Origin of the sequence: Aromatoleum petrolei (genome assembly GCF_017894385.1) — a bacterium.
GTDB lineage: Bacteria > Pseudomonadota > Gammaproteobacteria > Burkholderiales > Rhodocyclaceae > Aromatoleum > Aromatoleum petrolei.
The window spans coordinates 5,057,575-5,114,661 of sequence record NZ_CP059560.1 but is presented as its reverse complement, the minus strand read 5'-3'; the positions used below and the strand labels follow the sequence as shown (position 1 = coordinate 5,114,661).

Annotated in this window: 51 protein-coding genes (2 of these 51 cut by a window edge); 15 read left to right on the top strand and 36 right to left on the bottom strand. The window is 62.8% G+C overall.

The window, feature by feature from the left end:
• Positions 1–250 carry the 5' portion of a helix-turn-helix transcriptional regulator gene (locus ToN1_RS23415; protein ID WP_169205546.1) on the bottom strand. Its footprint begins 245 nt before the window's first position, so 250 of the gene's 495 nt are visible here — the first part of the coding sequence; its start codon is at positions 248–250; its stop codon lies beyond the left edge, outside the window.
• Between the two features lie 283 nt (positions 251–533).
• On the opposite strand from ToN1_RS23415, the gene ToN1_RS23410 reads away from it, so the two are divergent.
• Positions 534–800, top strand: coding sequence for a hypothetical protein (locus ToN1_RS23410; RefSeq protein WP_169205545.1), 267 nt, complete (start codon positions 534–536; stop codon positions 798–800).
• 525 nt (positions 801–1,325) lie between these two features.
• Positions 1,326–1,511 carry a hypothetical protein gene (locus ToN1_RS23405; protein ID WP_169205544.1) on the top strand — a complete coding sequence of 62 codons (186 nt, stop codon included), beginning with the start codon at positions 1,326–1,328 and terminating at the stop codon, positions 1,509–1,511.
• Positions 1,512–2,192: 681 nt separating this feature from the next.
• Here ToN1_RS23405 and ToN1_RS23400 read toward each other — a convergent pair.
• From ToN1_RS23400 to ToN1_RS23385, 4 genes are all read right to left on the bottom strand, one after another.
• The gene (locus ToN1_RS23400) at positions 2,193–3,224 is read right to left on the bottom strand and encodes an ATP-binding protein (protein ID WP_169205543.1); all 1,032 of its coding nucleotides are present in this window, start codon (positions 3,222–3,224) and stop codon (positions 2,193–2,195) included.
• Between the two features lie 12 nt (positions 3,225–3,236).
• Positions 3,237–5,213 carry a hypothetical protein gene (locus ToN1_RS23395; RefSeq protein WP_169205542.1) on the bottom strand — a complete coding sequence of 659 codons (1,977 nt, stop codon included), beginning with the start codon at positions 5,211–5,213 and terminating at the stop codon, positions 3,237–3,239.
• The gene (locus ToN1_RS23390; RefSeq protein WP_169205541.1) at positions 5,197–5,925 is read right to left on the bottom strand and encodes a hypothetical protein; all 729 of its coding nucleotides are present in this window, start codon (positions 5,923–5,925) and stop codon (positions 5,197–5,199) included. The genes ToN1_RS23395 and ToN1_RS23390 overlap by 17 nt, the downstream gene beginning before the upstream one ends.
• Before the next feature lie 337 nt (positions 5,926–6,262).
• On the bottom strand, positions 6,263–8,146 hold the full coding sequence (locus tag ToN1_RS23385) for a diguanylate cyclase (protein WP_169205540.1): 1,884 nt from the start codon (positions 8,144–8,146) through the stop codon (positions 6,263–6,265).
• A gap of 413 nt (positions 8,147–8,559) precedes the next feature.
• Here ToN1_RS23385 and ToN1_RS23380 point away from each other — a divergent pair, with 413 nt between their 5' ends.
• A complete protein-coding gene (locus ToN1_RS23380) occupies positions 8,560–8,784 on the top strand; it encodes a ParD-like family protein (protein WP_169205539.1) in 225 nt (74 codons plus the stop codon).
• On the top strand, positions 8,784–9,611 hold the full coding sequence (gene map / locus ToN1_RS23375) for a type I methionyl aminopeptidase (protein WP_169205538.1): 828 nt from the start codon (positions 8,784–8,786) through the stop codon (positions 9,609–9,611). Before ToN1_RS23380 ends, map begins: the two co-directional genes overlap by 1 nt.
• Before the next feature lie 42 nt (positions 9,612–9,653).
• Here map and ToN1_RS23370 read toward each other — a convergent pair whose 3' ends face one another.
• The 3 genes from ToN1_RS23370 to ToN1_RS23360 are packed head-to-tail and all read right to left on the bottom strand — an operon-like array spanning position 9,654 to position 11,732.
• Entirely contained in the window at positions 9,654–10,199 is a 546-nt protein-coding gene (locus tag ToN1_RS23370) for a methyltransferase family protein (RefSeq protein ID WP_169205537.1), read from the bottom strand.
• A 33-nt stretch (positions 10,200–10,232) separates the two neighbouring features.
• On the bottom strand, positions 10,233–11,486 hold the full coding sequence (locus tag ToN1_RS23365) for a beta-ketoacyl-[acyl-carrier-protein] synthase family protein (RefSeq protein ID WP_169205536.1): 1,254 nt from the start codon (positions 11,484–11,486) through the stop codon (positions 10,233–10,235).
• 3 nt (positions 11,487–11,489) lie between these two features.
• Entirely contained in the window at positions 11,490–11,732 is a 243-nt protein-coding gene (locus ToN1_RS23360; protein ID WP_169205535.1) for an acyl carrier protein, read from the bottom strand.
• Positions 11,733–11,825: 93 nt separating this feature from the next.
• Between ToN1_RS23360 and ToN1_RS23355 the strand changes: the two genes are divergently transcribed.
• Entirely contained in the window at positions 11,826–12,521 is a 696-nt protein-coding gene (locus ToN1_RS23355) for a phosphatase PAP2 family protein (protein ID WP_244860869.1), read from the top strand.
• A gap of 28 nt (positions 12,522–12,549) precedes the next feature.
• On the opposite strand, the gene ToN1_RS23350 is transcribed toward ToN1_RS23355, so the two are convergent.
• Positions 12,550–13,056, bottom strand: a complete 507-nt coding sequence (locus tag ToN1_RS23350) for a GNAT family N-acetyltransferase (RefSeq protein WP_169205534.1) — start codon at positions 13,054–13,056, stop codon at positions 12,550–12,552.
• A 383-nt stretch (positions 13,057–13,439) separates the two neighbouring features.
• Between ToN1_RS23350 and ToN1_RS23345 the strand changes: the two genes are divergently transcribed.
• From ToN1_RS23345 to ToN1_RS23320, 6 genes are all read left to right on the top strand, one after another.
• Positions 13,440–14,117 (top strand): OmpW/AlkL family protein, encoded by a 678-nt coding sequence (locus ToN1_RS23345; RefSeq protein ID WP_169205533.1) that lies wholly within the window; start codon positions 13,440–13,442, stop codon positions 14,115–14,117.
• Between the two features lie 152 nt (positions 14,118–14,269).
• Positions 14,270–15,374 (top strand): peptide chain release factor 2 gene (gene prfB / locus ToN1_RS23340; RefSeq protein WP_169205532.1). Its coding sequence is split into 2 segments (ribosomal slippage): positions 14,270–14,350 and positions 14,352–15,374, totalling 1,104 coding nucleotides; the frame shifts between segments, so codons are not numbered across the junction.
• A 21-nt stretch (positions 15,375–15,395) separates the two neighbouring features.
• Positions 15,396–16,694 carry a hypothetical protein gene (locus ToN1_RS23335; protein ID WP_169205531.1) on the top strand — a complete coding sequence of 433 codons (1,299 nt, stop codon included), beginning with the start codon at positions 15,396–15,398 and terminating at the stop codon, positions 16,692–16,694.
• Positions 16,694–17,401, top strand: a complete 708-nt coding sequence (locus ToN1_RS23330; RefSeq protein ID WP_169205530.1) for a hypothetical protein — start codon at positions 16,694–16,696, stop codon at positions 17,399–17,401. Before ToN1_RS23335 ends, ToN1_RS23330 begins: the two co-directional genes overlap by 1 nt.
• Positions 17,401–20,193 (top strand): AAA family ATPase, encoded by a 2,793-nt coding sequence (locus ToN1_RS23325; protein ID WP_169205529.1) that lies wholly within the window; start codon positions 17,401–17,403, stop codon positions 20,191–20,193. The genes ToN1_RS23330 and ToN1_RS23325 overlap by 1 nt, the downstream gene beginning before the upstream one ends.
• Before the next feature lie 41 nt (positions 20,194–20,234).
• The gene (locus ToN1_RS23320; protein WP_169205565.1) at positions 20,235–20,867 is read left to right on the top strand and encodes a LysE family translocator; all 633 of its coding nucleotides are present in this window, start codon (positions 20,235–20,237) and stop codon (positions 20,865–20,867) included.
• An 81-nt stretch (positions 20,868–20,948) separates the two neighbouring features.
• Here ToN1_RS23320 and guaA read toward each other — a convergent pair whose 3' ends face one another.
• The gene (gene guaA, locus ToN1_RS23315) at positions 20,949–22,514 is read right to left on the bottom strand and encodes a glutamine-hydrolyzing GMP synthase (RefSeq protein ID WP_169205528.1); all 1,566 of its coding nucleotides are present in this window, start codon (positions 22,512–22,514) and stop codon (positions 20,949–20,951) included.
• A gap of 69 nt (positions 22,515–22,583) precedes the next feature.
• Entirely contained in the window at positions 22,584–24,044 is a 1,461-nt protein-coding gene (guaB, locus tag ToN1_RS23310) for an IMP dehydrogenase (RefSeq protein WP_169205527.1), read from the bottom strand.
• 83 nt (positions 24,045–24,127) lie between these two features.
• Here guaB and ToN1_RS23305 point away from each other — a divergent pair, with 83 nt between their 5' ends.
• The gene (locus ToN1_RS23305) at positions 24,128–24,676 is read left to right on the top strand and encodes a DUF4124 domain-containing protein (protein ID WP_169205526.1); all 549 of its coding nucleotides are present in this window, start codon (positions 24,128–24,130) and stop codon (positions 24,674–24,676) included.
• A gap of 39 nt (positions 24,677–24,715) precedes the next feature.
• Here ToN1_RS23305 and ToN1_RS23300 read toward each other — a convergent pair whose 3' ends face one another.
• Positions 24,716–25,036, bottom strand: coding sequence for an RnfH family protein (locus tag ToN1_RS23300; RefSeq protein ID WP_169205525.1), 321 nt, complete (start codon positions 25,034–25,036; stop codon positions 24,716–24,718).
• A gap of 2 nt (positions 25,037–25,038) precedes the next feature.
• Positions 25,039–25,476: a type II toxin-antitoxin system RatA family toxin gene (locus ToN1_RS23295; protein ID WP_169205524.1), complete on the bottom strand. Its 438-nt coding sequence runs from the start codon at positions 25,474–25,476 to the stop codon at positions 25,039–25,041.
• A 114-nt stretch (positions 25,477–25,590) separates the two neighbouring features.
• Here ToN1_RS23295 and smpB point away from each other — a divergent pair, with 114 nt between their 5' ends.
• Entirely contained in the window at positions 25,591–26,037 is a 447-nt protein-coding gene (gene smpB, locus ToN1_RS23290; RefSeq protein WP_169127511.1) for an SsrA-binding protein SmpB, read from the top strand.
• Positions 26,038–26,053: 16 nt separating this feature from the next.
• Here smpB and ToN1_RS23285 read toward each other — a convergent pair whose 3' ends face one another.
• The 4 genes from ToN1_RS23285 to ToN1_RS23270 all read right to left on the bottom strand — a co-directional run bounded on the left by ToN1_RS23285 (position 26,054) and on the right by ToN1_RS23270 (position 32,263).
• Positions 26,054–27,613: a protein adenylyltransferase SelO gene (locus tag ToN1_RS23285; protein WP_169205523.1), complete on the bottom strand. Its 1,560-nt coding sequence runs from the start codon at positions 27,611–27,613 to the stop codon at positions 26,054–26,056.
• An 82-nt stretch (positions 27,614–27,695) separates the two neighbouring features.
• Positions 27,696–29,111, bottom strand: coding sequence for an ABC transporter permease (locus ToN1_RS23280; RefSeq protein ID WP_169205522.1), 1,416 nt, complete (start codon positions 29,109–29,111; stop codon positions 27,696–27,698).
• A 3-nt stretch (positions 29,112–29,114) separates the two neighbouring features.
• Positions 29,115–30,092 (bottom strand): ABC transporter permease, encoded by a 978-nt coding sequence (locus ToN1_RS23275; RefSeq protein ID WP_169205521.1) that lies wholly within the window; start codon positions 30,090–30,092, stop codon positions 29,115–29,117.
• Positions 30,092–32,263: an ABC transporter substrate-binding protein gene (locus ToN1_RS23270; RefSeq protein WP_169205520.1), complete on the bottom strand. Its 2,172-nt coding sequence runs from the start codon at positions 32,261–32,263 to the stop codon at positions 30,092–30,094. The genes ToN1_RS23275 and ToN1_RS23270 overlap by 1 nt, the downstream gene beginning before the upstream one ends.
• A 128-nt stretch (positions 32,264–32,391) precedes the next feature.
• Between ToN1_RS23270 and fabI the strand changes: the two genes are divergently transcribed.
• Positions 32,392–33,183: an enoyl-ACP reductase FabI gene (fabI, locus tag ToN1_RS23265; protein WP_169127521.1), complete on the top strand. Its 792-nt coding sequence runs from the start codon at positions 32,392–32,394 to the stop codon at positions 33,181–33,183.
• A gap of 129 nt (positions 33,184–33,312) precedes the next feature.
• On the opposite strand, the gene ToN1_RS23260 is transcribed toward fabI, so the two are convergent.
• Positions 33,313–35,211 (bottom strand): SurA N-terminal domain-containing protein, encoded by a 1,899-nt coding sequence (locus ToN1_RS23260; protein WP_169205519.1) that lies wholly within the window; start codon positions 35,209–35,211, stop codon positions 33,313–33,315.
• A 179-nt stretch (positions 35,212–35,390) separates the two neighbouring features.
• Positions 35,391–37,970, bottom strand: a complete 2,580-nt coding sequence (gene clpB, locus ToN1_RS23255) for an ATP-dependent chaperone ClpB (RefSeq protein WP_169205518.1) — start codon at positions 37,968–37,970, stop codon at positions 35,391–35,393.
• 279 nt (positions 37,971–38,249) lie between these two features.
• On the opposite strand from clpB, the gene ToN1_RS23250 reads away from it, so the two are divergent.
• Positions 38,250–38,753 carry a phasin family protein gene (locus tag ToN1_RS23250; RefSeq protein WP_169205517.1) on the top strand — a complete coding sequence of 168 codons (504 nt, stop codon included), beginning with the start codon at positions 38,250–38,252 and terminating at the stop codon, positions 38,751–38,753.
• A 68-nt stretch (positions 38,754–38,821) separates the two neighbouring features.
• On the opposite strand, the gene moaE is transcribed toward ToN1_RS23250, so the two are convergent.
• The 17 genes from moaE to ToN1_RS23165 all read right to left on the bottom strand — a co-directional run.
• Positions 38,822–39,283 (bottom strand): molybdopterin synthase catalytic subunit MoaE, encoded by a 462-nt coding sequence (moaE, locus tag ToN1_RS23245; RefSeq protein WP_169205516.1) that lies wholly within the window; start codon positions 39,281–39,283, stop codon positions 38,822–38,824.
• A 3-nt stretch (positions 39,284–39,286) separates the two neighbouring features.
• Entirely contained in the window at positions 39,287–39,541 is a 255-nt protein-coding gene (gene moaD, locus ToN1_RS23240; RefSeq protein ID WP_169205515.1) for a molybdopterin converting factor subunit 1, read from the bottom strand.
• A 4-nt stretch (positions 39,542–39,545) separates the two neighbouring features.
• On the bottom strand, positions 39,546–40,751 hold the full coding sequence (locus ToN1_RS23235; RefSeq protein WP_169205514.1) for a molybdopterin molybdotransferase MoeA: 1,206 nt from the start codon (positions 40,749–40,751) through the stop codon (positions 39,546–39,548).
• Entirely contained in the window at positions 40,741–41,241 is a 501-nt protein-coding gene (mobB, locus tag ToN1_RS23230; RefSeq protein WP_169205513.1) for a molybdopterin-guanine dinucleotide biosynthesis protein B, read from the bottom strand. Before mobB ends, ToN1_RS23235 begins: the two co-directional genes overlap by 11 nt.
• A 38-nt stretch (positions 41,242–41,279) precedes the next feature.
• Positions 41,280–42,614: a hypothetical protein gene (locus ToN1_RS23225; protein ID WP_169205512.1), complete on the bottom strand. Its 1,335-nt coding sequence runs from the start codon at positions 42,612–42,614 to the stop codon at positions 41,280–41,282.
• 24 nt (positions 42,615–42,638) lie between these two features.
• Positions 42,639–44,594, bottom strand: coding sequence for a DNA repair helicase YoaA (gene yoaA / locus ToN1_RS23220; protein ID WP_169205511.1), 1,956 nt, complete (start codon positions 44,592–44,594; stop codon positions 42,639–42,641).
• A 37-nt stretch (positions 44,595–44,631) separates the two neighbouring features.
• Positions 44,632–45,744, bottom strand: a complete 1,113-nt coding sequence (gene zapE / locus ToN1_RS23215) for a cell division protein ZapE (protein ID WP_169205510.1) — start codon at positions 45,742–45,744, stop codon at positions 44,632–44,634.
• A gap of 88 nt (positions 45,745–45,832) precedes the next feature.
• Positions 45,833–47,263, bottom strand: coding sequence for a dihydrolipoyl dehydrogenase (gene lpdA, locus ToN1_RS23210; RefSeq protein WP_169205509.1), 1,431 nt, complete (start codon positions 47,261–47,263; stop codon positions 45,833–45,835).
• 77 nt (positions 47,264–47,340) lie between these two features.
• Complete coding sequence (gene odhB, locus ToN1_RS23205; protein ID WP_169205508.1) at positions 47,341–48,537, bottom strand: 2-oxoglutarate dehydrogenase complex dihydrolipoyllysine-residue succinyltransferase; 1,197 nt, start codon at positions 48,535–48,537, stop codon at positions 47,341–47,343.
• A gap of 33 nt (positions 48,538–48,570) precedes the next feature.
• Positions 48,571–51,420 carry a 2-oxoglutarate dehydrogenase E1 component gene (locus tag ToN1_RS23200; protein ID WP_169205507.1) on the bottom strand — a complete coding sequence of 950 codons (2,850 nt, stop codon included), beginning with the start codon at positions 51,418–51,420 and terminating at the stop codon, positions 48,571–48,573.
• A 145-nt stretch (positions 51,421–51,565) separates the two neighbouring features.
• The gene (gene gltA / locus ToN1_RS23195; protein WP_169205506.1) at positions 51,566–52,861 is read right to left on the bottom strand and encodes a citrate synthase; all 1,296 of its coding nucleotides are present in this window, start codon (positions 52,859–52,861) and stop codon (positions 51,566–51,568) included.
• 62 nt (positions 52,862–52,923) lie between these two features.
• The gene (locus ToN1_RS23190; RefSeq protein ID WP_169205505.1) at positions 52,924–53,160 is read right to left on the bottom strand and encodes an FAD assembly factor SdhE; all 237 of its coding nucleotides are present in this window, start codon (positions 53,158–53,160) and stop codon (positions 52,924–52,926) included.
• Entirely contained in the window at positions 53,157–53,867 is a 711-nt protein-coding gene (locus ToN1_RS23185; RefSeq protein ID WP_169205504.1) for a succinate dehydrogenase iron-sulfur subunit, read from the bottom strand. The genes ToN1_RS23190 and ToN1_RS23185 overlap by 4 nt, the downstream gene beginning before the upstream one ends.
• A 19-nt stretch (positions 53,868–53,886) precedes the next feature.
• On the bottom strand, positions 53,887–55,680 hold the full coding sequence (gene sdhA, locus ToN1_RS23180; RefSeq protein WP_169205503.1) for a succinate dehydrogenase flavoprotein subunit: 1,794 nt from the start codon (positions 55,678–55,680) through the stop codon (positions 53,887–53,889).
• 2 nt (positions 55,681–55,682) lie between these two features.
• Positions 55,683–56,030 carry a succinate dehydrogenase, hydrophobic membrane anchor protein gene (gene sdhD / locus ToN1_RS23175; RefSeq protein ID WP_169205502.1) on the bottom strand — a complete coding sequence of 116 codons (348 nt, stop codon included), beginning with the start codon at positions 56,028–56,030 and terminating at the stop codon, positions 55,683–55,685.
• Entirely contained in the window at positions 56,024–56,413 is a 390-nt protein-coding gene (sdhC, locus tag ToN1_RS23170; RefSeq protein WP_169127589.1) for a succinate dehydrogenase, cytochrome b556 subunit, read from the bottom strand. Before sdhC ends, sdhD begins: the two co-directional genes overlap by 7 nt.
• Positions 56,414–56,519: 106 nt before the next feature.
• Positions 56,520–57,087: the 3' portion of a GntR family transcriptional regulator gene (locus ToN1_RS23165; RefSeq protein ID WP_169205501.1), read on the bottom strand. It continues 161 nt past the right edge of the window; the window shows 568 of its 729 coding nt (coding positions 162–729); its start codon lies beyond the right edge, outside the window; its stop codon occupies positions 56,520–56,522.

The window sequence follows — 57,087 nt, the reverse complement described above, 5'->3', positions numbered from 1 at the left end:
GTCGCAGGAAAGTCAAACTCCCGGGCTCCGACAGCACGGGGGCCAAGCGCTTTCTGGCCTCGCTTAAAGCGCGCCGCCGTGTCGGATCGGCCTCCAATTCCCGCGCCCGCTCACGCACGTCGCGCCAACCCGGCCGGATCGGCCGCGGGGGCGTCACCTGGGATCCTTCGCGCGTCATCACAACAATCGGCACGGCCCCGGCCGAGGTGTCGCACCCGGCCGCCGTGCCGAAAAACCTAATGCCCTGCATCTCTCGTCCTCCGCTCCACAGGCCCCCCTTCAGCGCACCATTATCGACCACTGGGCGGCTGCGCAGTGGCGGCGCGGCAGCTTGACATTATTGCGCTACTGACAGGCTCGTATGGATACGCGCCCCTCACCTGTCAAAATCACCCGCGCGCAAAACGCAGGTGGTCCGCAAGGGATTCACTGCTCTCCTCCGCACCAGCGCGCACGATACCGCATCTTTGTCGCAAGTCGCGCACGGGGCCCCCGCGAAGCGCCGTTAACGACTGCGTGACCGAGCGAGTCCCTTGGGTGTCGGCACCCATCTCGATGAGGAAATCGTCGCCGAGCAATCAATATTTGGACGTGATCAACCCAAGTTCAACTGGAATGCAAAATTAATCGAGCGCGGCGATCTCACTCCTCAACTCGCTGCTCATTGCGTCGCTCAGGGATGGCCTGCCGTGTGGATGCTGATCCGTCAATACGTCGTGCTCATGGCCGACATGTCCGTCGACAACCAAGCAAACCCCCTCCAACCGCTCTTCGTCCAACAGGTGAAGGGCCGTTACTGAAGGTGGGCACGTCCAAAAATGAGGGCTGAGGGCCGTCCGAAACGCACCGAAAATCTCCCGCCAACGCACCTTTCTCGCCGTCCCATTAAGACCTGCGATTTCCGATACTTGCTCGCACCATGCAAACGCGACCCGCCGAAAGGCCGCCAACGAGATTAACGCGAAGGCCCCCCAAGCGGCTGTCGTCACTCCTTCGTCGCGGGGCCAACCGAGGATCTCTTTCCGCAGACAAAGCGACTGCTTACCAGCGGGTCGATACCCGAACATCTCCTCGAAATGATGGCGCCAAAGCAAAAAACCAAAGACCTCTGGACAGATCTCTGGGGGCGCAAACATCTCCTGCCATATGCCCCACTCAATATGTACGCACCGAGCGGCGAACGCAAAGCATCGCCGATGGCGTCGTTGTAGCGCCCTTTTGAAGTGCCGCCGTAGTGCGCGATAGAGCATTATGCGGCGCAGCGTCTCATCACCGCTCACCGCCGGCATGAGTGCGTGATCATCAGATTCGCTGCGAGGCGGTACGTGATCGAAACGCTCGGCAATGTGCAAGTGAGGGAGCGCATTGGATTCGGCGCAGACCAGGGGGCGCAAGCGGGTGAATACGAGAAAGACCCCTCGACGCCTTGCCACGTCGTCCATTTCACCTTGGCAGCCGACCTGCCAATCTTCGAGACGCGGCCATGTAAGCTGCAGCATGTCGATCGCTGATAACCACTTCATTATCCGCGCGTAGGGCTCAAAGGAGGAGGCCGCCAATGGCAAATAGTGGCGGACGATAACGGAATACGGTTGTCTTCCATAGTAGGCCCCACAAAGCGGACAGCGGAACGGCGCAGCCATGCTGAGCCTGGTCACAGCATAACGAGGCGTCGGTTCGCCACAATGCGGACAAGCCGCGTGCAGTGGCTCATGGTGTATTGGACACGCTTGTAGGCCGTCGATCTGACAGAAAATGGACTGGTAGCCTTCCGAAAGGCACGAGCGGCAGAAACGAAAATAGCGATCGGAAGCGAGTGAGGTTGCCCAGCGACTTGAAATCCGGTCGAGGCCGGATTGACGCACCATCAGGCCCAATTGACTCGGCGCTCCGTTCATCCACGCAGGTACAAGAAGGGTTCGGCCATGTACTTGGGCTGATCCGCCAGGGAGAAGCGGCTTCCGCCATAGGAGTCTGCAAAGCTGCGAAGCGTACAGGCAGTTCGCATCGGCCAGTTTCCATAAGAGCGTCAATGGTCCCTCGAATGGCAACGCCCAGTCAGCACGCCACACGAGGCCATTCTGAAGCACTCCGCTATCGTTTTGCATCACCACGGATGGATGTCCCGATCCGGTTCGTTCCGACGCTGCGGTATACGCCGAGTCACCGGCGACCGCTGCCATTCTCGTCGATCACACAATGGACGTCTCATATCTCGAGGCCGCAACAGCCTGCGACCACACGTCACCGTCGAACTCAGCGGTGCCGTGCTCTTGCTTCCAATAGGAATAGAGAAAGCTTCGAATTGCGCCGTTCATCCACAACATGCCAACCTCAAGCTTTCCCCGGCGCTTTCGACTCGCAACTGCCTCGAATTCCGCCCAGCAGGCACCGGCTTCATCTCTCATACGCCAGCCGTTAGCGTACGCCTGGGGTCGGAAGAACTGGCTGTAACTTATGCCACTGTTAGCGGGGTATTCGGAAATTCGCGGATCGTCAAGTGCCTTCATTAATTCGATAGTGTCCGAAACTGACGCAATTCCTCTGAAACTATTAATTGTCAACATAAAGCGTCCGATGAGATCCATTCGATGTGCCCCCATAAGCGCTTCACGCGTCGCCCGCAACACAGGTTGAGCGAAGATGACCGTAATAAGTCTTATGCCATAAGGGGCGCGCTGCAGGTCGTTCGACAGGTCACGTAGGAAGGTCAATTGCGGCTCATGCCAGTTTTGGCCCTCGTCCACGAAGAGTACGATACGGTCCTGACCTGTCTCTTGCACTGCAGCAACCCACATACCGAACAGTCGCCATCGTCTTTCTAACGCCGTTCGACCAAGATTTGCTGCACCGTGCCCACAGTCTTGCAATAGATCTGTGTAAAAGCTCAACTCGGTATTGCGGTCGTGGTCTTTGGCTCCCACCGTAAAGATCACCGCAGCGAAGTTCTGTTTCAACTGAGTTTTCAAAGCTCGGATAGCAAAGGTCTTTCCGAAACGAAATTCCGCAGTGAAACTGATTCCAGAATCGCGGTGAACGACGCCTTCCTCAACGATGTCGTAGGCGGCCTTGATTCCAGGGGTCGGAATTGTCGCAGTATCTAGTACGATAGGATGCGACTCAAAGGCACGCTCACGCTCGAAACCTGGAATCAAGAACGTTGATTCAAGAATTTTCTTTGCGTTGCTCAAGACGCCGATGTCTGGCGAACTGGTTTCGGTCACGACAGCCCTCTTTTAGGTCACGGATTTCCAGATCGGGCGCTTAACGGACGCCGGAACCGGACGACCGGGACTCACTGTGGCATTCCCTTGGCCATCTTCACTGCCCGGAGTTTGTGTCGGGATTGGGAGGCCGGAGACATAGGCGGCATTGGCGAGTTTCGTTCCTGTCCTAGAAACAGAAGTTGGCCGTTCGAGTGCCTCCTTATAGGCTTTGTTCGCGTAATACTCTAGAAGCTTTTCGACGGGATCATCCCCAAAACCCACCCAGAGTTCGCCGGCGTCGCACAGGGCATTAATCTGCGCACGCATTTCCCGACTATGAGGTGTGCGTCCCCATCCACCGTTCGCCGAAAGTGTCTCAAGCTCAATCCCGGACGGTAGGTAGGCCTGCACCTGCTGCATGTTCGCCTCGTGAATATGTATACGAAGCTGCGACCCGATGAATCCAAAGGAACGCGCGAGGACAGGTCCCGTATATCGAACACGGTCAATTTGGACGTAGGGCCGACGGCCTTCCTTCGTGTTTCCGCGAACGAATCGGGTCTCCACTACAACGCCGAGTTCGGGCCGATGGCCACTCGGCGGCGGCAACCGTCGCGGAAGGAAGGTCGGTTTAACGAGGAAAAGGTGGTTTCGCAGCACCTGCAGAGGTGACTGCCCCCCCAAACCGACGCTCGGTGTGGCGTTGTAGTTCGCCAGTACGACATCCGTCAGATCCAACAGGCCTTCCAACGTAATCCCATTCCGAATCGCCTCACGTACCGGGTTCTTTGGACGAACCGGATCTTGGGTATTTGACCCAGTGGTCGATGGCAGACGCTGGAACCCATACGTTTCAAGAGTCTTGAAGACGCGTTCAAGGGCATGGTTGTGAGCCCAGTCGGCCACCTTGCCATAAGTTAACGCGGCGCCAATGCGCTTTCGCGCGTTCTCTGAAATGCGGATAGAGTGATGGGCTGCGGCATTATCGAATTTGATAACCGCCGGAAAGCATCCGAGTAGCTCCGGGATTACCCCTGAGGGGAAGCCGGCTCCTTCCGCATATTTAAAACCTGGAATACTAAGTGGTCGTGGCTGCCAAGGAGTCTGGTTGAAGATTAAACTTTGCTCAGCCACTGCGGAGGAAATTTCTGTTCGTATCCCCACGCTATACCCGAGAATCGCGCGACTAATCTCATCCAAGAAGCAAACAATCCAGATCCGCTCAACGGGTACCAACTGTGGGCCAGCAACCCCGTTTACGATTATGCATCCGATACAATGCTCCTCGTGCGCGTCGATTCCCCCAACGTCGTAAGGTGCAAGCGCTAAGGGAAAGGCGCTGATTCCCGTGCCGACGGACAGTCGATCTGCAGCAGTCTGGCCGTATCGGGCTGCTATCGCTGACCGCGAGCCGCATTGAACCAAGTCGTTGACATAGCGCTCGATCGATTTTCGTGCGGTGGACTTTGTGTTCAAAGGGTATTCATCCTCACGTACACCTGCCGCCCGACACAAATCAGCAAAATCGCGTGCCAACTGCCGGATGGATTTGTGGACTTCATGAATCTTTCCTTTCCGAGATCTTTTCTTGATTAGGTCATCAAGCTGCTCGCGAATCTGCGGGTGATCGCCAAGGAATTTCGAAAAGGCACCTGCAAAACCGGCCGCTGTTCCGACCGGACCGACAGGTGGGGGAGTAGCGCGGGAGTACCGGCCAATTCGCAAAAATTTCAAAAGCGCGGGCCATCCAACCAACTGACCCTCGAGGTCTAGGGTGACGCATCGGTTTAATTGCCTGATAATCTCTTCTTCCGAGACCCCCGAGGCCTTGCTTGGCCCAGACAGTTTCCCTGTCCGCACATAGGCAGTAATGGCCTCCCGAAGTGCTGCGAAACGGTGCAACTCTTCCTCCTGCAACGCGTCTTCATCTACGCAGCGCCACCGAGTGATATCACGGTACTCTTGTGGTAAGGTTTTAAAGGTATAATGATTACCGTGGGCCTTCATGCTCGTCTCCTGACTCAATGAAGGTGTCGTCCGTCACTGGCGCTCTCTCAAGGTCGGCCCGAAATACCCCACTTAGGACTCCTCGGAATGCTGCCGCTACAAGGGCAGGCTGCTCTGCTGCGCTTCCGAGAGCGCGTATGTCGCCGAGTGTTGCGCCGCCATTCGCATGAATTAGGGCGGATACCGCGATATTTTCGGAGACGAGAGTGTTGCCGCGTAAAGCAGAAAGCCAAGCAATTACACGCTGCCAATTCATGATTTTTTGCGGACAGGCGAAGATGTCGCGATCGGTGCAGCGTCGGTAGAGCACACCGACTTTTACCGCGGCAGCGACTTTTTCCTCCCACTTAAGCTGACTTGCGCTTGAGAGCCCATCGAGTGAGGTAGATTCTAAGATTTCGCGGTACTCGATCCGCCCGTCTTTAAATGTGAGGACGGCATCAAACCGTGTCAGCAGCATTTGCTCACCGACCGAAACAGAATGCTCCACGCCCCCATATTCGACCGTCTTAACTGTTGCGTCGGACTCGACCCAAAGAAAGTGACCCCATTGCAAATTCCCTTTCAAGACCCAATCGCGGTCACTTCGGGGACTGAAGACGTACCAGAGTTTGCTCTGATTATCGTTGGCTATCGAATACGCTTCGGCTAGCTTGTGACGCAGTCTAGTGCCAAGCCGGCCGCTCGAATGCTTATGCCCGGTCTCGCCCATTTGAGCTCTCCTAGGCGGCTTGATAGCTGCCTCCTAAATGCTTAGTCCACGCCTGCTCGAGGTATTTTCTGGATCTGCCGGCGGATTTGGGGACCTTACACCTCGGGTTGGACGTTTGTGAGACATTCAGTTCTGAGACAGGTTCTGGCAACATCCTCTGGAAATTGTGTCCCCGCCAAAACCGCAGCACTCGGCTTGGATAATTGGTTCCAGAATTTCTTGACGAAGTAAATTGCGTCCCATTGATGGGATCTAATACGACCCCACGTCGGATTTAAGCTGCTGAGTTTTCACGACAATTCATTCGCATAGAAACGTTAATTTCGCGTCCAGCTGCTCAAACGCAATCCCCGTCCAGCCGGACGAATTGATCCCGTCCCCGCTCCTTCGCAACATAGAGCGCCCGGTCAGCCCGCTTCAGTGCCGCTTCGAGACTGTCATCGCCGGCGCAGTCGAAAGACGTCAAACCGATGCTCACGGTGAAGGACAGCGTATGTTCGCCGTCGCTTACGCGGCACTGCCGGATCTGGCCCAGCAGGCGCCTGGCGAATTCCTGCGCACCTTCGGCGTCCGTTTCGGGCAGCGTGATGCCGAATTCCTCGCCGCCGAGGCGGCCGACGATATCTCCCGCCCGCACGTTCAACACCTTCGCGAGCGCCTTGAGGACAAGGTCTCCCGTGGGGTGCCCATAGGTGTCGTTGATGTGCTTGAACTTGTCCGCGTCGAGGGACATCAGGGTCAGCGGACGCCCGTATCGTCTGGCATTGGCGATCAGCTCCTCGGTCCGCCTGGTCCAGGCGCCGCGGTTTAGGACGCCGGTCAAGGCGTCCGTCGTCGCCAGGCGCCGCATTTCTTCTTCAGTGGCCTTGCGGTCCGAGATGTCGCGGATGACGCAAACGAAGAGCGCCGGACCTGCGTTTTCAGTGCAGCCGACGGTGGCTTCGATGAAAAACTCGCGGCCGTCCTTCGATTGAGCCTTGAGCTCCCGCGTTTGCAGGATCGGGGATTCATCCGCGACCGTCGCACGGTTGACCGGAAGGTCTTCGATCGCTTCCGGCTCTGGAAGCAGGAAGCCGAGGCTGCGGCCAAGCGCCTCCCCCGCCGAATAGCCGAACATCTGCTCTGCGGCCATATTGAACTCGACGATCTTTTTTTCCTGGTCGCACACCACCACGGCGTCGGTCGCGGTATTCATGAAGAGCCGCGCACGTGCCTCGCTCAGACGCAGTTCGTTCGTGCGTGCTGCCACCCGTTCCTCCAGGTGGATGTTGGCTTCCGCGAGCGCATCGACGGCCTTGCGACGCCGCTGAAACTGGCGGTACGCAAAAACGGCGATGAGGATTAGCGCGAGATTGCTGCTTATGCCTATCGCTACATACCGTCGAGCGATCTGCCGCCACGGGGCGAGAACCTGGCTCTCGCTGACCGTGGCCGTGACGACGAGCGGGTATTTCGCCGAACTGGCGTACGCGCCAAGCGCCGATTCGTCCCCGAATAGTGCTCCGCCGCGGAAATCACCCTCGGCCGCGCGGTCGAGCAAGCCGCTGAACAGCGGCGTCTTCGACCAGTCGCGCGTGTAACAATCCTCGCTGTCGGGCAGGCAGGCAAGCGCCGCGCCACCGCGGAGGAACAGACGCAGCACGTAACCTTCCGGGAGGGCCTGGGCGCTCAGGATGTTCGCCAGACCGGCCTGATCGACCGCGGCAACGGCGACGCCCAGGAAGAGGCCGCCATCGTTCGTGATGCGGCGGCTGGTCGGCACGAACCGTCGGGCGCGTCTCATATCGACCAGTGGCGGTCCGATATACAGGCCGGCATCCCAGGAGTCGGTCTGCGCCGTGTAGTACTCGCGATGTGAGATGTTCAAGTCTGGCGCCGGAAACGACAAAGACGTCGCCGCAAGCTGACCGTCTGCGCGCGTTACCAGAAGCCAATGCACGTCGGGGGTGATCGCATGACGTCGCACTAGAAGACGGTGGATTTCGAGCTTGGTGAGGCCGGCTCTTATCCCGACGACTTCGCTGAGGCCGGAGAGCGTGCGGTCGTAGGTGTCGAAGAGCTGCTCGGCCCGACGCAGCACGACATTGCTCGAGACCTTGAGTGTCGCCGCTGCCTGTATCCCGAGCTGATCCAGGCTTTCGCGCGCAAGCAAGTGAAGTTGCAAGTCGACAACGAAGATGATCGCGATCACAGCTGCGATCCAACGGTACGCGATCTTCATTCGTATCGCCTCGGCTGACGGGCCGTAGGGGGTGTCGAGGAGGTTTCGGGGAAGTGCAACGGAGACTGCACGCCGTGTCATGTCGGGCAATCAATTTCGCGGCGGACTCGATAATATCATCCAGCACTCTGAATCATTTCCGTACGACGAGCCACTGCCGAAAGCGGGCGCCTGGCGCGAGGCTAACCCAAGCCGGAGCTGATCACGCGGGCGCTGGGCCGGCACGAGGCCATGATGAGCAGCCAGATCGGAGGGACCCAGCCGGCCTGCAGGACGTTCTCGAATGCGAGCACACACACGATGTGGGAGGGCTGCCCACCGACTCGCGATCCCAGATTCCGGTAACTGAGGAACGGATCAGACTGCTGATGGTAATATACGGACCATATACACAACGTAGATAGGATAGCCCGGTGGGAATCGTCAAGATCTCGGAACAGATGCATGAGGCCCTGCGCCGGACCAGCGGCGCGCTCAGTCGCTCCATTAACAGCCAGGCCGAGCATTGGCTGCGCGTCGGGATGCTTGCGGAGCTCAACCCCACGCTGAGCTACCGAGAAATCTGCCAGCTGCTGATTCAGGAAGAAGAGGCACACGGAGCGCCCTCCCCGCTGACGAACCTTGGCAGGGCAGCCTGATGGCAAAGAAGCAGCAGATCCCGATTCGCTCGCAGGCGGAGATCGAATTGGCACGTCGAGCCGGCGCATTGGCCGCCGACGTCCTCCGCATGATCGGAGAGCACGTGCGGCCGGGCGTGACCACCGACGAACTCGACCGCATCTGCCACGACTACATCGTGAACGTTCAGCGAGCCATTCCGGCGAATATCGGCTATCACGGCTATCCGAAGACGATCTGCGCTTCGGCGAACCACGTCGTGTGCCACGGCATCCCGTCCGCAAAACGACTGACCAGCGGAGACATCCTCAACATCGACGTGGCCGTGGTCAAGGACGGCTGGTACGGCGACAGCAGCCGCATGTACTTCGTCGGAAAACCCGGCGTCCTCGCCCGGCGACTCGTGCGCACCACCTATGAAGCCATGCGCGCGGGCATCCTTGCCGTCCGTCCCGGTGCAACGCTCGGTGATATCGGCCACGCCATCCAGAGCGTCGCCCAGCGCGAAGGCTTTACCGTCGTTCGTGAATATTGCGGCCACGGCATCGGCGACGTGTACCACGACGAGCCACAAGTCCTCCACTATGGCCGGCCCGGAGCCGGCCTGACGCTGGAGCCCGGCATGGTGTTCACGATCGAACCGATGATCAACGCGGGGCGCCCCGAAACCCGCGAACTGGGTGACGGCTGGACCGTGGTGACCAAGGATCATTCGCTGTCGGCACAGTGGGAACACATGGTCGCCGTCACCGCAGAGGGATTCGAGATCCTCACCCCGTGGCCGGATGGGTACGGGGACTATCCGGCGATCGAGGCCGGTGCACCGATGCCGGCGCAGGCGCTTTGAGCGCCGCGACAAGGGCCCCCTCATCCGCACGGTTCCTGCCGATCAGAACAGCCACGGAATGAAGCGGCGCGTGCCCTGCATGTAGTCGATGTAGGCCTGGCCGAAATAGGCGACGCATTCCTTTTCATCGGCCAGCGCGGTCAGCAGCACGCAGGCGCTTCCGAAAAGGGCGAGCGCGAAGGCGGGCCAACCGGGGGCGCGGAAGAACATGCCCCAGTTCAGCGCGAGCAGCGCGCTGTACATCGGGTGGCGAATGAGGCCGAAGATGCCGCGCGTGACGAGCTCGGAGGTCTTTTCCCAGCTGTAGAGCGAGCCGTCGTCGCGACGGGTGGTGTCGCGCTTGCCCTCGCGGCGCAGGGCGATGAAGCCGAAGACCAGCGGGAGCAGGCTCAGTTGCAGCAGGGCTTCGGAAAGCAGTTGATCACCTGCCGGCTCGCGATTGAGTAGCGTCAGCGCGAGGATCGTCTCCCACGCGAAGAAGCGGTAGAAGCCGTGGCTGCCGGGATTGCGCAGCGGCTTGCGCGACAGCCATAGCAGGCCGGCGGTGCCGGTCAGCAGCAGCGGCAGATTTGAGATCGGCAGGCTCATCGGCGTTTCCGCGTGACGGCGGCTCTTCCCGTCTTATTGGCGGACAGCGCGGAAAACGAGGACGGCGTTGCTGCCGCCGAAGGCGAATGAATTCGAGAGTGCCGCTCGCACTGCGGCTCCGTGGCAGGCGCCGGTCAGGTGTTCGACGCCGGTGCAGGCGGGGTCGAGATTGCCGTCAAGGTTGATGGTGGGCGGCAATGTATCGTCGCGCAGCGCGAGTACGGAGGCGATCGCCTCGATGGCGCCCGCAGCGCCGAGCAGGTGACCGTGCATCGATTTGGTCGCGCTCACTGGCAGCGTTTTCGCCCGTTCGCCGAACACTGACTTGAGTGCAGCGATTTCGACCGGATCGCCTTCCGCGGTTGCGGTGCCATGGGCATTGACGTAGCCGACGTCGTCGGCGGCCAGTCCCGCGTCGGCAAGCGCCGCCTGCATGGCGCGGACCTGGCCGGCAGCTTCGGGGCGCACGAGGTGGCTGTGGTCGCAGCTTGCTCCGTAGCCGACGATCTCCCCGTGTATGCTTGCGCCGCGATCAAGCGCGTGATCCCAGTCCTCCAGGACCAGTGCCGCCCCGCCTTCGCCGAGAACCAGGCCGCGGCGATCGCTGGCGAAGGGGCGGCAGGCGGTGGGCGAGGTTTCCGCGTTGCCGGGGGCCATCACGCGCAGGGCTTCCCACGCACGCGCGACGCCGTAGGCTTGCGGCACGTCGGAGCCGCCGGTCACCATGACCGTCGCTTCGCCCGAGCGCACGCGCCGGAAGGCTTCGCCAATGGCGACGGCCGACGACGCGCAGGCGACGGTGTGGCTCGTGCTCGCGCCCCCCAATCCGAGCTGGATCGAGATGTGGGCATTGGCGGCGTTGTTCATGCCGAGCAGCACCGAGAGCGGTGACAGGCGTTCGCGGCCCCGCTGCCACAGTTCGCGATAGCCCTTTTCATAGGCAAGGGTGCCGCCGAGTGCAGTGCCCCAGGATACGCCCCAGTCGTCGCGCGATTCTTCACCGGCGCTGCGCGGGAGGCCGGCGGAGTCCCACGCGTCGAAGGCTGCCGCCATGCCGAGTTGTGCGAAGCGGTCCATCATCGCGGCCAGCGGCTTGCCGAGCACAGCATCGGCATCGAACGCCGGACATGCGACAAAGGGAATCGACAGCGGGCGCGGCTGATCGTCGGTGAGCAGATACCGGATCGCCGTTTCTCCGGCGCACAGGCGGCTGAAGAAATCCGCGAGATCGCCACCGAACGGGCTGACCAATCCGAGGCCCGTGATCGCAACCCGACGCCGGACCATGGTTCAGTGCGCGCCGGCGGCGGCGATCAGGCCGTCCATGGCCGCCACCATGTCGCCGACGCTTCTCGGGTTCTCGAGATCGCTCGGGACCTTGATTCCGAAGCGGTCTTCGAACGCGAACATCAGTTCGAGCATCATCAGCGAGTCGACCCCGAGGTCCACCAATAGCGCATCCGGAACGACCTTCTCGGATGCCACACCCAAGCGTTCGTCGAGAAATTCGCGAATAAGTGCAATTGAATTCATAGGGCGCGAATTTTATATGAAATCAAATGTTTCACCATAGGTGGCTCGGTCGTTTCAAGTGCGTTCGCGGATGTTTGGTACTATCCGCCGGCCATGACGACACTCTCCGCCACGCCGCTGGATGCTGCGCCCCGCTCCACCTGGTTCCGCCAGTTGGCGACCCGTTTCGCGACGCTCTGGCCCCTCAAGGCGGCGGGAACCATGATTTTCATGGTTTTGTTCTTCATGGGGTACTTCACGGTCCTGCGTGATCCCCTAACCGCTCCGACCATGATGCCGCGCGTTGCCGCAGACGCCTGGATCCCCTTTTCCGCGGCCGCATTCCCGATCTACGCAAGCCTGTGGGTGTACGTGTCGCTTCCCCCTGCCTTCATTGGCAGCCTGCGCCCGCTGCTCTGGTTCGGCGTGTGGATCTCCCTCCTGTGCGCGTTCTGCCTCGGCATTTACTGGGTGCTTCCGACCGCGGTGCCGTCTGCCGGCATCGATTGGTCTGAATACCCGCAACTCGCGATGATCAAGAATGTGGACACAGCCGGCAACGCCTGTCCGTCGCTGCACGTTGCATCGTCGGTATTCAGCGCGCTATGGCTCGAGCGAATCGCGCGCTCCGTGGGTGCGCCGGCATTGTTGCGCTGGGGAAATGCCCTGCTCTGCTTGGCAATCCTGTGGTCGACGATAGCCACCCGCCAGCACGTCGTGCTCGACGTGATTGCCGGCATCGTCGTCGGTCTGGCTTTCGCGCTGCCGTCCCTCCGGCATATCTCGCGGATGGCGCCGAAGTTCCTTTGAGTGTCGGGTCGCCGGGCGCAACCCCTGCTCAGGTGACGCCGGGCGGCGGATTGTCGAGCGGTTTCTGCCAGAACAGCGCGGTGCCGGCGCTTGCGTCGAGCGCGTAATCGCTGAACCCGAATTTCACGTACGCCGCCCGCGCAGCATCGTTGCCGCTGAGCACCTCCAGGGTGATCTTGCAGCATCCGCGCTCCTTGGCAACGGTTTCCACCGCCTCCAACAGAAGCTGACTCGCGCCACGTCCGCGGTATTCCGCGAGAATGACGAAATCGTGGATGTTGATGAGCGGTCTCGCGGCGAAGGTCGAGAGAGTCTCAAAGCAATTCGCCAACCCCATTGCGACGCCTTCCGCGAAGGCGATCAGGCTGAACGCATGTGGTTGGCGAGCAAGCGCCCCCACGACCCTATCCTTGACCGCTGTCGGCAATGCTTCCCCTCCACCCATCGGGTCGCGCGCATAGGCGTCGAGTAGCCTGACTATGGCGACGGCATGCTCGGAGTTATGATAATCGGCACGTATGACTTCGATGGACATGTGTATCTTCTTGAAGGTCCTGCTGGAGGAATCGTCATCTTACCTCGGCCGCATCGCCGCGTTCGCGGGTCGGTATTCAAACGGTGCGCGCATGCGCAATTTCTATACGGCGACGCGGAAAATATGGGTGCGGTTACCCACTAAAGATTTTTGGCTTAACGACGCCTTCAATCGGCAGCGATTGCCATATGGGTTTGCGAAGCGCTGGAATGGCCAGCAGGCCTCGATTGACGCGCTATGCGGCCGATAACACTGTGGCGAGCGTGGTTTTATTTTGATATTCGTCAAACCTCTGCCAAATATTTGTGCGGCGCACATAGCCACGACTGAAAAGTGGGTACTATGCCCCATAGTTCATTCGCGCCATGCAAGAGGAGTAGCTCATGAAAAAATCGCTCGTCATCGCATCCATGCTCGCCCTGGGCGCAGCAAGTCCGTTTGCGCACGCCTACAAGGCTGGCGACTTCGTTGTCCGCGCAGGTGCGGCGACGGTAAACCCGGAAATGGGGGGCTCCGATGTCTCATCGAGTGCCACAGGCAAGATCGCCGGTTCGAATGCCACCGTCAGCGACAACACGCAACTCGGCCTGACGTTCGGCTATATGCTGACCGACCACGTCGGCGTCGAACTGCTCGCCGCCACTCCCTTCAAGCACAGCGTCAGCGTCAAGGGACTGCCCGCAGGCCTCAACGGCAAGCTCGCTACCATCGAGCAACTGCCGCCGACGGTCACGCTGCAGTATTTCCCCATGGATTCCAGCTCGAAGTGGCAGCCATACGTGGGTGCCGGCATCAATTACACGACCTTCTTCAATGAAGATCTGACGGATGCCCGCAAGGCTCAAGGGTTTTCTCATCTCGATCGCGAGGACTCCTGGGGGCTCGCCCTGCAGGCCGGTATCGACTACATGCTGACCGACAAGATCGTGCTGAATGCGGCAGTTTGGCGTATCGGCATCGACAGCCATGCCACGGCGCGGCACCCCGCGCTCGGCAAGGTCAAGGTTAGTGTCGAGATCGATCCGTGGGTGTACATGGTCGGCGTCGGCTACAAGTTCTGATCCCGGCAGCGTCCGGGGCACTGGACGGCGACCTGCGGGTCGCCGTCTGCATTTCCGGCCCGCGCGAACGTCTTCCAATACGTAGCCAAGCGCGCGGAGTGATCCGATCGGGGTATACTCACGGGTTTCCCAGAATCGCCCGGAGCCCCGCCATGGAAGCCGAACGCATCAACGCTATCTCCCAGAAACTCGACGACCTGCAGGCCCGCGGTCGCGAACTTCGGAGGTATCTTTGACTACGACGAAAAGGCGTCGAAGCTCGAAGAAGTAACCCGCGCGCTGGAAGATCCGGCCGTGTGGAACAATGCCGAGAAAGCTCAGGACCTCGGCAAGGAAAAGCGTCAGTTGGAGGATGTCGTCGTCAATCTGCGCGACATCGAACAGTCGTCAATCGACCTCAAAGACCTGTTCGAACTCGCTCAGGCCGAGGACGACGAGGATACGTTGACGGCGGTTGAAGCCGACCTCGCCCCTCTCGAGGCGAAGGTGCACGCACTCGAATTCCGCCGGATGTTCTCGAATCCGATGGACCCGAACTCGTGCTTCATCGAAATCCAGGCGGGTGCGGGTGGCACCGAGGCCCAGGACTGGGCCGGAATGCTCGAGCGAATGTACCTGCGCTACTGCGAGCGCAAGGGCTTCGCTGTGGAACTGATGGAAGAGTCCGAGGGCGAAGTCGCCGGCATCAAGGGCGCCACGATCAAAGTCAGCGGTGAGTACGCCTACGGCTTCCTGCGTACCGAAACCGGCATCCACCGCCTCGTGCGCAAGAGCCCGTTCGACTCCAATGCGCGTCGCCACACCAGCTTCTCGTCGGTGTTCGTGTATCCGGAAGTCGATGATTCGATCGAGATCGACATCAATCCGGCCGACCTGCGCATCGACACCTATCGCGCTTCCGGCGCCGGCGGCCAGCACATCAACAAGACGGACTCCGCGGTGCGCATCACGCACGAACCGACGGGCGTCGTTGTGCAGTGCCAGAACGACCGCTCGCAGCACAAAAACAAGGCCGAAGCGATGTCCATGCTGAAGGCCCGCCTGTACGAGCTGGAACTGCGCAAGCGCCAGACCGAGCAGCAGAAGCTCGAAGACTCCAAGAGCGACATCGGATGGGGGCACCAGATCCGCTCCTACGTGCTCGACCAGTCGCGCATCAAGGATCTGCGTACGAACTACGAAGTCGGTAACACCCAGGCCGTGCTCGACGGCGACCTGGATGACTTCATCGCGGCGAGCCTCAAGCAGGGTGTCTGACGCAGTTTCGCAACGCGCTGCATGACGCTCGACTTCACCGACTCTCTCGCCCCGGGCGTCACCGCGGACGACGTGCCCGAATTGGGCATGCTCGCCTCGGCCGCGCCGCTCGTGGGTGCCTTCATCACGCTGTTTCGCGGCTCCGAGACCGAGGTCATGCTGCGCCTCTTGGTGCTGCGCGAGATCGGCCAGGAATCCGATTCGCCGCGCTGGTCGCCGGAGGCCCTGCGCGCGCGTTTCACCTACTTGGACGACGTCAAACTCGAAACCGTCCTCAAGCGCCTGCGCGACAACGCGCTGCTCGAGTTCGGCGAAGACGGCCTGTACCGCGTTTCAGACCTCGGCCGCAACGCGGTCGCGGCGATCACGATGGTGCTTCGTTTCTCGACCGAGGAGGACGCGGAACTCGGCTTCCTCACCGCGCAGCTCGCCGGGCTTCAGGCGGTCGGCAGCATCACGCCGGAGGCGCTGGGTCACCTTCTGTCCAAGCTCAACGACCTCACCTGGCACTTCGAGGAAGCGATCGCCTCAGGATCCGAATTCAACATCCTTGGGGCGCGACGCCGCCTCTCGGCCAACGAGCGCTGGCTAGCGCGCGGTACGGAGATTCTCAACGGCCTCCTCGCCGACCCCGAGGTGCCGTTCGAAATCGCCCGCATCGCCCAGCGGATCGGCCTCGCGCAATCCCGGCTGGCCCGTGTCGACGCAGGCTTTCAGCGCGCCCTGAACAAGATCGAATCGCAGCGCGTGACCCTCGGCGCGTCGGGCATTTCCTCGTCCGACGTTGCCGCCTGGCTGCGCCGGCTCGATGCCGGCATGCTCGCCCGTTTTGCCGAGGATGCCGTTGCGGCAGTGCCCGAGACGACGCTCCTCGCGGGGGGCCATGAACTGCTGGACCGCGCCGAGGCTGTCCTGTCCGATGAGGTCCGCACCGATGAGACCGAACTGGCTCTGCCGCCCCCGGATGCTGCTGACGTCCGCACCGCGCCAGAGCACGACGACCTCGCCCTGCTCGAGCACCTCACGCGACGCATCGCCAGGCTGTCGGACAGCGCGCCGCTGCAGCATATCGTCGCCGGCGGCGGGTTCGCGCCCGCGGCCTACCGGCTATCGCTCCTCGCGCTCCTCGCGGACGGCGAATCTGCGGGTCCGGCCGACGGCCCGATCGGCGATTTCATGCGCCTGCCTGTGGACGTTCAGTTCGGCGACCGCCTCGTGCGCGTCGACGAGGACGAAATCGCCGCGATCTCCGATGGCACGATCACGCCCTGCGGCACCGTCGCGCCCGCTGCCGTCGAAACACCCCTGCAGGACGCCTGATGGAACACGAACTCAAGACCCTCACGGCGCGGCTCGTCGCCAATCGCTGGCTGCCTCGCAGCGACCGCCTCGTGCGGCGCGCGCTGGTGGACGAATCCTTCCGCGTCGAACTCGACCACCGTCTTGCCGCGATCGGACTGCAACTGCAGGACAATCCTTACGCCAGCCATGTCGCCGTCGCGCTCGCTCCTGACATGATGGAACCGGTATTCGGCGCGCGCCGCGAGTATGCGGCAAGCAACGTTGGACTCACGCGCGACGAAATCGCTCTCCTTGTGGTGATCTGGTCGCTGATCATCCTGCCCAAGCGCGAACGACAGGTCACGCGTCGCGAGCTTGCCGACGACGGTCAAGGCGACATGTTCGGTGCCGACAAGCCGATGGCGCACGGCGAAAGCGTCTCGGCGGCGCTGTCGGAGGCCTCGCTGATCGCGGACTTCGGCCCGCGGCTCGGGGGGCGCACAAAGGTCAAGAACTTCATGCTTGGCAAGCTCGCGCGCCTGGGGTTCATCGAGCGCCGCAATGGCATCATCAATGAAGGGCCGCTGCTCGACGTGGCCCTCGACTACCGAGTGTTGGCCGACCGCATCATCCACGGGACCCTCGCCGAGGTCCTCGCCAGCGCAGGTCACGCCCTGGCGGACCACAACGCCTTCGAACAGGCCGATGTCCTGCCCGACGAGCCGTACGACGAGGAAGAAGCCTGATGTTCCATATCAAACAGCTCGAACTCGTCCACTGGGATTACTGGCGTCGCTTCACGCTGCCGCTGGACGCGCAGATCATCACCATCGTCGGTCCCAACGGCTCGGGCAAGACCACGCTCCTGGACGCCCTGCGCACCCTGTTCGCCCTTCGCTGCTCAGGCAAACGCGACTTCCGTCGCTACGTGCGCCGCGCGGAACGGAGTTTCGCCTGGATCCGTGCCGTCGTCGCCAACCAGCCGGGCTCCACCGGGCGGCGCCCTTTCTTCCCCTGCCTTCAGGATGAAGTCACCCTCGCCTGCCGCATCCGGCGCGGCGGCGGCGAATGGACGCGCGACTACACGATCGTCGACGGCGACGTCGCAATCGAGGACTTGGAACGCAACGAGGACTGGGTCGGCCTGCGCGACTACCAGAACCGCCTTGCCTGGGGTGGTCTGACCCCGGCCATCGCCAAGGTCTTGGCCTTGGAGCAGGGCGATACCGACAAGCTCTGCGAATACTCGCCCAAGGCCTTGCTGGAGCTGGTCTTCGACGTGTTCGGCGACAAGGAGGTTCTCGACAACTACCAGGCGGCGCGCGAGGAGCAGAAAAGCGCCGAACGCGAACTCGACGACCTCGGCCTCGATCTCGACCGCCTGCGCGCCCAGGCCGAAGGGCGCCGTCTGGAAGCCGACAACTACCTGCTGTGGAAGCAACTCACCGACGAGGCGCAGGCGCTCGACGGCGAAGTGATCCCGCGCCTCGAAGCGGCCGAACTCGCGCGCGACGTCGCCGCCGAGCGAATGGAAATCGCTCGGCAAGGCGATGAGCGCATTACCCGCCAGGCCGAGCGCCGCGCTGCCCGACAGCGTCTCGATGAGGTGCAGGCAGAGAAGGTCATGGCCGAAGCCGAGCGAAAACGCCTGCGCGCCATCCTTGAAGAAGCGGAGACCGTACACCTCGTGGCGCACGATCAGGTCCGCGACGGCGAGAAGCTACTCGCCGAGCGCGACGCCCTGCGTGCGCAGCTCGCCGCCGAACACGGTGAAGATGCCGTCGCCCTGGAGCGCGAACACGAGGCCACCGAGGCGGCACTGGCCGAACTGCGCAAGCGGGAGCGGGAACTGATCGCGCAGTTCGAGGACAAGACCCAGACCCTGCGCAACGCCAAGAACCGGGCCGGACCGCCGAGCGACCCCGAGGTCGCCCGCTTTCGCGCCCTGCTCGACGAGAACGGCATCGCACATCGCGGCCTCGCCGAAGTCATCGAAGTCACCGACGTCACCTGGCAGGCCGCGCTCGAGGCGGTGCTGCGCCCCTACCGCCATGTGATCCTGCTCGAACGCGAATCTGACCGGCACACGGCCTGGGCTCTCGGCGAGCGGGAGCGTTTTCGCCATTTCGTCGTCCCCGAACGCGAGGAAGCGCCCCCCGCCGCGCTGCGCAGCCTCGCTGAGGTGGTGCGCTTTTCGGCGCCCATCCCCCGCTGGCTCGCCGACCTCCTGAACCGCATCCGCCGCGTCGACAGCGTCGAGGCTGCGCGGGACCTCCCACGCGAAGTCGAGTGGATCACCCGCGACGGCTACCATCGCGAACGCCGTGGCGCGCGCCACCTCGGCCGCCCCAACGAATTCCACTTCGGCGAACTCGCCCGCCAGTCGCGCATCGAACAGCTCGAAGCGGACGTCCTCGTCCTCGACAAGCAACTGCAGGCGTTGCGGCCGAAGGCCGCGGAGGCCGCCGAGCGCCTCACCTCCCTGCGCCAACGCCTGCTCGGCCTGCAGTCGGCGCAGCTCCTCGCCGCCAAGGCGCAAGCCTACGCCGAGGCCGAGGCTGCCCTCCCCGCCGCCCGCGCGGCACTTACAGCCGCCATAGGCGAGCGGGCGGAGGCCAAGGGCGCGCTCGATCAGCTCGCCGGCAAACTTTCAGGCATCGACATCGAGATCGACCGCCGCAACCGCGAGTTGCGCGCGCTTGAAACGCGGCTCGCCGAACTCGAGCACGACTCCGCCCCGCGCCGCCGCACGCAGGCCGAACGTATCCAGCGTCTGCGCCGCATCCGCCGCGGCATGCCCGCGCATTGGCGCAATCCGGCCGATCTCGCGCTGCTCGCCGAGCGCTACGAGAACGCCGCCGCGGCTCGCCGCGAACGCGACCGTCTGCGCGCCCGCCTCAGTGAAGGGGACTGGGTCACCGACCCGACCGCCCTCACTTTGTCCGAACGCCTCAAGGCCGACGTCCACCAACGCGAACGCGACTACCAGGACCGCCAGGGTTACTGCGCCACCGCCAAGCGTCTCACCGAGGAAGCGCGCAACGCCTACATCGCCAAACTGCGCGCGACCGTCCGCCAGTACTGCAAGAACCTCAAGGCGTTGGGGGACCTCGCGAACGTCAGCGTCGACTGCCCGATGCCCGTGCTCGGCACGGACGATCTCTCTCTCGCTCAGGCCGGCCTCGAAGTGCGCTTCGACTTCGACCGCAAGGGTGCCGTCGGCCTCAATGACGGCGAAGCGTCGGGCGGTCAGCAGGTGATGAAATCGCTGATCCTGCTCATCGCGCTGCTGATGGACGACGCCCGCCCCGGCGGATTCGTCTTCATCGACGAGCCCTTCGCCCACCTCGACGTGGCCAACATCGACCGCGTCGGCACCTTCCTGCGCGCCACGCGCGCCCAATACCTGATCACGACCCCCGTCACCCACAACGCGAACGTCTTCGCCCCCGCGCAGCTCACGCTGGTCACCCGAAAGAAGAAACCCGGCGACGAGTGGGCGCCGACGATCGGCGTGCTATCGCGTCAGGTGGCGTGAGCCGGGATGGATCGATAGACCTCGCACACATCGCACCGACCATGTTCGATCACTTCCAGTGGGTCCCCTTCCTCGTCGCGATCACCGTGCTGACGATGTCTCCCGGTCTCGACTCGCTGCTGGTGATCCGCAACGCCGCTCGCGGCGGACTGCGCGACGGAATGCTCACCAGCCTCGGAATCTGCACCGGCCTGTTCGCTCATGCGACGGTGTCGGCATTGGGCCTGTCCGTGATCCTGCTCGGCTCGGCGACGCTTTTTTCCGCGATGAAGTTCGCTGGAGCCGGCTACCTCATCTGGCTGGGGATCCAGAGTCTGCGCTCCGCGCGGAGCGCACGCGGGCTCACGATTCCGGAGCAGCGCAGCCAACGCGTCCCGGCCGCGTTGTCGCTGCGCGAGGGCCTGCTGTCGAATGTGCTCAACCCCAAGCCCATCATCTTCTACATGGCTTTCCTGCCGCAGTTCATCGATCCTGCGCATTCGGCCATGGTCCAGTCGCTCGCGATGGCGGCGATGCATTTCACCATCGCGATGATCTGGCAGGGCTTGTTGGTCGTGATGGTCGATCGGGCACGCGACCTTCTTGCCCGCCCCCGCGTCGGCAGCGTGCTTGATGGCATCTGCGGAATCCTGCTTATCGGCTTCGGCGCCAAACTCGCAGCCACGCAATCCTGACCCTGAAAACGGGAACCTCGGCCGGAGCCGGGGTTCTTGTACTGCTCCTGTCCGCCGACAGCACCTGCCGGCGAACGCATATCACTCCCACTCGATCGTTGCGGGCGGCTTGCCGGAGATGTCGTAAACCACCCGGTTGATGCCGCGGACCTCATTGATGATGCGATTCGAGACCTTGCCGAGCAGGCTGTGCGGGAGCTCGGCCCAATGCGCCGTCATGAAGTCCTGCGTTTCCACCGCGCGCAGGGCGACCACGTACTCGTAGGTGCGGCCGTCGCCCATTACGCCGACGCTCTTTACCGGCAGGAAGACGGCGAACGCCTGGCTGGTCTTGTCGTACCAGTCGGCTGCACGCAATTCGTCGATGAAGATCGCGTCTGCGCGACGCAGCAGGTCGGCGAATTCCTTCTTCACCTCGCCCAGGATGCGCACGCCGAGACCCGGTCCGGGGAAGGGATGGCGATACACCATGTCGTGCGGCAGGCCCAAGGCGATGCCGAGTTCGCGCACTTCGTCCTTGAACAGTTCGCGCAGCGGCTCGAGCAGCTTCAGCTTGAGGGTCTCCGGCAGCCCGCCGACGTTGTGGTGGCTCTTGATCGTGTGCGCCTTGCCGGTCTTGGAACCGGCAGACTCGATCACGTCGGGATAGATCGTGCCCTGTGCCAGCCACTTCGCATTGGGCAGCTTCTTCGCCTCGGTCTGGAAGACCTCAACGAACTCGCGACCGATGATCTTGCGCTTGGCCTCCGGATCGGACACCCCCTTGAGGTGCCCCATGAACTGCTCGGTGGCATCGACGTGGATGACCTTCACCCCGAGGTTGCGGGCGAAGGTTTGCATCACCTGCTCGGCCTCGTTCAGGCGCAGGAGGCCGTTGTCCACGAACACGCAGGTCAGTTGGTCTCCGATCGCGCGATGCAGCAGCGCGGCGACAACGGACGAATCGACGCCGCCCGACAGGCCGAGGATGACCTCCTCGTTGCCCACCTGGGCGCGCACCTTTTCGATCGCCTCGTTGACGTAGTCCGGCATGTTCCAGTCGTGACCGCAGCCGCAGATCTCGTGCACGAAGCGGGCGATCATTTCCTTGCCCTTGAGCGTGTGCGTGACTTCGGGGTGGAACTGCACTGCGTAGAACTTGCGCGTCTCGTCGGCCATCGCCGCGACCGGGCAGGACTCGGTGCTGGCGATCACCTTGAAGCCCGGCGGCAGTTCGGTGACCTTGTCGCCGTGGCTCATCCACACGTCCAGGAGCCCGTGCCCTTCGTCGTTGGTACAATCCTGAATGCCACGGAACAGCTCGGAATGACCGCGTGCGCGGATCTCGGCGTAGCCGAATTCACGCTTGCCGGAGCTCTCGACCTTGCCGCCGAGCTGCTGCGCCATGGTCTGCATGCCGTAACAGATCCCCAGCACGGGCACGCCGAGTTCGAACACGGCTTGCGGCGCCTTCCATTCCAGTGCCTCATACACCGAGTTCGGTCCGCCCGAGAGAATGACGCCGGCCGGTGCGAATTCGCGCACGAAATCATCGGAAACGTCGAAGGGATGGAGTTCGCAATACACCTGCTGCTCGCGCACGCGACGGGCGATGAGCTGGGTGACCTGGGAACCGAAATCGAGGATGAGGATTTTCTGGTGAGCCATGGCAACGGTCTCGGGCTACGAAAAAAGGAAAGGCGGCCCGGATGGGCCGCCTTCGGGATCGGGATCGGATCAATCCACGTGGTAGTTGGGCGCTTCCTTCGTGATCTGCACGTCATGAACATGCGATTCGCGCACGCCCGCCGAGGTAATCTCGACGAACTCGGCCTTACGGTGCATTTCGTCGATCGTGGCGCAGCCAAGGTAGCCCATCGACGCGCGCAGGCCGCCCACCAGCTGATGGATCACCGCCGTAACGGCCCCCTTGTAGGGAACTCGACCCTCGATACCCTCGGGCACGAGCTTGTCGGCATTGCCGTCGGATTCCTGGAAGTAGCGGTCCGCCGCGCCCTGCTGCATCGCGCCGAGCGAACCCATGCCGCGGTAGGACTTGTACGAGCGCCCCTGATACAGCACCGTTTCGCCGGGAGCCTCCTCGGTGCCGGCGAACAGGCCGCCCAGCATCACGACGTTCGCGCCTGCGGCGATCGCCTTGGAAATGTCGCCCGAAAAACGGATGCCGCCGTCCGCAATCAGCGGGATTCCAGTGCCTGCGAGGGCCGTCGCCACGTTGTCGATGGCCGTCACCTGCGGCACGCCCACGCCCGCGACGATACGCGTCGTGCAGATCGAACCGGGCCCGATGCCGACCTTCACTGCGTCCGCACCGACATCGGCCAGCGCGCGAGCCGCCGCAGCGGTGGCGATGTTACCGCCGATCACCTCGACATGCGGGAAATTCTTCTTCACCCACCTCACGCGATCCAGCACGCCTTGCGAGTGACCGTGTGCCGTATCGACGACGACGACGTCCACGCCCGCCTCGACCAGCGCCTCGGCACGCTCTTCCGTGCCGGCACCGACGCCGAGCGCCGCACCGACACGCAGCCGACCGAGGTCGTCCTTCGCGGCCAGCGGGTGTTCGGTGGACTTCATCATGTCCTTCACGGTGATCAGCCCGCGCAGCTCGCCGATGTCGTTCAGCACCAGCACGCGCTCCAGGCGGTGCTTGTGCATCAGACGGCGAGCATCCTCGAGACTGTCGCCTTCCTTGACAGTGACCAGCCGATCGGACGGTGTCATGATTGCCGCAACGGGCTGATCGAGATTCGTCTCGAAGCGCACGTCACGGTTGGTGACGATGCCGACCACGCGCTTGCCCTCGACGACCGGCAGGCCCGAGAACTTGTGCAGCCGCGTCAGCGCCACGACTTCGCGCACGCTCATGGTGGGCGGAATCGTGATCGGATCCTTGAGAACGCCCGATTCGAAGCGCTTGACCTTCGCGACCATGCTGGCCTGCTGCTTGACCGGGAGGTTCTTGTGGATGATGCCGATGCCGCCTTCCTGCGCCAGCGCGATGGCCAGGCGGGACTCGGTCACCGTATCCATCGCGGCGGATACCAGCGGAATATTGATGTTGATGTTGCGCGTCAGCTGTGCCCGCAGGCTGACATCGCGGGGGAGAACCGTTGAGTGGGCGGGGATGAGAAGGACGTCATCGAACGTCAGCGCCTTCTGAATCACTCGCATGGCTTCTATCCTTTCGGCCAAATCCGTATTATACAGACGCCGCGCACTCATGGTAAGCGGCGCTTTTCAATGGAGCCCTTTCGATGCGTCGTCTTAGCCTGCTCGTACTGAGCCTGACCCTCGCTCTGCCCGTTGTTGCACAGGTGTATCAGTGGCGCGACGCTCAGGGGCGCATCAACTACTCGGACACGCCGCCCCCGACCGGTGCAGCGAAGACGGTCAAGCCGACCAGCCGCCCCAAGACGCCGGCGGCCGATGAGGCCGTGCCGGACGAGTCCGGCGAGGCAGCGCCACAGAATCCGGCTGCGGAAGGTGCAGCGGGCGAGACGGGCAAGCAGGCCAAGGAAAAGGCCGCCCCGTCCAAGCCCAAGACCATGGCGGAGAAGGAAACAGAATTCCGTCAGCGCAAGGTGGCTGCAGCCGAGGCCGAAGCGAAAGCGGAAAAGGATCGTCAGAGGGCCGCGGAAGTCGCCCGCTACTGCGACCAGGCGCGCAGCCAGATCGCCGGGCTTAAGAACAGTCGCCGCGTCACGCGTTTCAACAGCGAAGGCCAGCGCGAACTGATGGACGATGCTGCACGCACGGCCGAGATCGAGCGTTCGCAGCGCTACATTGACGAGAACTGCAAGTAGGCGCCGCGCCCGGATGCGTCCGGGAGGCGCTCATGGCCCTCACTCCTCGGCCGGGCCGCCACCCTTTTTCATTACCTTGCCTTCCTCTGCACGCTTCTTTCGTACCGCTTTCGGATCGGCGATTAGCGGCCGGTAGATTTCCACGCGGTCGCGGTCGCGCAGCGCAGTATCCAGGCGCGTGAGTTTGGCGAACACGCCGACCTTGTTGGGTCCGTCGAGTTCGATGTCGGAGTGCTTCACGAGGATTCCGGACGCTTCGATCGCATCTCGCACCGTCGCCCCCTCGGCGACGCGGACCTTGATCAGCTCCTGCTTCGAAGGAAGTGCGTAGGAAACTTCGACGTCAATGAATGCGGCCATTGTCATCCCTTCGGGTGCACCTGTTGCGCACGCTTGATGAACGATTCCACGAAGGTGTTCGCGATGTGGCTGAACACAGGACCGAGCACCTTCTCGAGCAGCTTGCTGGAAAACTGGTAGTGCAGGTTGAATTCCACCTTGCACGCCGTGTCGCCGAGGGCAGTGAAGCGCCACAGGCCGTCCAGATGCGTGAAGGGCCCTTCGCGCAGCCCGATCTTCATCTCCCGTGGATATTCCTTCGCGTTCTCGGTCGTGAAATTCGCCTTGATGCCGTGATAGCTGATGTGCAGCGTCGCAACCGTCCTGGTGTCGGTGCGTTCCTGCACCTCGGCGCCTCCGCACCAGGGGAGGAATTGCGGATAGTCTTCACAGCGGTCGACGAGCTCGAACATCTGCGCGGGAGTGAACTCGATCAGAACCTGTTTTCTGACTTCTGCCATGTGCGTGTAGGACCGGCGCTTTGCCGAGCTGCTAAAATGCGCGATTCTACCGCAACGCACCGCCAACGGCCGCTTCCCGAGAAGCGACCCCGCGGCACAGGATCCCGGAACCCCATGAGCATCATCGACAATCGCAAGGCCTATCATGACTACTTCATCGAAGAGAAGTATGAGGCCGGGCTCGTGCTCGAAGGCTGGGAAGTCAAGGCGATCCGGGCCGGCCGTGCGAACATCAAGGAAGCCTACGTGATCATCCGCAACGGGGAGATCTTCATCCTCGGCATGCACATCACGGCGCTGCCCGCTGCGTCATCGCACATCAAGCCGGATCCCGTGCGCACGCGCAAGCTGCTTCTGCACGGCAACGAGATCTCCAAGCTCATCGGCAAGGTCGAACGCGCCGGCTACGCGCTCGTGCCGCTCGACCTTCACTACACCAAGGGCCGCATCAAGGCGCTTATCGGCCTGGCGAAGGGCAAGAAGCAGTACGACAAGCGCGAGGACGCCAAGCAGCGCGACTGGGAGCGCGACAAGGCGCGCCTGATGAAGGTCAAGGTCTGACGCGACGACCAGCGGCCTACGAGCTGCAGGAAAGCATCGAGCACCCCGCGCGGTTGCGCGCCCAGTCCGGGCGGCGCGCCGCGAAACGCTCGCGACCGGGCTGTTCGTCGTAGGGGCGGCGCATTACGTCGAGCAACTCGGACACGAGGGAATCGTCGCCCTGCTCCGCCGCGTCGATCGCCTCCTGCGCCAGGTAATTGCGCAGCACGAAGCGCGGGTTGACCGCGTTCATGCGTGCTTGCCGCAGCTCGACGGGCAATCCGTCGGCGCGTAGCCGCGCGGCGTAGCGCTCAAGCCACGCTGCGAACGCGGCCTCGTGTTCGCAGCGCTTGTCATGCGAATAGAAGGCTTCCTCCAGCGGTTGGATCGTCGGTGCCTCGGGGTCGATGCGGGCGAGCTCGCGGAACAGTATCGTCATGTCGACTTCTGCAGCGGTCATAAGCTCGTGCAGGGTTTCGACGAGCTCGTCGTCCTCGTCACGCAGCGCCTCGAAGCCCAGCTTCGCGGCCAACATGCGACGGCTTTCCGTTTCGTACACGGTCGCGTAGCGTGACAGGGCGTCCTGCAGCGGCTCGACAGCACCGAAGGCAGGATACAGCGCATTTGCCAGCTGGAGCAGGTTCCATTGCGCGACGTGGGGCTGGTTGCCGAAGCGGTATCGGCGCCCCTGCGCATCGGTCGTGTTCGGTGTCCATGCAGGGTCGAAATTGTCGATCCACCCGTAGGGACCGTAGTCGATCGTCAGCCCGAGGATCGACATGTTGTCGGTGTTCATCACGCCATGCACGAACCCCACGCGCATCCAGTGGGCGACGAGCCGCGCAGTGCGATCGCACACCGCGTGGAACCATTCCACCCGCCGCGTCGCCGTGTCGCCCGTGATCTCGGGAAAGTCGCGCGCAATCGTGAAGTCGATCAATTTTTGCAGCACGTCCTGATCGCCGCGTGCGGTAAAGATCTCGAAATTCCCGAAGCGGATGAACGAGGGGGCAACGCGGCAGACGACCGCTCCCGGCTCCGCCTGCGGACGTCCGTCGTAGAACATGTCACGGATCACGGCCTCGCCCGTGGCAACGATGCTCAGGGCACGCGTGGTGGGGATTCCAAGGTGGTGCATCGCCTCGCTGCACAGGAACTCGCGAATCGACGAACGCAACACTGCACGTCCGTCAGCGCGGCGCGAGTATGGCGTCGGCCCGGCCCCCTTGAGCTGGAGCTCCCATCGCTCCCCGTCCGCATTGACGGTTTCTCCGAGCGTGATCGCACGCCCGTCACCCAGCTGTCCCGCCCAGTTGCCGAACTGGTGGCCGCCATAGCATGCGGCGTAAGGCTCCATTCCGGGCACCAGTGCGTTTCCGGCGAAGACTTGGGCAAACTCGGGCGAGCGGATGTCCGTCTCGTCCAATCCGACCAGCCGCGCGACCTCGGGCGACCACGCAACCAGGCGCGGCGCGCCGACCGGCGTCGGCATCACGCGCGAATAGCAGGCGCCATGCACCTGACGGACATGCAGCGACTCTTCGGGATCGCCCGGCAGTTCGCGCACGAAGCGATTGTCGAAATCTAGTTTTTTCATTGTGTGGTGATGATTGGGGTTGGGGCTGCCCATCTAAGACGGCCGTCACGGCGCTTTGGTTCGCGGGCGCCGTCCCCCGCGCTCAGGATCGGCGGGGGTCGAAGGCATCGCGCACGACGTCGGCGAACAGGTTCGCCGACAGCACGAGCACGAACATGAAGGCGAAGGCGGCCATCAGCGACCACCACACCATGGGTTCGCGCGCGAGCTCCGCACGCGCCATGTTGATCATCGTGCCGAAGCTGATCGTGGTCGGATCCACCCCGATCCCGACATAGGAAAGGACCGCTTCGGCCAGCACGAGACCGGAAAAATCCATCACCAGGGCGATCAGCACGATGTGCATCACGTTGGGCAGCACGTGACGGCGCAGGATGGCGGGCGTGCCGACCCCGAAGGCGCGGGCCGCCTGCACGTATTCCAGTTCGCGCAGCTTCAGCGTCTCACCGCGCAGCAGCCGGCACAGACCGGTCCAGCTCGTGATGCCGAGGATGAGGCACAAGGCCAGGAGTCGTGCATCGGCACGCTCGGCGGCAGTCGAAAACCATTGGGGGTGAGTGTCGATCACCACCTGCATCATCAGCACGGCCGCAGCGATCAGCAGCACGCCGGGAATGGCATTGAGCACCGTATAGACGTACTGGATCACATCGTCGACCCAGCCGCCGAGATATCCCGCCATGATTCCCAGCGCGACGGCGAACGGCAGCATCACGAGCGTTGTCAGCGTCCCGATGATCAGTGCGGTGCGCACGCTCTTGAGCGACAGGTACAGCACATCCTGCCCGACCTTGTCCGTGCCGAAGACGTGGTAATACGGCGCAAGCTTGATCGCGAGAATCGACACGAGCAGGACGCAGCCAAGCGTCACCAGTGCCGATCGCCACGCCAGTACCGTCTCGCCTCGCCACACGGCACGCACCGCCTGGCGCATCCCGTTTCCGCGCCTGCGCGCCAGAATCACGACAAGGATCGCCGCCACGGTGATCCAGAGTTCCAACGCACCTGCGACGCCGGTTGCGAGCCGTTTTGCGAGATCCGCATCGCGCTTGCTCATGTCCTCGCCGAGATGGGCCCCGCCCCATGTCAGTCGCGGGTAGATTCGCGCCTGCCCGCCTCCCGGCAGCTCGACGGTCTCGCGCGCATACAGCTCGGTCGCGAACGGCGCCGAATAGGTCTTCTCGACGCGCGTGCGCAAGGGGGCGAGCAGCACGTCCAGCGCACTCAGCACCTCCGACGAATAGGCGACCGGCGCATTTGCCGGCGCCCCCTCGGTCGCCGGAAGTTGCTGCCGGAAATGGAGGCTGTCGACGAGCCCGATCGCCAGGAAAGCGAGCAGTATCACCGCGGCCGCCATGCCGCTCGGCCGACTCCCGACCCTGCGCCACGCGGCGCGCAGCGGCGCCTCCCTGCGGACGTGGACGATCGTGAAGACCCCCATCCCGAGCAGCAGGAAGAACAGCGCATCGGTCCACAGCAGAACCGGCAGGAATCCCATCGCCTACTCCAGCCTCACGCGGGGATCGACCAGCGTATAGGAAATGTCGGTCAGGATCAGGCCAACGATGTAGAGCACCGAACCGATGAACACCATCGCCCGAACCACGGCGAAATCCTGCGCGTTGATCGCGTCGATGGTGTAGCTGCCCAGCCCCGGGATACCGAAGAACGACTCGACCAGCAGGCTGCCCATGAACAGCAGCGGTATCACCACGACGACTCCAGTGAGGATCGGGATCATCGCGTTCTTGAGCACATGCCTGAACAGCACGGCGCGCTCCGACAAGCCTTTCGCCCGCGCCGTCCGCACGTAGTCGCGCGAGATCTCCTCGAGGAAGATGGTCCGGTACCAGCGCGCATTCGACCCCACCCCGGCGATCACGCTGATCGCCACCGGCAGTACCAGGAAGCGCGCGGCGTCGAGACCCGGCGCGTAGCCCGAGATCGGCACCAGCGCCCACAGCTTGGAAACGAGCCACTGTCCGCCGATGATGTAAAAGAGGCTGGAAATCGACATCATCGCCACACACAGCACGACGCCCCAGAAATCCAGATAGCTCGCGCGGAAGAACACCAGGATCAGCGCCAGCGAGACCGATGCGAACAGGCCCAGCACGAAGGTCGGCAACGCCAGTGCGAGCGAAGGCCCCATGCGGTCGCGGATCTCCTGCGCGATGTCCCGTCCGTCGTCCGCGCGCCCGAAATCGAAGGTAAACATCTTCAGGGACTTTTGAAAGAAGATCGTGTCCGTGACTTGTGCACTCCCGTGCACGGCGGCATTGAAGAACAGCGGCAGATCATAGCCATGCTCGACTTTCCAGCGTTCAATCGCTTCCGGCGTCACGCGCTTCACGCCGAGCTGCATGCGCGCCATGTCGTCGGGCGAATTGACGACGAAGAACAGCCCGAAGGTGACGAGATTGACGCCGATCAGGATGGGGAGTGCGTACAGCAGCCTGCGCAGCACGTAAGCGAGCATCAGCGGCCGCCTCCCAATGCCGTCGCACGTTCGCGCCTGCGGTAATGGACGAAGGCCGGTGCGATCGCGGCAAGCGCGAGCAGTCCGACGAACACCAAGGGCCATACCACCGGCCGATTCCATTCCGCGCGAGCCGCCGAGCGCCGCTCGAGGTCGATGCGCTGGTACTTCAGCGTATTGCGCACCATGCTCCCCGTCTTGCGATTCATTACCCAGCCGTGCTGTAGTGAGTACGCCTTCGGGTGGAAGCCGAAGATCCACGGCGCATCGTGCTGCAGGATCGCCACCATGCGATCGATGACCACCTGCCGCTCGGCACCGTCCGGCATGCTTTTCATCTTCTCGAACAGACGGTCGTACTCGGGATTCACGTAGTTGGCCGCGTTCTGGCCCGACTCCTTCACCTTTGCCTGCGCACCGTGCAACAGGAAGAGCATGTTCTCCGGGTCTGGATAGTCGGCGTTCCAGCCGAAGAAGAACAGTTGCGCGTTGCCCTCCCGGATCTTGTCCTGGAAGCGGTTGTAATCGGTCGCGCGCACCACGAACTGCACTCCGAGTTCGCGGAACTGCTTGGCCAGCCAGTCGGAGCGCGACTTGTCGCCCAAGCCGCCCGGCGTCGTGTCCAGATTCAGGATCAGCGGCTCCCCGGTCTTCGCATCGCGCCCGTCGGGATAGCCCGCCTCGGCCAGCAGGCGGCGTGCCACCTCCTTGCTGCGCCGGACCGCCCGCCCGTCACGCCATTCGTACACCACCGGATTGATGCCCGCCTCACCGTCGCGTGCGCCGAAGATACCCGGAGGAATCGGATGCATCGCCGTCACGCCGCGCCCATTCAGGAAAATCGACACGAACTCGTTCATGTCCAGCGCGACGGAGATCGCCTGGCGCAACTTGCGCGCCCGCGCCTGTCCCTCCGCATCGGCGCCCCCTCCGACCACGCTGTCGAGCATGTTGAAACCAAGGTAGAAGATCGAAGGCGACACCGACGTCAGCAACTCGATCCCTTGCGCGCGCATCTCGTCCGACAGCGACACCTCGCCCTGGCTCGTCATCGTCACCGCCTGATCGAAGTTGTCCGACGAGACCCCGGAAGCGTCGTAATAGCCCTGCAGGAATTTATTCCAGTACGGAATGCCTTCCCGCTCGCGCGTGAACACGACCTTGTCGATGAAAGGCATCGACTTGCCGCAATCTGCAAGCAGGCCGGCTTCCCGGTCGCCCGGTTCGCCTTCGCACGGAAAGCTCTCGCTGCGGAAATTCGGATTCCGCGCGAGCACCATGCGTGCGTTCGGATTGTTCTCCGACAGCATGTACGGCCCGGTCCCGATGGGCCACCAATCGAGCGTCAAATTGCGCTCGGCCATGCCCGGCTGACCGTAGAAACGATCCGCCTCGGGCGGGACCGGCGCAAAAAACGGCATCGACAGCCAATACAGAAACTGCGGATAGGCGCCCTTCAGAGTGATCCGGTAGGTGTAACGGTCGACGATCTCGATGCCAGGGATGGCGTGACGTTCCAGATCGAGCGCGTTTGAACCCTGCGAGGCCTCATCGGCCAGCGTCTTCTGCAAGGTCTTGAGGCCCGGAAGATACTCGGCGATGAGCTCGAAAATCGGCGAGTGCAGGCGCGGATGCGCAAGCCGCTTGATCTGATGGACGAAATCGCCCGCCTCCAGTTCGCGCGTGCCGGTCTCGGCAAAATCGGCGAGGCTGCGCACGCCTTCCAGATCGGCTGCGGACAGGCTCGCATAGCGCAGAGAGCCGTCTGCCTCCCGTGCCAGCGCCGGGTGGGGCTGGTACAGGATGCCCGGCCGGATCCGGATCTCATACACGCTCCTGGCAACCTGGGACGCAGGGGCGTTCTCCGGCAGTTCCCGCCCGGAATCGTCATAGCGCCGCACGAGCGGCATGGTCGCCGCGCTTCCCGGAATCAGCGTGTACGGCCGCTTCAGGTAGTGATACTGGAGCGGCGGCTCATAGATCTGATACAGGAAGGTCGCCTCGTCCTCACTATACGACTGCACCGGATCGAGGTGCTTTGGGCGGTCCGTGAATGCCGAGTACATGATGTTGCTTCCCCGCTCCGACGCCGGATAGGGGTCGTTCCACACCGGCCCGCAAGCAGCGAGCAAGGCGAAAAACACCAGCAGGAGCGGGAAACGGCGCAACATGGCGAGCGATTCTACCTGCAAGCCGGCGCGCTTCGTGCCACAAAGCGATGCGATCGAGATTGCGCACGTCGACCATCGGCGCCCATCAGCTATAATCCGCCGACCATCAAGAAGGAGCATTACCGAAAATGGGCTTTCTCGCCGGAAAACGCATTCTGATCACCGGACTGCTCAGCAATCGCTCGATTTCGTACGGCATCGCCAAAGCCATGCACCGTGAAGGCGCTGAACTCGCCTTCACGTACCAGAACGAACGCTTCCAGGACCGTGTAGCCAAGATGGCTGCCGAGTTCGGTTCGGACCTCATCTTCCCGTGCGACGTTCAGAACGACGAGGAAATCACGGCGCTGTTCGACCAGCTGGCGCAGAAATGGGATGGCCTCGACGGCCTCGTCCATTCGATCGCCTTTGCGCCTGGCGACGCCCTGGAAGGCGACTTCCTCGAGGGCTTCTCGCGCGAAGCGTTCCGCATCTCCCAGGAAATCAGCGCCGGCAGCTTCCCACTGCTCGCCAAGGCCGCACGTCCGATGATGAAGGGGCGCCGCGGCGCGCTGCTGACGATGTCCTACCTCGGAGCGGTGCGCACCATGCCCAACTACAACATCATGGGCCTGGCCAAGGCGAGCCTCGAGAGCGCCGTGCGCTATCTCGCCGTCTGCCTCGGCCCGGAAGGCACCCGTGTGAACGCGATCTCGGCTGGCCCGATCAAGACGCTGGCCGCGTCCGGCATCGGTAGCTTCAGCAAGCTGTTGTCGTTCAACGAGCACAACGCCCCGCTGCGCCGCAACGTCACCATCGAGGAAGTCGGCAACGCCGCAGCCTTCCTCTGTTCGGACCTTGCAAGCGGCATGACCGGCGAGATCATGTACGTCGATGGCGGTTTCAACACGACCGCGCTTGGCAACTCGGAACAGCCCTGATCTGAATCCTCGCCTCCGGCCGCGCATCGCGCGGCCCACAGCCGAAAGAGAACGCCCGATGCTCGCGCATCGGGCGTTCTCTTTTTTAGGTACTTGAAGGGCAGCCGTGGCGTACCCTTCCGCAGTCGCTCACTGCTGCTGCGGCCGCACGGCTGCCGTATTGATATTCACCGCATAACGTCCGCGCAGGGACTCGAGGAAGGCATTGAAATCGCGTTCGGCTACCAGACGTCGGTACTGACCTTCCAGCGCCTTCAGGCGGGGATCATCCTTCGCGATATCGACGCGGTTCACGCTCTCAATGCGGAAAACCGAATATCCGCCCCCCTGCGTCGCGGCCCCCACGTAGGCCGGCAGCTTGCTGCTCGCCGAGCCGAAAACCGCCGAAATCGCTGCCGGCGGCAGCTCGGGTTTCGCCCGTTGAACGGTGCGCGCGGCGCTCCATTCGCCCGGTACCGACTCGCCCTTCTGCAGCGCAGTGAGCGCAGCCTCGCCCCGCTCAACAGCGAGCTTTGCCGCCTGCTCCGCCTTCAGTTGCTGTTCAATCACGTTCTTGACCTGCTCGAACGGCGTCCGTTGAGCCGGCTGGTGCTCGACCACGCGGGCCGACACCAGCGTGCCGCGCGACACCTCGACGGCCTCCACGTTACGTCCCTTCGTTACGGCCTCATCCGCGAACAGGCTGTTCAGCAGTTTCTCGTTCGTGTAATCGCCCACCGCCCCGCCGACACGCTCGATCCAGTCCGTGGTGCGGATCTGCAGCTTCAGCGCGTCTGCCACCGGCTTCAGGCTGTCAGACTGCTCATACACGGTGTTCGAGAACACCTCGGCCTGCTCGGCGAACTTCTTGCTCGCCTCCTGACGCTTGAGTTCTTCGACGATCTCGCCCTTAACCTCCTCGAACGGGCGGGCGTGGGCCGGCTTGATGTCTGCGACTTCAATGATGTGGAAACCGAAATCCGAGCGCACCACTTCGCTGATCTGCCCCTTGCCGAGACCGAAGACGGCGTCCTCGAACGGCTTGACCATCGCACCGCGTCCGAAGAAACCGAGGTCGCCTCCACGCGATGCTGAACCGGGATCCTGCGACTCCGCCTTTGCAAGCTCCGCGAAGCGCTTAGGATCCGCACGCAGCTGTTTCAGGATGCCCTCAGCCTTTTCCTTCGCCTTCGCCACTTCGTCGGCAGAGGCATCCGCAGCCGCGGAAATCAGGATATGGCGCGCGCTGCGTTCCTCGGGCTGACTGAAGCGCTCAGCGTTCGCTTCATAAAACTTGCGCGCTGCCTCGTCCGCCACGCTGACCTGATCCAGCACCGCGTCCTGGTTGAAAACCACATACTCGGCCCGCAAGCGCGCCGGTCGCTCGAAGCGCGATCCGTTCGCATCATAGAATTGCCGGGCGGCGTCGTCAGCCAGCTTGACCTCTCCGGCGAAGCGGCTCACGGGGAACTGCATTTCGCTGACCTTCCGCTCCTCGAGCTGCGCCATCAGAAAGCGCCTGATTGATTCGCGCGAGGTGAACGCCGAGTCACCAACGGCCTGTGCGACCTGCTGCATTCGCAAGTCCTGAGCGAGACGCGACTCGAACATCGCCGGCGTCATGCCCTGAGCCCGCACGGCCGCTTCATAACGCTCGATCGAAAAGCGCCCGTCCTGCTGGAAAGCATCGACGCCCGCGATTACCTGCTGCAACTGCTGCGGCGTCACGATGAGCCGGTTTTCGGCCGCGTGCAGCGCCAGCAGACGCTGGTTCACGAGATTTTCCACCACCGAACGGCGGATTGGCTCCGAATCGAGCAACGCCCGATCCACCTCGCCCCCCATCGATTCGCGCAGACGGTCCTGCTGCTCGCGCAGCGCCTGATCGAACTCCGCGCTCGAAATCTTCGACTTGCCGACCGTGGCGACATCGGTCCCGCTCGGGCCATCCTGGAAATACGAATCCAGTCCGAAGAAAGCGAAGGGGACGATCAGCAGCGCAAGGATAATCTGCGCCACGCGTTTGTTATTGCGAACTGATTCCAGCATCGTTGGGTTCCGTGTATTCCCTGGGGGTAAGCGAAGGCAGTGTCGGTTGCCTGCATCGGGCAGGGATTATCGCATCGCGCGGGCCTGCGGACCAAACGTGATCCGCATCGAGATTGTCCGCGTGGTACAGAAGCGCGGGAGAGGCCTTGCCCCTCCCGCAACGGCACTCGGAGCCCCGCTCATCCCTTTGCGAAAGTGATGCTTCCTCCTTCGCCCCCGACCTTGATCTTGTCCTTCGCGGCAAATTGCCCCTCCAGGATCGCACGCGCCAGCGGATTCTCGATCCGCTCCTGAATGGCGCGCTTGAGCGGCCGTGCTCCGAATACGGGATCGAACCCGGCCGTTGCAAGCTCCTCGAGGGCGCTGTCGCTGACCTCGAGCGTCATATCCAGCCGCGCCAAGCGCTTTTCGAGATACTGCAACTGGATGCGGGCGATGCTCGCGATATGCTTTTCGTCGAGCGCATGGAAGACGACTACCTCGTCGATGCGATTGACGAACTCGGGGCGGAAGAAAGTCTTCACCTCGGCCATGACGGCGAGCTTGATGACCTGGTAGTCATCGCCGGACATCTGCTGGATCATCTGGCTGCCGAGGTTGGAGGTCATCACGATCACGGTATTCTTGAAGTCGACCGTGCGCCCCTGCCCGTCTGTCATTCTCCCGTCGTCGAGCACCTGCAGTAGCACGTTGAAGACGTCCGGATGAGCCTTCTCGACCTCGTCGAAGAGAATGACGCTGTAGGGCTTGCGACGCACCTGCTCGGTCAGATAGCCGCCTTCCTCGTAACCCACGTAGCCCGGAGGCGCGCCGATCAGGCGGGCAACCGAATGTTTCTCCATGAATTCGCTCATGTCGATGCGGATCAGGTGCTCCTCCGAGTCGAACAGGAACTCGGCGAGGGTTTTGCAGAGTTCGGTCTTGCCGACGCCAGTGGGGCCGAGGAAGAGGAAGGAACCGTACGGGCGATTCTCGTCCGACAGGCCGGCACGCGAGCGGCGGATCGCATCCGAAACGAGCCGCACGGCTTCGTCCTGGCCGACCACCCGGGAATGCAGACGCGATTCCATCTGCAGCAGCTTCTCGCGTTCGCCCTGCATCATCTTGCTCACCGGAATTCCGGTTGCCCGCGACACGACCTCGGCGATCTCTTCGGATCCGACCTGTGTCCGCAGCAGCTTGAACTTGCGCTCGCCGCTGCCCGCGGTCTCGGCGGCCTTGAGTTGTGCCTCCAGTTGCGGCAGTTTGCCGTACTGCAGCTCGGCGAGCTTGTCGTACTGACCTTTGCGCTGCATCTCGGCCATCTGGGCGCGCAGCTTCTCGATCTCTTCCTTGATGTGCTGGCTACCCTGCACACTCGCTTTCTCCGCGCGCCAGATCTCATCGAGGCTGGCGAACTCGCGCTCGAGCTTCTCGATTTCGTCGCGGATGAGGACAAGCCGCTTCTGCGAAGCCTCGTCGGTTTCCCTCTTGACCGCCTCCTGCTCGATCTTGAGTTGGATGAGACGGCGTTCGAGCTTGTCCATTGCTTCCGGCTTGGAGTCGATCTCCATCTTGATCCGCGCCGCGGCCTCGTCGATAAGGTCGATCGCCTTGTCGGGCAGGAAACGGTCGGTGATGTAGCGGTGCGACAGCTCGGCCGCCGCGACGATCGCGGGGTCGGTGATGTCCACGCCGTGGTGGAGCTCATACTTTTCCTGCAGTCCGCGCAGGATGGCGATGGTGGATTCGACCGAGGGCTCGTCGACGAGCACCTTCTGGAAGCGGCGTTCGAGGGCGGCATCCTTTTCGATGTACTTGCGGTATTCGTCGAGGGTGGTGGCGCCGATGCAGTGCAGTTCGCCGCGTGCGAGGGCCGGTTTCAGCATGTTGCCCGCATCGATAGCACCCTCGGCCTTGCCGGCGCCGACCATGGTATGGATTTCATCGATGAAGACGATGATGCGCCCTTCTTCCTGGGCGATCTCCTTGAGCACCGCCTTGAGGCGCTCCTCGAACTCGCCCCGGTACTTTGCTCCCGCGAGCAGTGCAGCCATGTCGAGCGAGAGCACGCGCTTGCCCTTGAGGGTTTCGGGCACCTCATCGTTGACGATGCGTTGGGCGAGTCCCTCAACGATCGCGGTCTTGCCCACGCCCGGTTCGCCAATCAGGACGGGGTTATTCTTGGTGCGTCGCTGGAGGATCTGAATCGCGCGTCGAATCTCGTCGTCGCGGCCGATGACCGGATCCAGTTTGCCGGCGCGTGCGCGGTCGGTCAGATCAAGGCAATATTTCTTCAGCGACTCGCGCTGGCCCTCCGCATCCTGGCTGCCTACGGACGCGCCGCCACGCACCGCCTCGATGGCGGCTTCCAGCGGCTTGCGTGACAGTCCGTGCTCCTTGAGCAGGCGGCCGGTCTCGCCCTTGTCCTCACACAAGGCGAGCAGGAACATCTCGCTCGCGATGAACTGATCGCCACGCTTCTGTGCCTCACGGTCGGCGACGTTCAGCAGGTTGGAGAGATCGCGACCGATCTGTACCTCGCCTCCATATCCTTCCACCTTCGGCAGGCGGGTCAGCAACTTGTCGAGTGCGGTCTTGAGCGGCGGCACATTCACGCCGGCGCGCTGCAGGAGCGAAACGGTGCCGCCATCGTCCTGGCCCAACATCGCGACGAGCAGATGCACGGGCTCAATGAACTGCTGATCGCCTCCGACCGCGACGCTCTGAGCATCTGAGAGGGCCTGCTGGAATTTTGTGGTGAGCTTTTCGAAGCGCATGTCGGCCATCCTTTGTCCGATTGGGGTTGACCTGTGATATGGGGCTTGCTGCACGCAATTCAACCTTCAAACCATCGGGATACGCTCACATTCGTGGTGACGGCGCGGCGCATGCGTCCAAACTCGGCACTCGGTGCTTGCTGCATTGCAGCATCCGTGTTCAAATACTATCGATAAGCTTTCACAGGTGCGGCGGTTTTTCGCCAACGTGCTATGTTGAAAGAATTCATGAGGGGCATCGAAGCCTCGACAACTTTTCAGCGCTCGTGGAGGAAGAACATGGCGATCAAGCAGGAACAGTTCAACGAAATCCAGAAGAAGAACTTCGAAGCGGCCATGCGCCTCGCTCAGATGTCGATCGAGAACTCGCAGCGCATCATGGAACTGCAGGTCGAGACCGCGAAGAGCCTCTTCGAAGAGGGCGTGCAGAACGCGAAGGCGCTCTCCTCCGCAAAGGATCCCAAGGAAGTTCTGGAGCTGCGTTCGCACTACACTCAGAGCGCGACCGAGAAGATGCTCGCCTGCGCTCGCGAAATGGCAGAGCTGGCCAGTCGCACCCAGGCCGAGGTTGGCAAACTGGTGGGCGAGCAGCTGTCGAGTGGTAGCAAGGACGTGTTCGAATCGATGCAGAAGATGTTCACAGGCATGCCGATCACCGATCAGAACGCCATGTCTGCAATCCAGAACGCGATGGACACCACGCGCGCTGCCTTCGAACAGATGAGCCGCGCCTCGACCGAGGCCTTCCAGATGTTCACCCAGCAAGGCAAGGGCAAGAAGTAATCCGGCCCTCTACATGCAAAACGGCGCCCGAGGGCGCCGTTTTCATTTCAGGGTAGCGAGCCTGCAGCCTAGCGGCCGCCCTGTTCCCAGCGCGCGGCCGCGGAGTCGTCGCTGTCACGGGCGTCGACCCAGCGTGCGCCTTCGGGAGTCTCTTCGAGTTTCCAGAACGGCGCGCGCGTCTTCAGGTAGTCCATGATGAATTCGCAGGCGGCGAAGGCCTCGCCGCGGTGGGCGCCGGCGACGCCGACAAAGACGATGCGGTCGCCGGGTTCCAGTCGCCCGAAACGATGGATCACCCTGACGCCATACAGCGACCAGCGCGCACACGCTTGCTCGATGATCTCCTCCAGGGATTTCTCGGTCATTCCCGGATAATGCTCGAGCGTCATCGCAGCGACGTTCGAGCCGCCGCTCACGTCACGCACCAGGCCGAGGAAGGTCGCTATCGCACCGACCTCGTTGCGCCCGGCCGAAAGGGCGGCGATCTCCGCCGCGACGTCGAAGTCTTCCGCCTGCACGCTCACCGTCATGATTCAGCCTCCGGTAACCGGGGGAAAGAAGGCGATCTCGTCGCCGGGCAAGACGGGGTCGGCCGGTGCTGCCATGCGCTGGTTGCGTGCGGCACGGACGTTGCGCCCTTCGCCAAGCGCCTTCCATTTTTCGCCGCGCTCGGCGAGAAAGGCGCGCAGTTCGCCGACGGTCGATACGCCGGATGGTAGAACGAAGCTCTCCTCGGTGCAGCCGAGCGCTTCCTTGAGTGATGCGAAATACAGGATCTTGACGGTCATGGTTTCAGCAAAGCAGTTCGCCGTAGGGGAGAAAACGGATCATCTCACCTTTTCGGACAGGCGTTTCGGCTGGCACGTCCGCGAGTCCCTCGGCCCACACGATGGATGACAAGGCTGCCGCGCCCTGGTTGCCGTGGATCTCCACGCCCCCCGAATCGTTGATGCGCGCGCGAAGGAATTCGCGCCGCCGGTCGGGGCGCGGCCAATCGAAGTCGGCGCGCAGCGTGAGTGCCTTGGGAAGTGCCGACGCAGCCCCCTGCGTTGCGAGGACGAAGGGGCGCACCATCAGCAGGAAGGTGACGAAGCTGGACACGGGATTGCCCGGCAGGCCGATGAAGGCCGTGGCGCCCACGTGGCCGTAGGCAAGCGGCTTGCCCGGCTTCATCGCAATCTTCCACAGCTCCAGCGAGCCTTCGGCCTGCACCGCAGGTTTGACATGATCCTCCTCGCCGACCGATACGCCGCCGCTGGTGAGGATCAGGTCGTGCCCTTGGGCGGCCTGGCGCAACACGGCACGCGTTGCGTCCAGCCGGTCGGGAACGATACCGAAATCGGTCACGGCGCAACCCAGCTGTTCGAGCAGCACCCGCAGCTGAAAGCGGTTCGAGTTGTAAACGCCGCCGGGGGGCAAGGCTTCGCCCGGCATGACGAGCTCGTCGCCGGTGGAAAACAGCGCAACCTGCATCCGGCGCACGACGGCCAGCTGGGCGATGCCGACCGATGCGGCAAGCCCGATTTCCTGGGCACGCATGCGGGTCGCCGCAGGCAGGATCACGTCACCGGTTGCGATTTCGCTGCCGGCGGCGCGCATCGCCTCTGCGGCGCGCGGGACGTGGTTGATGATCACCTCGTCGCCGGCATGCTCGCACAGCTCCTGCATGACCACAGCGTCCGCTCCGGGAGGCAAGGGAGCGCCGGTAAAAATGCGTGCCGCAGTACCGGGCTGCAGCGCCGTGCCCACGCTGCCGGCGGGTATCCGTTGAGATACCGGCAGGCGCGTTCCCGCAGCGGTCACGTCGCATGTGCGCACCGCGTAGCCGTCCATCATCGATGTGTCGAGCGCGGGTACCGAGATCGGCGAGCGAACGTCGGCAGCCAGCACGCGGCCGTGTGCCACGAGCGTATCGACCATCTCCAGGTCTCGGATTGGCCGGGCTTTCGCCAGCAGGCTCGAAAGCGCTTCGTCGAACGGCAGCATGTCAGGATTCATGGCGGGACGAATAGTCGAGAATGAATTGGACGATCTTGTCCGGCTCGTTAAGCGGTAGGAGGGGCAAGGGGCACTCCAGCGGGACGTCTGCCGCGACCGCGACGACGTGCGGATTCTCCTGCCACAGGGGGGGCTTGCCATGCGCCGGGCGATGGACCTCGACCTTCGGCACCGGCGCGGCCTTGAAGCCCTCTATGAGGACCACATCGCACGGCGACAGGACGCGCAGTTGCTCGTCCAGCGTCGGCTCGGCTGCCCCTCGCAGCTCATGCATCAATACCCAGCGGTCGTTGGACAGCATCAGTACCTGGCTCGCGCCTGCTTCCCGGTGACGATACGAGTCCTTGCCGGGTTTGTCGAGATCGAACCCGTGATGGGCGTGCTTGATCACCGACACGGACAGCCGCCGGGCATTGAAGCCGGGAATGAGCTTTTCGATCAGGGTGGTCTTGCCCGAGCCGGACCAGCCGGCGATACCGAATACGATCATCGTGTTGGTGTCTTCCGTGGGGAGAAGGGAAGAATAACTCAAGCGCCGCGCTGCGCGCACGGCAAGGCAACGACCGTTGCAAAACCGCCCCCGGGCGTGCGGAAGTTGGTCGTCTGCCCGCGGTACAGGCGCGCTGCGGCCAACTGGACCGTGCCACGATAGGCATAGATCCGAAGGTCCATCTTGAGATCAGTGGCCACACCCTCAATGGAGAGGCGCCGCGCGCTCGGGGGTACAAGCGCCTGGGCAATGTAATCGCCAGCGAGGATGTTCGCGAATACGCTGCGTGTCAGCTTGTCGCCACGGTACGCAGCCCTGCTGCCATACCCCGTTGCCGGCTTGAAGAACAGGTCACGCCGGTTCTTCCACAAGGAATCGCCATCCTCCGCACGTACCCGCACGGTGCGCGGGATGCCTTGCACGAGGATGCTACGTGTAGTGGCGTCGATACCCAGCGACTGCAGGAATTCGTCGTCGCACAGCAGTGCGAGGTTTCCCTTGTCCGCATATAGTGCGTGCGCGCGCGGGTGTGGCGTGATCAACGCTGCTTGCGACTGCCAGGCCACCGCGAGTGCGGCTGACGCGGGCTCGTCGAGGCTGAAGTCGGTGAGCCGGTTATACACGAGGTCCACTTCTTCGCCGTCGAGCAGGAGTCGCCCGTCGACGAATTGCAGTGCGGCGGGATCACAGATCCACGCCTTCAGTCCGTGGCGCTCGAACAATCGCTGGAAGAGCAGGAACTCGGGAAGGAGATACTGGCTCTGCGGGTCGCGATCAACGATCGCGACGGTTCGCAGCGGCGCGTCGCCGCGGACGGCTCTCCACTCCGAAACGAACATCTCGAAAAAGGCTCGTTCGGGGTCTCCCAGACCCCGCGCCGCCAGCGGCACCACTTCCGCGCAGCACGCGCGCTGAGCACGCGCGAGCGCGACGTTCAGCAGTCCGCCGCCGGCATTGGTGTTGATTTCGATGAGGCGCGGGCCGTCTGCCCCGAGGTGGAAATCGAAGCCGAGAAACACTCCGCTCGCCGCACAGGGAATGCGCGCGGTGGCGGGGGCGTGCGACAGCACGGCGGACTGCCAGCCTGGCAACTTGATGACGCACTCGACTGCCTCGACGAGTGAAGCCGCCGCATCGAGGTGCCGCTCGGCGACGAATGCGACCGAATCGGCAAAAAGGTGGGGCCGGGTCGCATTGATCGTTGCGAGCAATGCGCCGTCGCGCGGATCGCGTTCGAGCTCTGCCTTCAGCCGCGCATGATCCAGCGAAACGCACTGGCAGCCGCGATTCATGCGTTCGACGATGTCCTCGCAGTCGCCCTCCGCGATCGCCCGGATCAGCGGATCTGTCGCAAGTGCCGATGGCGCGGTCATTGGCGCTCCGTGATGAATGGCAAATCAGGCCCCGCGAGGTGGCGGGAGCTGTTCCAGGAATGCGACGGCGTCCGCTTCGGCGCGCGTGCGTCGCATCGGCGGCAAACTCCGCCAGACGATCTTGCCGTACTGCTTTTCGATCATCCGCGGATCGCAGATGCACAGCACGCCAAGATCGCGCTCACTGCGAATCAGGCGCCCTGCCCCCTGTTTCATGTTGATCACCGCACGCGGCAACTGATAGTGCATGAACGGATTGTGCCCGCTCTTCTGCAGATGCTCCACCCGCGCGGCGAGCACGGGGTCATCGGGCGGCGCGAAAGGCAACTTGTCGATGACGACCACCGACAGCGCGTCACCGGGCACGTCGACGCCCTCCCAGAAGCTCTGGCTCGCCACGAGCACCGCGTTCCCCATGCGCCGAAAGCGGTCGAGGAGCTCGGAGCGCGATCCTTCTCCCTGCAGCAATAGCGGCAATTCGTCTCCCGCGCGTTCGAGCCCCTCCGATATCAGTGCGTGAATGCGCTTCATCGCGCGCAGAGAGGTGCAAAGCACGAAGGTTCGTCCGCGCGCGGCGCGAATCAGGGGCAAGGCGATGCGCGCGACGGCCTCGGCATAGTCGGGGTGGTTCGGATCGGGCATCGCGGCCGGTGCGTACAGCAGCGCCTGCTTGGCGTAGTCGAAGGGGCTCCCCCACACGGCCGTGACCGGCGGCGGGTCGATCCAGCTTAAGCCCATTTCGTTGCAGTAGTGGGCGAAATTCTGCCCCACGGCCAGCGTCGCCGAGGTGAAAATCCACGCCCGCGGATGGCTTTCGAGCTGGCGCCGGAAGACGCCCGAGATATGTAGCGGGGTCGCGTTGAGCGCTGCGGAGAGCTGGAACACCTCCACCCAGCGGATGAATTCGCCCGCGTCTGGCGAGCGCCAGCGGACCAGCCGCTCGCCGATCTCGGCCGTGCGGCGCAGGCAGTTCGCGAGCCCTTCGCTGCGTTCGGCCTGGGTTTCGAGCACCGCCGCGAAGGCATCGATCTCGGCATTAAGAGCGTCGAGGCTCTTGTTGAAATCCGGCAGTGCGACGGCCTGTGCCGCCGACAGCCGCGCAGGTTCGCTTCCAAAAGCCAGCCGGAAATCGCGAGCCGCCTTCTCGAGCGCGCGGGTGGCGTCTATGAGTTCCCGGCAGTCGCGTGCGCCGGCGAGCGTCTCGGAGCGGGTGTCGCGCGCGAGTTCGAGAATTTGTGCCGTCGACACGCTCTCGCCGAAGAACAGGCTCGCCGTTTCGGGAAGTTGGTGGGCCTCGTCGAAAATCACCGCATTGCAGGACGGTAGCAGTTCCCCCATGCCCTCGTCGCGCAGCATCACGTCGGCGAAGAAAAGATGGTGATTCACGACCACCACGTCGGAATCCATCGCCGCGCGCCGCGCTGACAGCACGAAGCATTCCTTCACGTCGGGGCACTCCTGCCCCAGACAATTGTCACGCGTGGAAGTCGCGGCAAACCAGGCGGGCGAATCCTCGCGCACTTCGCTGCATTCGGCCTTGTCGCCGCTCTGCGTGATCTTGGCGAAGCGCGCGATCGTGCGCAGGTCCGCTGCGTCCTGCGCCGTGAGGAATCGCCCCTCGCGCTCGTTGCGCGCCAGGTGATAGGGACACACGTAATTCGCGCGTCCCTTCAGCAGCGCGATCGTGACGGGGACTTTCAGCGCAGCCCGGATGGTCGGAAGGTCGCGATTGAACAACTGGTCCTGCAGCGTCTTCGTCCCGGTGGAGAGGATCACCTTTCCGCCCGACAGGAGGGCGGGCACGAGATAGGCAAATGTCTTCCCGGTACCGGTGCCGGCTTCCGCCACCAGGACGCGATTCTCCCGCAACGCATCGGCAATCAGGCGGGCCATCTCGAGCTGCTGCGATCGCGGACGAAACGACGGAATCGCCTCGGCGAGCGGACCCTCGGGCGAAAAGGCTTTTTCAAGATCGATCATCGCGGACCCGAGGCTCCCAGGTTGGCCAATTTCGGGCTCAATCTACGCGGTGGCCCTGCGCGAGGTATTCCCGGCTGCGCATCTCGATCAGCCGGCTTACCGTGCGGACGAACTCATGCGCGTTATGCCCCTGCGTGTAGAGCTCGGCGGCGTCCACCTCGGCGCTGGCGATGAGTTTCACGCGGTGGTCGTACAAGACGTCGACAAGCCAGGTGAAGCGGCGCGCCTCGGAGGCGTTACCGGCGCTCATCCGCGGGATACCCGACAGGATCAGAGTATGGTGCTCCCGCGCGATCTCCAGGTAATCGTTCTGCGAGCGCGGCCCACCGCAAAGCGTCGCAAAGTCGAACCAGATCACGCCGGTCGCGTGCCCAAGCACCGCCAGTTTGCGTTCGAACAGGTCGATCTCTCCGGCAGCCGGTTCGCTTGCTGCCAGATGATAGAAGTCCTTGCGCATCTTGCGCTCCGCCGCGCCGTCTGCGGGAACGAGGTAGATCTCCATCTGCTCCAGGGTCCGCAGCCGGTAATCGGTGCCGTGGTCCACCTCGAAGACGTCGAAGCGCCGTTTGATCATCTCGATCGTCGGCAGGAAGTTGATGCGCTGCAGCCCGTTCGGATACAAGCCGTCGGGCGGGTAATTCGAGGTCATCACGAAGATGACGCCGCGTGCTAATAGCGCTTCGAGCAGGCGCCCCAGAATCATCGCATCGGCGATGTCGGACACGTGAAATTCATCGAAGCACAACAGCCGCGTTTCCTTGGCAACGCGGTCTGCCACCCGCTGCAGGGGATCCGGCTCTTTGTTGAATTCCCTCAGATCGTTCTGCACCTCCTGCATGAAAGCATGGAAATGCACCCGCCGCTTGCGTTGATACGGAACCGAGTCGTAGAAGCAATCCATCAGGAAGCTCTTGCCGCGTCCCACGCCTCCCCAGAAATACACGCTGCGGGGCATCTGCGGTCGGGTGAAGAGCTTGCGCAGGGTGCCGCGCCGCGCTGCCTTGAAACCCAGAAGATCGGAATAGAGTACCTGCAGGCGCTGCGCAGCAGCGCGCTGCTCCGGGTCCGATTTGTAACCACGAGCAGCGAGTTGGGCCTCGTAGGCCTCGAGCATCCCGTACTGCGGGACATTCAGGACGCGATGGGGCATGGAATCTGCCTGAAACCGTAATGCGAAAAAATGAGGGTGGTCCGGGATTATCCCGCACCACCCCGCGAGCGACCAGCCGAAAGGCCGATCAGAAGTGCAGCGGACGCTTATCCACTGCGAGGGCTGCTTCGTGCACAACTTCCGACAGGGTCGGGTGAGCGTGGCAGATGCGTGCCAGGTCTTCCGAGGCGCCGCCGAACTCCATCGCGACGACAGCTTCCGAGATCAGCTCGGATGCGTTGGCTCCGATGATGTGCACGCCGAGGATGCGGTCGGTCGTGGCGCAGGCCAGCATCTTGACGAAACCGGTTGGGTCGCCGGATCCGAGTGCGCGGCCGTTGGCCATGAACGGGATCTTGCCGGCCCGGTAGGCGACGCCTTCGGCCTTGAGCTGCTGTTCGGTCTTGCCGACCCAGGCGATCTCGGGCGACGTGTAGATCACGCCCGGAACCATGTCGAGGTTGCAGTGCCCGGCCTGCCCCGCGATGATTTCAGCGACCATGACAGCCTCTTCCATCGCCTTGTGTGCGAGCATGGGACCACGGACGACGTCGCCGACCGCGTAGACATTGGGCAGATTCGACTTGCAGTGCCCGTCGACGACGATCTGGCCGCGGTCATTCACGTTCAGACCGACTGCCGCAGCATTCAAACCGTCGGTATTCGGGACGCGGCCGACGGACACGATCAGGCGATCGCATTCCAGCTTGGCTTCCTTGCCGTCCTTGTCGGTGTAGGCGATGGAGACGCCCTTCTTCGACACCTTGGTGTCGCCGATCTTCACGCCGGTCTGGATCTTGAGTCCCTGCTTGGTGAAGACCTTGAGCGCTTCCTTGGCGACGTCGACATCGGCGAAGCCCATGAAATCAGGCAGCGCTTCCAGCACGGTCACTTCCGAGCCGAGACGACGCCATACCGAGCCCATTTCCAGGCCGATCACGCCGGCACCGATGACGCCGAGCTTCTTCGGCACCGAATCGAAATCCAGTGCGCCGACGTTGTCGCAGACAATCTTGTTATCGACCGGAATGCCCGGCAAGTGACGGGGCTTGGAACCGGTCGCAATGATGACGTGCTTGGCCTCCACCGTTTCATTGCCGACCTTGACCACATAACCGGCCGCACCCGCGCTCTCGAAGCTGCCATGGCCGGCCAGGAAGGTCACCTTGTTCTTCTTGAACAGGCCCTTGATCCCCTGCGTCAGCTGGTCGACGACCTTGTTCTTGCGACCGATCATCGTCGGCACCTCGATGCTCACGCCGCCGCTCACCTTGATGCCCTGGCCCTCGAACGAGTGCTCGGCCTCCTCGAAGAGGTGCGAGGTGTGCAGTAGCGCCTTCGACGGGATGCACCCGACGTTGAGGCAGGTGCCGCCAAGACGCGGCTCGCCCTTCGGATCGGCATACGGATTGGATTCCGCGCACGCCGTCTTGAAACCCAGTTGTGCGGCACGAATCGCCGCCACATACCCCCCAGGCCCGCCGCCGATGACGAGTACGTCGAATTGCTTGTCAGCCATCATTCACTCCCGAAAAAGGAAAAGCGTGGCGCTACGCCGGACGGCAAGGTCCGACGGAGCGCCACGCAGCATGTCGATTACACGTCGAGGATCAGGCGAGCCGGATCTTCCAGTGCTTCCTTCATCGTCACCAGGCCGAGGACGGCTTCACGGCCGTCGATGATGCGGTGATCGTACGACATCGCCAAGTAGTTGATCGGACGGATCACGATCTGGCCGTTCTCGACCACCGGGCGATCCTTGGTCGCGTGGATGCCGAGGATGGCCGACTGCGGCGGGTTGATGATCGGAGTTGACAGCATCGAGCCGAACACGCCGCCGTTGGAGATCGAGAACGTGCCGCCGGACAGTTCCTCGAGCGACAGCTTGCCGTCCTTTGCTTTCTGGCCGTACTCGGCGATCTTCTTCTCGATGTCGGCGATCGACATCTGGTCCGCATCACGCAGGATGGGCACCACGAGACCACGCGGCGAACCAACGGCGATGCCGATGTCGATGTAGCCGTGGTAGATGATGTCGGTACCGTCTACCGAGGCGTTCAGGATCGGGAATTTCTTCAGCGCGGCGACCGCGGCCTTGACGAAGAAGCCCATGAAGCCGAGACGGACGCCGTGCGCCTTTTCGAACTTGTCGCCGTACTGCTTGCGCAGCGCCATGACCGGGGCCATGTTCACTTCGTTGAACGTCGTCAGGATCGCGTTTTCGTTCTTCGACTGGATCAGGCGCTCGGCAATGCGGGCACGCAGGCGGGTCATCGGCACGCGCTCTTCCGGACGATCGCCGGTCAGGGTGAGCGAGGCCGGTGCAGCGGTGGGTGCTGCGGCCGGACGCGGCTGGGCAGCAACCGCATCTTCCTTGGTGACGCGTCCGCCGCGGCCGGAGCCGGCGACGTCGGCGGCAGCGATTCCCTTCTCTTCGAGAATCTTGCGTGCGGCCGGGCTGGCGGCGCCGGCGGCGGCCGACGGGGCTGCAGCAGCGGGAGCCGCCGCAGGGGCAGCGGCAGCCGCAGGCGCGGCGGCACCGGCGGAAGCCTTCGCCTCCGTATCGATCTGGGCGATCAGTTCGCCCGAAGTCACGTTGTCGCCGTTCGCCTTGATGATCTTGACCAGCACGCCATCGGCAGGAGCCGGCGTCTCGAGGACGACCTTGTCGGTTTCGATGTCGATCAGGTTCTCGTCACGCGACACCGCGTCGCCTTCCTTCTTGTGCCACGAAACGAGCGTGGCCTCCGACACCGATTCCGACAGTTGCGGAACTTTCACTTCAATCAGCATGTAATCTTCTCCCGAAGTTCGAGCTTTTGCTTATTAGTTGGGCGATTGTTGCGTCGTGTCCTGAATGGGACCGAATGCGTTTTCCAGAACAGCCTTCTGCTGCGCGTTGTGCTTGGCGTAGTAGCCGACGGCAGGGGAAGCAGATGCCGGGCGGCTGACGAGCAGCAACTTGCGCTTGGTGCCCAGCACGTTGATGAGATGCTGACGCGAAGCGAGCCAGTACCACGCGCCCTGGTTGCGGGGCTCTTCCTGGCACCACACCACTTCCTTTGCATTCGGGAACTGGTTGATGGCGGCGGCGAATGCGTCGGTCGGGAACGGGTAGATCTGCTCGATACGAACCAGTGCCGTGTCGGTGATCTTGTTCTCGCGACGATGGGCCTGCAGTTCGTAATAGATCTTGCCCTGGCACAGGACCACGCGCTTGACCTTCTTCGGATCCAGCTTCTCGACCTCGGGGATCACGGTCTGGAAGCTGCCGGTGGCCAGTTCGTCCATCGTCGAGATCGCTTCCTTGTGACGCAGCAGCGACTTCGGCGTGACGATGATGAGCGGCTTCCGGACCTTGCGCAGCATCTGGCGACGCAGCAGATGGAACACCTGGGCCGGCGTCGTCGGGACGCAGATCTGCCAGTTGTTCTCGGCCGCGAGGCTCATGAAGCGCTCGGGGCGGCACGACGAATGCTCGGGACCCTGCCCTTCGTAGCCGTGCGGCAGCATCATCACCAGGCCGCTCAGTCGGCCCCACTTCGCCTCACCGGAGCTGATGAACTGGTCAATGACGACCTGTGCGCCATTTACGAAGTCGCCGAACTGGGCTTCCCAGACCACCAGTTCGTTCGGTTCGGTCGTGGAGTAGCCGTATTCGAACGCCAGCACGGCCTCTTCGGAGAGCACGGAATCGTGGCACTGGAAGCCGGCCTGGCCGTCCTGGATGTGATCCAGCGGCTTGTAGATGCCTTCGTCCCAGCGCTCGCGCTTCTGGTCGTGCAGCACGGCATGGCGGTGGAAGAAGGTTCCGCGACCGACGTCTTCACCCGAAATTCGCACGCGGTAGCCCTGCGCGAGCAGGCTTGCGTAAGCGAGGTTTTCACCCATGCCCCAGTCGAGCGGCAGATCGCCCCGTGCCATCCCGGCTCGGTCATCGATGATCTTCTTCACGCGCGAGTGCAGCGCAAACGTCTCGGGAACGGTCGAAAGCCGTTCGCCCAGGCGCTTGATCTCGCTGACCGGAATCGCCGTGTCGCAGGCGTCGGTATACGGCTGCTTGAGGAACGGGGTCCAATCCACAGAGAACTGACGGTTGTGGCCCGGAAGAACGGGATTCGCCAACAGCTCGCCGCGATCGAGGTGCTCGCGATACTCGGCGATCATGCGGTCGGGCTCGTCAGCCTGGCACGTTCCTTCCGCGACGAGGCGGTCAGCGTAGAGCTTGCGCGTGCCCGGATGCTTCTGGATGGTGCGATACATCAACGGCTGCGTCACCATCGGCTCGTCCTGCTCGTTGTGGCCGAGCTTGCGGAAGCAGATGATGTCGAGCACCACGTCCTTCTGGAACTCCTGGCGGAATTCGACGGCGAGCTTGGTGGCAAACGCAACGGCTTCGGGATCGTCGCCATTCACGTGGAAGATCGGAGCTTCGACCATCTTGAAGATGTCCGTGCAATACAGCGAGCTGCGGTAGTCGCGCGGATCGGAGGTCGTGAAGCCAATCTGGTTGTTGATGACGATGTGAATCGTGCCGCCCGTGCCGTAACCGCGGGTCTGGGAGAAGTTCAGCATCTCCTGGTTCACGCCCTGCCCCGCCACCGCCGCATCACCGTGGATCAGGACGGGAATGACCTGCGCCTTGGCCTCGTCGCTGCGACGCACCTGACGGGCATACACCGAACCTTCAACCACCGGGTTGATGATTTCCAGATGCGACGGGTTGAACGCCAGAGTGAGGTGCATCGGCCCGCCCGACGTCATGACGTCGCTGGAGAAGCCCATGTGGTATTTCACGTCGCCCGCGGTGAGGTCTGCAGCAGCCTTGCCCTCGAATTCCGAGAACAGCATCGATGGCGACTTGCCCAACGTATTCACCAGCACGTTCAGGCGACCGCGGTGAGCCATGCCGATCACCACTTCCTGAGCGCCGAGCGAACCGGCAACGCTGATCAGTTCGTCCATCGCGACGATCGCCGACTCGCCGCCTTCAAGCGAGAAGCGCTTCTGGCCGACGTATCGCGTGTGCAGGTAGCGCTCGAGCGTCTCTGCAGCGGTGGTGCGCTCGAGGATGCGCTTTTTCTTCGCTGCATCGTAGCGCGGCGTTGCGCGCACGCTCTCCAGGCGCGCCTGGATCCAGCGCTTCTGTGAGATGTCGGAGATGTACATGTATTCGGAGCCGACCGAACCGCAGTAGGTCTGGCGCACTGCTTCGAGGATCTCGCGCAGCGTCGCGTGGTCGGTCGAGAAGCCGTGGAACGAACCGGTATTGAAGCTGTGCGACAGGTCCGCCTCGGTGAAACCGTAGTACGAAGGTTCGAGCTCTGCGATGTGCGGGCGCTCGGTGCGACGCAGCGGATCGAGATTTGCCCAGCGGTTGCCGAGGAAACGGTAGGCGTTGATGAGCTGCAGCGTGCTCACCTGCCGCTTGTCGTCACCTTCGGAGACGACGGTACGGACCGCGCCGCGCTTCGCCATCTCGGCAAAGGCCGCGATCACGGGCCCGTGTGCCACGTCGCGCAGCGCCGCACCGCTTTGCGACTGGAGGTTATCGAAATAGGCACGCCACGATTCCGGCACCGACGCCGGATCGGATAGGTAATTCTCGTAAAGCTCCTCGATGAACGGCGCATTGCTGCCGAACAAATGAGAAGTGGATCGTTGCTGAATGGTCATTTGTTATGCCACCTGTAGTCTTATTGCGTTGCTTGGGCTACTCGACGCTACATGCCCGGCATCTCCAACAAAAACGGGATGGCCGCGTCGAACGACCATCCCGCGGAGATCATCGCCGGGATTCTCTCCCGCCCTTGATCATCAGTTACGGACGCTGGGCCAGTTCCGGAACGTTGCGGCGCGCCGCACCGACATAGAGCTGGCGCGGGCGACCGATCTTGTACTCGGGATCGGTGATCATTTCTTCCCACTGGGTGATCCAGCCCACCGTACGAGCCAGCGCGAAGATGCACGTGAACATTGAAGTCGGGATGCCCAGTGCCTTCTGCACGATACCGGAGTAGAAGTCGACGTTCGGATACAGCTTCTTCTCGACGAAGTACTCGTCTTCCAGTGCGATCTTCTCGAGCTCCTTGGCCAGCTTGAACAGGCGGTCGTTCTCGAGGCCCAGTTCGCCCAGGACGTCGGCGCAGACCTTGCCCATGAGCTTCGCGCGCGGGTCGAAGTTCTTGTACACGCGATGGCCGAAGCCCATCAGCTTGAAGCTGTCGTTCTTGTCCTTTGCGCGCTTGATGTACTCCCCGACGCGCGACACGTCGCCGATCTCTTCCAGCATGTTCAGGCAAGCTTCGTTCGCGCCGCCGTGAGCCGGGCCCCACAGGCAGGCAATGCCCGCCGAAATGCATGCGAACGGGTTGGCACCCGACGAGCCTGCGAGGCGGACGGTCGAGGTCGAGGCGTTCTGCTCGTGGTCGGCGTGCAGCGTGAAGATGACGTCCAGTGCGCGCACCAGCACCGGGTTCGGCTCGTACTTCTCGCACGGCGTACCGAACATCATGTGCATGAAGTTCGCCGTGTAGTCGAGGTCGTTGCGCGGGTACATGAAGGGCTGGCCCATGTTGTACTTGTAGGCCATCGCAACGATCGTCGGCAGCTTGGCGATCAGACGGTTGATCGAGATGTTGCGGTGAGCAGCATCCGAGAAGTCCATTGCCTCGTGGTAGAACGCCGACAGGGCGCCGACCACACCGACCATGACCGCCATCGGGTGCGCGTCACGACGGAAGCCCGAATAGAACTTCGTCATCTGGTCGTGCAGCATCGTGTGGTTCTTGATCGTCGTCTCGAACTCACCCTTCTGCGCGGAGTTCGGCAGCTCGCCGTTCTTGAGCAGGTAGGCAACCTCCAGGAAGTTGCACTTCTCGGCCAGTTGCTCGATGGGATAGCCACGATACAGCAGCTCGCCCTTGTCACCGTCGATGAAGGTAATCGTGGACTTGCAGCTCGCGGTCGAAAGGAACCCAGAGTCATAGGTGAAGAGACCGGTCTTGGCGCCCAGGGTACGGATGTCGATGACATCGTTCCCGTGGGTACCGGTCATCACCGGGAATTCGACGGTCTTGCCATCGACGGTAAGCGTTGCGGTGCGTTCAGTGCTCATAGGTCATCCCTTATGCGTGCCCGTATTAACTACTAGCTCCCTGTGACGACCGTCCTGCCGAGTCAACGCTGACTCAGCAGTCCGATCATCTCCTTCCAGCGGTCGACCTCGCAGGGACTGCTCCCGTTGACCATGGCCCACAGCTCATGGTCCTCACAACGGAGCAAGTCGTCGAGGTCCGCCAACTGACCATCCGTAAGACGGTCGAAGTCCCTTTCCAGAAAGCGTGCGAAGACGAGGTCGAGCTCCAGGAGAGCCCTACGACATTGCCAGCGCACGCGTCCCCGGTTGATGCTCATACTGCCCGGCTGACCATCATGTCCTTGATCTTGCCGATAGCGCGCGTCGGATTCAGACTCTTCGGACACACGTCGACGCAGTTCATGATGCTGTGGCAGCGGAACAGGCGGTACGGATCCTCGAGGTTATCGAGGCGCTCGGACGTCGCCTCGTCGCGCGTGTCGGCGAGGAACCGGTACGCTGCGAGCAGGCCCGCCGGCCCGACGAATTTGTCCGGGTTCCACCAGAAGGACGGGCAGGACGTCGAGCAGCAGGCACACAGGATGCACTCGTACAGACCGTTGAGTTCCTCGCGGTCTTCCGGCGATTGCAGGCGCTCGCGCTCGGGTGCCGGCGTGTCATTGATCAGGTACGGCTTGATCGAGTGGTACTGCTTGAAGAACTGCGTCATGTCGACGATCAGGTCGCGGATCACGGGCAGCCCCGGCAGCGGACGCAGCACGATCGGCTGCGGCAGGCCCTCGATATCGGTAAGGCACGCAAGCCGGTTCTTGCCGTTGACGTTCATTGCGTCCGAACCGCAAACGCCTTCGCGGCAAGAGCGGCGGAACGACAGCGAATCGTCCTGCGACTTCAGTCGAACCAGCACGTCGAGCAGCTTCTTGTCCGACGGTTCCAGTTCAAGGGTGTAGTCCTGCATGTACGGCTTGTCGTCCTTGTCCGGATCGTAGCGGTACATCTTCAATTGAATGGTGCGCTTGCTCATTTCAGTAGTTCTCCCGCGCTCAGTAGGTGCGCTTCGCGAGCGCGATCGGCTCGACATCGTGTGACAACGGCTTCATCGTCACCGGCTTGTATTCGAGCCGGTTCGCTTCGCTGTACCACAGCGAGTGCTTGAGCCATTCATTGTCGTTACGGCCATTCGGGAATTCCGGCGTATCGGGTGCGTCATCGCGCACGTGCGCGCCGCGGGATTCCTTCCGGGCTTCGGCCGAAACCATCGTCGCCTTCGCGACCTCGATCAGGTTGTCGAGCTCGAGGGCTTCGGTGCGTGCCGTATTCCAGACCTTCGACTTGTCCTTGATCCCGGTGCGTTTGGCCCGTTCGGCCACCGCCAGGATCTGCGTGACGCCTTCCTTCAGCAGGTTGTCGAAACGGAACACGCCCGCGTGCTTTTGCATCGTGCGGCGCATCTCGAGGCCGACGTCGAACACGCTCTCGCCGTTCGTCTGACCTTCGAGGCGCGCGAGACGCGCGAGGGATATGTCTGCGGCATCGTCCGGCAGCGGTTTGAGGCTGAGGTTCCCGCTGCTCAAATCCTCCACGACCGACTCACCGGCCGACTTGCCGAACACCAGCAGATCGAGCAGCGAGTTCGTGCCGAGGCGGTTTGCGCCGTGCACTGATGCGCAGGCACATTCGCCCGCCGCATAGAAACCGGTGATCGGCGCGTTCGGATTGCCGCCCTTCGGCGCCACGACCTGGCCCTTGTAGTTCGTCGGAATACCGCCCATCTGGTAATGCGCAGTCGGGACAACCGGAATGGGGGCCTTGATGGGGTCGACGCCGGCAAACTGGATCGAGATCTCGCGGATGCCCGGCAGCCGCTTCATGATCGTTTCCGGGGACAAGTGCGTGATGTCCAGCAGCACGTGATCCTTGTCGGGACCGCAGCCGCGACCTTCATTGATCTCGGTGACCATCGAACGCGAAACGACGTCGCGCGATGCGAGATCCTTGAGGTTCGGCGCATAACGCTCCATGAAGCGCTCGCCGGACGCATTGCGCAGGATGCCGCCTTCGCCGCGCACGCCCTCGGTGATCAGCACCCCGGCACCGAACACGCCCGTCGGGTGGAACTGCCAGAACTCCATGTCTTCGAGCGGAACGCCGGCGCGCGCCGCCATCCCGAGGCCGTCACCGGTGTTGATGAACGCATTCGTCGAGCTGTGGAAGATGCGGCCGGCGCCGCCAGTCGCGAAGATCGTCGCCTTGGCGTGGAAAATCGAGACTTCGCCCGTTTCCATTTCCAGCGCGGTCACGCCGAGGACATCGCCGTCCGCGTCGCGGATGAGATCGAGCGCCATCCACTCGACGAAGAACTGCGTGTTGGCGCGCACATTGCGCTGGTACAGCGCGTGCAGCATCGCATGGCCGGTACGGTCCGCCGCAGCACAGGAGCGCGAAACGGGCGACTGACCATAGTTCTGCGAGTGGCCGCCGAACGGGCGCTGGTAGATCTTGCCGTTATCGGTGCGATCGAAAGGCATGCCGTAGTGTTCGAGTTCGACGACCACTTCGTTGGCCTTGCGGCACATGAATTCGATTGCATCCTGGTCGCCGAGCCAGTCCGACCCCTTGACGGTGTCGTACATATGCCAGTGCCAGTTGTCTTCCGTCGAGTTGCCGAGCGAAGCGGCAACGCCACCCTGCGCTGCGACGGTATGCGAACGGGTCGGGAAGACCTTGGTCAGCACGGCGGTCTTCAGACCGGCCTCGGAAAGTTGCAGGGCCGCACGCAGTCCGGCACCGCCGGCGCCAACGATAACTGCGTCAAAAGTACGCTTAGCGACAGTCACGCTCACAGCCTCCAAAGAATCTGCGCAGCCCAGCCGGCGTAGCCGACGAGCAGGAAAATCGTTACGAGATGCAGGGCCAGACGCACGCCGACCGGCTTGATGTAATCCATCCAGATGTCACGCACACCGATCCAGGCGTGATAGAAGAGCGCCAGGAAGAACAGGAATGCGAAGAACCGCACGATGCCATTGCGGAACAGGCCGGACCAGGTCTGATAGGTCATCTCGGGAAGACCGAGTGCAGCCGCAGCGAAAAGAATGGTGAAGACCACCATGAACAGTGCGGTTGCTCGCTGCGCGATCCAGTCGCGCAGGCCGTAGTGAGCGCCGACGACGATACGATTTACCATAGCTTCACCCCGATGATCACGGTCAGCGCGATGCTGACGACCAGCACGATGCGCGAGCTGTTACGAGCCGACTGAAGGTCGATGCCCTTGTGAAGGTCGAGCAGCAGGAAGCGGATGCCCGCGCAGAAGTGATGCAGGTAGGCCCAGAGCAGCCCCAGCAGGAGAAGCTTCACGAGCGGGTTGCCGACTACGCTCTTGTATGCCGCAAACGACTCGGGCGAAGCGAGGCTGCGATCGAACAGGTACAAGAGGAACGGCATCATCAGGAACAGCCCCGCCCCGCTGACCCGGTGAAGAATGGAAACGATACCCGGCAACGGGAGCCGGATTTCGTGCAGGGCCAGGAATTTGGGCCGCTGCTTTCGCACTATGGCTTCTGACATATTGTTTTACCCCTAGTTTAGCGACGGTTGCCCGACGCGGTTCTCCCAACTTGCAAAGCGCGGGAATTATATACGCGGAAGCTATTCATTCCGCCGCCCCACGCGCTCAATTCAGTTCATTCAGATAAAAATGCTCGGCCGTGGAATAGAGGCCGCGCCGCCATTCGACCGGTTTATCGCCATAAGTGTATGTGACGCGCTCGACCGACAAGAGCGGCGTGCCTTCCGGTACACGCAGCGTCTCGCTGGTCGACCGGTCGGCCGCCACGGCACGGATCCGCTCCTGTGCGCGAATCATGCGCAGTCCGAAGCGCGTTTCGAACAGGCTGTAGAGCGAGCCGTTCCAGCTCTGCAGCACCTCAAGGGTCAAGCCCTGAAAAATCTCGCCGGGGAGATAAATTTCGTCGATGACCACCGGCTTTTGCGCGAATTTGAGCAGGCGTCGCACGATGATGATGGGCTCGCCCTGCTCGATGCCGAGCATGCGCGAAGCCTCCTGGCCCGCCTTGGCGCGCCAGCAGTCCATCGGCACGCTCTGCGGATGAGCGAGATCGCCATCCATCGGGACGAGGCGCAGGAAACGGAAAAGGGCTCGCGGATCGTTGTGGGATGCAACGAAGGTGCCTTTACCCTGCTTGCGCACGAGAAGATTCTCGGCGGCCATCTCGTCGATC

Bases quoted from the DNA above. Each gene is read 5' to 3' on its own strand.
- odhB (WP_169205508.1), bottom strand. From the start codon at position 48,537: ATGCTGATTGAAGTGAAAGTTCCGCAACTGTCGGAATCGGTGTCGGAG.
- sdhC (WP_169127589.1), bottom strand. From the start codon at position 56,413: ATGTCAGAAGCCATAGTGCGAAAGCAGCGGCCCAAATTCCTGGCCCTG.
- ToN1_RS23390 (WP_169205541.1), bottom strand. From the start codon at position 5,925: ATGGGCGAGACCGGGCATAAGCATTCGAGCGGCCGGCTTGGCACTAGA.
- ToN1_RS23355 (WP_244860869.1), top strand. From the start codon at position 11,826: ATGACGACACTCTCCGCCACGCCGCTGGATGCTGCGCCCCGCTCCACC.
- ToN1_RS23385 (WP_169205540.1), bottom strand. From the start codon at position 8,146: ATGAAGATCGCGTACCGTTGGATCGCAGCTGTGATCGCGATCATCTTC.
- ToN1_RS23330 (WP_169205530.1), top strand. From the start codon at position 16,694: ATGGAACACGAACTCAAGACCCTCACGGCGCGGCTCGTCGCCAATCGC.
- smpB (WP_169127511.1), top strand. From the start codon at position 25,591: ATGAGCATCATCGACAATCGCAAGGCCTATCATGACTACTTCATCGAA.
- ToN1_RS23275 (WP_169205521.1), bottom strand. From the start codon at position 30,092: ATGCTCGCTTACGTGCTGCGCAGGCTGCTGTACGCACTCCCCATCCTG.
- mobB (WP_169205513.1), bottom strand. From the start codon at position 41,241: ATGATCGTATTCGGTATCGCCGGCTGGTCCGGCTCGGGCAAGACCACC.
- ToN1_RS23335 (WP_169205531.1), top strand. From the start codon at position 15,396: ATGACGCTCGACTTCACCGACTCTCTCGCCCCGGGCGTCACCGCGGAC.
- ToN1_RS23370 (WP_169205537.1), bottom strand. From the start codon at position 10,199: ATGAGCCTGCCGATCTCAAATCTGCCGCTGCTGCTGACCGGCACCGCC.
- ToN1_RS23190 (WP_169205505.1), bottom strand. From the start codon at position 53,160: ATGAGCATCAACCGGGGACGCGTGCGCTGGCAATGTCGTAGGGCTCTC.
- guaA (WP_169205528.1), bottom strand. From the start codon at position 22,514: ATGGCTCACCAGAAAATCCTCATCCTCGATTTCGGTTCCCAGGTCACC.
- clpB (WP_169205518.1), bottom strand. From the start codon at position 37,970: ATGCGCTTCGAAAAGCTCACCACAAAATTCCAGCAGGCCCTCTCAGAT.
- ToN1_RS23250 (WP_169205517.1), top strand. From the start codon at position 38,250: ATGGCGATCAAGCAGGAACAGTTCAACGAAATCCAGAAGAAGAACTTC.
- ToN1_RS23350 (WP_169205534.1), bottom strand. From the start codon at position 13,056: ATGTCCATCGAAGTCATACGTGCCGATTATCATAACTCCGAGCATGCC.
- ToN1_RS23285 (WP_169205523.1), bottom strand. From the start codon at position 27,613: ATGAAAAAACTAGATTTCGACAATCGCTTCGTGCGCGAACTGCCGGGC.
- ToN1_RS23365 (WP_169205536.1), bottom strand. From the start codon at position 11,486: ATGGTCCGGCGTCGGGTTGCGATCACGGGCCTCGGATTGGTCAGCCCG.
- moaD (WP_169205515.1), bottom strand. From the start codon at position 39,541: ATGACCGTCAAGATCCTGTATTTCGCATCACTCAAGGAAGCGCTCGGC.
- yoaA (WP_169205511.1), bottom strand. From the start codon at position 44,594: ATGATCGATCTTGAAAAAGCCTTTTCGCCCGAGGGTCCGCTCGCCGAG.
- ToN1_RS23280 (WP_169205522.1), bottom strand. From the start codon at position 29,111: ATGGGATTCCTGCCGGTTCTGCTGTGGACCGATGCGCTGTTCTTCCTG.
- lpdA (WP_169205509.1), bottom strand. From the start codon at position 47,263: ATGGCTGACAAGCAATTCGACGTACTCGTCATCGGCGGCGGGCCTGGG.
- ToN1_RS23395 (WP_169205542.1), bottom strand. From the start codon at position 5,213: ATGAAGGCCCACGGTAATCATTATACCTTTAAAACCTTACCACAAGAG.
- ToN1_RS23260 (WP_169205519.1), bottom strand. From the start codon at position 35,211: ATGCTGGAATCAGTTCGCAATAACAAACGCGTGGCGCAGATTATCCTT.
- guaB (WP_169205527.1), bottom strand. From the start codon at position 24,044: ATGCGAGTGATTCAGAAGGCGCTGACGTTCGATGACGTCCTTCTCATC.
- ToN1_RS23295 (WP_169205524.1), bottom strand. From the start codon at position 25,476: ATGGCAGAAGTCAGAAAACAGGTTCTGATCGAGTTCACTCCCGCGCAG.
- gltA (WP_169205506.1), bottom strand. From the start codon at position 52,861: ATGAGCACTGAACGCACCGCAACGCTTACCGTCGATGGCAAGACCGTC.
- ToN1_RS23300 (WP_169205525.1), bottom strand. From the start codon at position 25,036: ATGGCCGCATTCATTGACGTCGAAGTTTCCTACGCACTTCCTTCGAAG.
- ToN1_RS23185 (WP_169205504.1), bottom strand. From the start codon at position 53,867: ATGAGCAAGCGCACCATTCAATTGAAGATGTACCGCTACGATCCGGAC.
- fabI (WP_169127521.1), top strand. From the start codon at position 32,392: ATGGGCTTTCTCGCCGGAAAACGCATTCTGATCACCGGACTGCTCAGC.
- ToN1_RS23270 (WP_169205520.1), bottom strand. From the start codon at position 32,263: ATGTTGCGCCGTTTCCCGCTCCTGCTGGTGTTTTTCGCCTTGCTCGCT.
- ToN1_RS23345 (WP_169205533.1), top strand. From the start codon at position 13,440: ATGAAAAAATCGCTCGTCATCGCATCCATGCTCGCCCTGGGCGCAGCA.
- ToN1_RS23360 (WP_169205535.1), bottom strand. From the start codon at position 11,732: ATGAATTCAATTGCACTTATTCGCGAATTTCTCGACGAACGCTTGGGT.
- moaE (WP_169205516.1), bottom strand. From the start codon at position 39,283: ATGACGGTGAGCGTGCAGGCGGAAGACTTCGACGTCGCGGCGGAGATC.
- ToN1_RS23305 (WP_169205526.1), top strand. From the start codon at position 24,128: ATGCGTCGTCTTAGCCTGCTCGTACTGAGCCTGACCCTCGCTCTGCCC.
- ToN1_RS23325 (WP_169205529.1), top strand. From the start codon at position 17,401: ATGTTCCATATCAAACAGCTCGAACTCGTCCACTGGGATTACTGGCGT.
- ToN1_RS23200 (WP_169205507.1), bottom strand. From the start codon at position 51,420: ATGACCATTCAGCAACGATCCACTTCTCATTTGTTCGGCAGCAATGCG.
- ToN1_RS23320 (WP_169205565.1), top strand. From the start codon at position 20,235: ATGTTCGATCACTTCCAGTGGGTCCCCTTCCTCGTCGCGATCACCGTG.
- zapE (WP_169205510.1), bottom strand. From the start codon at position 45,744: ATGCCCCATCGCGTCCTGAATGTCCCGCAGTACGGGATGCTCGAGGCC.
- sdhD (WP_169205502.1), bottom strand. From the start codon at position 56,030: ATGGTAAATCGTATCGTCGTCGGCGCTCACTACGGCCTGCGCGACTGG.
- map (WP_169205538.1), top strand. From the start codon at position 8,784: ATGGCAAAGAAGCAGCAGATCCCGATTCGCTCGCAGGCGGAGATCGAA.
- ToN1_RS23235 (WP_169205514.1), bottom strand. From the start codon at position 40,751: ATGAATCCTGACATGCTGCCGTTCGACGAAGCGCTTTCGAGCCTGCTG.
- ToN1_RS23225 (WP_169205512.1), bottom strand. From the start codon at position 42,614: ATGACCGCGCCATCGGCACTTGCGACAGATCCGCTGATCCGGGCGATC.